This is a genomic window from Halosubterraneus shenae (genome assembly GCF_050510935.1).
Classification (GTDB): Archaea; Halobacteriota; Halobacteria; order Halobacteriales; family Haloferacaceae; genus JBDGPU01.
This window is the reverse complement of the sequence record NZ_JBNLVO010000001.1, coordinates 563,390-619,152: the sequence shown is the minus strand read 5'-3', so window position 1 is coordinate 619,152 and position 55,763 is coordinate 563,390. Positions and strand designations below refer to the sequence as shown.

At 68.2% G+C, this 55,763-nt stretch carries 53 protein-coding genes, 1 tRNA gene and 1 pseudogene (2 of these 55 running past the window's edge); 29 read left to right on the top strand and 26 right to left on the bottom strand.

Features of this window, described 5'->3' with window-relative positions; translation table 11 throughout:
• Positions 1–772, top strand: partial view of a CBS domain-containing protein gene (locus tag ACQE3M_RS02860; RefSeq protein WP_430503956.1) — the 3' portion only. Its footprint begins 371 nt before the window's first position; the window shows 772 of its 1,143 coding nt (coding positions 372–1,143); its start codon lies off the left edge, out of view; it ends in the stop codon at positions 770–772.
• Between the two features lie 58 nt (positions 773–830).
• On the opposite strand, the gene radB is transcribed toward ACQE3M_RS02860, so the two are convergent.
• The gene (gene radB / locus ACQE3M_RS02855; protein WP_430503955.1) at positions 831–1,523 is read right to left on the bottom strand and encodes a DNA repair and recombination protein RadB; all 693 of its coding nucleotides are present in this window, start codon (positions 1,521–1,523) and stop codon (positions 831–833) included.
• 206 nt (positions 1,524–1,729) lie between these two features.
• On the opposite strand from radB, the gene ACQE3M_RS02850 reads away from it, so the two are divergent.
• A complete protein-coding gene (locus ACQE3M_RS02850; protein ID WP_430503954.1) occupies positions 1,730–2,026 on the top strand; it encodes a hypothetical protein in 297 nt (98 codons plus the stop codon).
• A gap of 955 nt (positions 2,027–2,981) precedes the next feature.
• Here the strand turns inward: ACQE3M_RS02850 and ACQE3M_RS02845 are convergent.
• The gene (locus ACQE3M_RS02845; RefSeq protein WP_430503953.1) at positions 2,982–3,395 is read right to left on the bottom strand and encodes a DUF7124 domain-containing protein; all 414 of its coding nucleotides are present in this window, start codon (positions 3,393–3,395) and stop codon (positions 2,982–2,984) included.
• A 177-nt stretch (positions 3,396–3,572) separates the two neighbouring features.
• Positions 3,573–4,811, bottom strand: a complete 1,239-nt coding sequence (locus ACQE3M_RS02840; protein WP_430503952.1) for an NAD(P)/FAD-dependent oxidoreductase — start codon at positions 4,809–4,811, stop codon at positions 3,573–3,575.
• 311 nt (positions 4,812–5,122) lie between these two features.
• Here ACQE3M_RS02840 and ACQE3M_RS02835 point away from each other — a divergent pair, with 311 nt between their 5' ends.
• From ACQE3M_RS02835 to ACQE3M_RS02825, 3 genes are all read left to right on the top strand, one after another.
• Positions 5,123–5,725, top strand: a complete 603-nt coding sequence (locus ACQE3M_RS02835) for a DUF6149 family protein (protein ID WP_430503951.1) — start codon at positions 5,123–5,125, stop codon at positions 5,723–5,725.
• A 167-nt stretch (positions 5,726–5,892) separates the two neighbouring features.
• Positions 5,893–7,596: a DUF255 domain-containing protein gene (locus tag ACQE3M_RS02830; protein WP_430503950.1), complete on the top strand. Its 1,704-nt coding sequence runs from the start codon at positions 5,893–5,895 to the stop codon at positions 7,594–7,596.
• Between the two features lie 150 nt (positions 7,597–7,746).
• Entirely contained in the window at positions 7,747–8,553 is an 807-nt protein-coding gene (locus tag ACQE3M_RS02825; RefSeq protein WP_430503949.1) for a TrmB family transcriptional regulator, read from the top strand.
• Between the two features lie 93 nt (positions 8,554–8,646).
• Here ACQE3M_RS02825 and mptA read toward each other — a convergent pair whose 3' ends face one another.
• Positions 8,647–9,579: a GTP cyclohydrolase MptA gene (mptA, locus tag ACQE3M_RS02820; protein WP_430503948.1), complete on the bottom strand. Its 933-nt coding sequence runs from the start codon at positions 9,577–9,579 to the stop codon at positions 8,647–8,649.
• 191 nt (positions 9,580–9,770) lie between these two features.
• Here mptA and cmk point away from each other — a divergent pair, with 191 nt between their 5' ends.
• The 5 genes from cmk to ACQE3M_RS02795 all read left to right on the top strand — a co-directional run bounded on the left by cmk (position 9,771) and on the right by ACQE3M_RS02795 (position 13,498).
• Positions 9,771–10,349 carry a (d)CMP kinase gene (gene cmk / locus ACQE3M_RS02815; RefSeq protein ID WP_430503947.1) on the top strand — a complete coding sequence of 193 codons (579 nt, stop codon included), beginning with the start codon at positions 9,771–9,773 and terminating at the stop codon, positions 10,347–10,349.
• Between the two features lie 24 nt (positions 10,350–10,373).
• Positions 10,374–11,429: an RNA-guided pseudouridylation complex pseudouridine synthase subunit Cbf5 gene (locus tag ACQE3M_RS02810; protein WP_430503946.1), complete on the top strand. Its 1,056-nt coding sequence runs from the start codon at positions 10,374–10,376 to the stop codon at positions 11,427–11,429.
• A gap of 99 nt (positions 11,430–11,528) precedes the next feature.
• A complete protein-coding gene (locus ACQE3M_RS02805) occupies positions 11,529–12,698 on the top strand; it encodes a succinylglutamate desuccinylase/aspartoacylase family protein (RefSeq protein WP_430503945.1) in 1,170 nt (389 codons plus the stop codon).
• Between the two features lie 93 nt (positions 12,699–12,791).
• Positions 12,792–12,862: transfer RNA gene (locus ACQE3M_RS02800), tRNA-Pro, on the top strand.
• Between the two features lie 105 nt (positions 12,863–12,967).
• On the top strand, positions 12,968–13,498 hold the full coding sequence (locus ACQE3M_RS02795; RefSeq protein ID WP_430503944.1) for a hypothetical protein: 531 nt from the start codon (positions 12,968–12,970) through the stop codon (positions 13,496–13,498).
• Positions 13,499–13,800: 302 nt separating this feature from the next.
• On the opposite strand, the gene larC is transcribed toward ACQE3M_RS02795, so the two are convergent.
• A complete protein-coding gene (gene larC / locus ACQE3M_RS02790; RefSeq protein ID WP_430503943.1) occupies positions 13,801–15,315 on the bottom strand; it encodes a nickel pincer cofactor biosynthesis protein LarC in 1,515 nt (504 codons plus the stop codon).
• A gap of 352 nt (positions 15,316–15,667) precedes the next feature.
• Between larC and ACQE3M_RS02785 the strand changes: the two genes are divergently transcribed.
• Positions 15,668–17,893 (top strand): CDC48 family AAA ATPase, encoded by a 2,226-nt coding sequence (locus tag ACQE3M_RS02785; RefSeq protein ID WP_430503942.1) that lies wholly within the window; start codon positions 15,668–15,670, stop codon positions 17,891–17,893.
• 39 nt (positions 17,894–17,932) lie between these two features.
• Here the strand turns inward: ACQE3M_RS02785 and ACQE3M_RS02780 are convergent, their stop codons facing one another.
• Together ACQE3M_RS02780 and ACQE3M_RS02775 are read right to left on the bottom strand one after the other, a co-directional pair.
• The gene (locus ACQE3M_RS02780; RefSeq protein WP_430503941.1) at positions 17,933–18,859 is read right to left on the bottom strand and encodes a ring-cleaving dioxygenase; all 927 of its coding nucleotides are present in this window, start codon (positions 18,857–18,859) and stop codon (positions 17,933–17,935) included.
• A gap of 294 nt (positions 18,860–19,153) precedes the next feature.
• Positions 19,154–19,963, bottom strand: coding sequence for a CehA/McbA family metallohydrolase (locus ACQE3M_RS02775; RefSeq protein WP_430503940.1), 810 nt, complete (start codon positions 19,961–19,963; stop codon positions 19,154–19,156).
• Positions 19,964–20,077: 114 nt separating this feature from the next.
• On the opposite strand from ACQE3M_RS02775, the gene ACQE3M_RS02770 reads away from it, so the two are divergent.
• Positions 20,078–21,814, top strand: coding sequence for a Rieske (2Fe-2S) protein (locus tag ACQE3M_RS02770; RefSeq protein ID WP_430503939.1), 1,737 nt, complete (start codon positions 20,078–20,080; stop codon positions 21,812–21,814).
• 141 nt (positions 21,815–21,955) lie between these two features.
• The gene (locus ACQE3M_RS02765; protein WP_430503938.1) at positions 21,956–22,615 is read left to right on the top strand and encodes an HAD family hydrolase; all 660 of its coding nucleotides are present in this window, start codon (positions 21,956–21,958) and stop codon (positions 22,613–22,615) included.
• Between the two features lie 31 nt (positions 22,616–22,646).
• Here ACQE3M_RS02765 and ACQE3M_RS02760 read toward each other — a convergent pair whose 3' ends face one another.
• Complete coding sequence (locus ACQE3M_RS02760; RefSeq protein ID WP_430503937.1) at positions 22,647–24,053, bottom strand: PAS domain S-box protein; 1,407 nt, start codon at positions 24,051–24,053, stop codon at positions 22,647–22,649.
• A 203-nt stretch (positions 24,054–24,256) separates the two neighbouring features.
• On the opposite strand from ACQE3M_RS02760, the gene ACQE3M_RS02755 reads away from it, so the two are divergent.
• The 6 genes from ACQE3M_RS02755 to ACQE3M_RS02730 all read left to right on the top strand — a co-directional run bounded on the left by ACQE3M_RS02755 (position 24,257) and on the right by ACQE3M_RS02730 (position 30,350).
• Positions 24,257–26,440, top strand: a complete 2,184-nt coding sequence (locus ACQE3M_RS02755) for a bifunctional metallophosphatase/5'-nucleotidase (protein WP_430503936.1) — start codon at positions 24,257–24,259, stop codon at positions 26,438–26,440.
• 68 nt (positions 26,441–26,508) lie between these two features.
• On the top strand, positions 26,509–27,594 hold the full coding sequence (locus ACQE3M_RS02750; protein WP_430503935.1) for an aminotransferase class I/II-fold pyridoxal phosphate-dependent enzyme: 1,086 nt from the start codon (positions 26,509–26,511) through the stop codon (positions 27,592–27,594).
• Position 27,595: 1 nt separating this feature from the next.
• Positions 27,596–27,856 carry a hypothetical protein gene (locus ACQE3M_RS02745; protein WP_430503934.1) on the top strand — a complete coding sequence of 87 codons (261 nt, stop codon included), beginning with the start codon at positions 27,596–27,598 and terminating at the stop codon, positions 27,854–27,856.
• Positions 27,857–27,942: 86 nt separating this feature from the next.
• On the top strand, positions 27,943–28,320 hold the full coding sequence (locus ACQE3M_RS02740; protein WP_430503933.1) for a translation initiation factor IF-5A: 378 nt from the start codon (positions 27,943–27,945) through the stop codon (positions 28,318–28,320).
• Between the two features lie 3 nt (positions 28,321–28,323).
• Positions 28,324–29,142, top strand: a complete 819-nt coding sequence (speB, locus tag ACQE3M_RS02735) for an agmatinase (RefSeq protein WP_430503932.1) — start codon at positions 28,324–28,326, stop codon at positions 29,140–29,142.
• Between the two features lie 809 nt (positions 29,143–29,951).
• Entirely contained in the window at positions 29,952–30,350 is a 399-nt protein-coding gene (locus ACQE3M_RS02730; RefSeq protein ID WP_430503931.1) for a DUF5778 family protein, read from the top strand.
• Positions 30,351–30,400: 50 nt separating this feature from the next.
• On the opposite strand, the gene ACQE3M_RS02725 is transcribed toward ACQE3M_RS02730, so the two are convergent.
• Entirely contained in the window at positions 30,401–30,670 is a 270-nt protein-coding gene (locus tag ACQE3M_RS02725) for an amphi-Trp domain-containing protein (RefSeq protein WP_430503930.1), read from the bottom strand.
• Between the two features lie 104 nt (positions 30,671–30,774).
• Between ACQE3M_RS02725 and ACQE3M_RS02720 the strand changes: the two genes are divergently transcribed.
• Positions 30,775–31,392, top strand: a complete 618-nt coding sequence (locus tag ACQE3M_RS02720) for a dienelactone hydrolase family protein (RefSeq protein WP_430503929.1) — start codon at positions 30,775–30,777, stop codon at positions 31,390–31,392.
• A 63-nt stretch (positions 31,393–31,455) separates the two neighbouring features.
• On the opposite strand, the gene ACQE3M_RS02715 is transcribed toward ACQE3M_RS02720, so the two are convergent.
• From ACQE3M_RS02715 to ACQE3M_RS02685, 7 genes are all read right to left on the bottom strand, one after another.
• Positions 31,456–31,785 (bottom strand): transcription factor S, encoded by a 330-nt coding sequence (locus ACQE3M_RS02715; RefSeq protein WP_430503928.1) that lies wholly within the window; start codon positions 31,783–31,785, stop codon positions 31,456–31,458.
• Positions 31,786–31,906: 121 nt separating this feature from the next.
• Positions 31,907–32,530, bottom strand: a complete 624-nt coding sequence (locus tag ACQE3M_RS02710) for a DUF8135 domain-containing protein (RefSeq protein WP_430503927.1) — start codon at positions 32,528–32,530, stop codon at positions 31,907–31,909.
• 2 nt (positions 32,531–32,532) lie between these two features.
• Positions 32,533–33,468 (bottom strand): hypothetical protein, encoded by a 936-nt coding sequence (locus ACQE3M_RS02705; RefSeq protein WP_430503926.1) that lies wholly within the window; start codon positions 33,466–33,468, stop codon positions 32,533–32,535.
• Positions 33,469–33,541: 73 nt separating this feature from the next.
• Positions 33,542–34,378: an RAD55 family ATPase gene (locus ACQE3M_RS02700; RefSeq protein WP_430503925.1), complete on the bottom strand. Its 837-nt coding sequence runs from the start codon at positions 34,376–34,378 to the stop codon at positions 33,542–33,544.
• An 84-nt stretch (positions 34,379–34,462) separates the two neighbouring features.
• The gene (locus ACQE3M_RS02695) at positions 34,463–35,479 is read right to left on the bottom strand and encodes a beta-ribofuranosylaminobenzene 5'-phosphate synthase family protein (protein WP_430503924.1); all 1,017 of its coding nucleotides are present in this window, start codon (positions 35,477–35,479) and stop codon (positions 34,463–34,465) included.
• 108 nt (positions 35,480–35,587) lie between these two features.
• Positions 35,588–36,664 (bottom strand): archaeosine biosynthesis radical SAM protein RaSEA, encoded by a 1,077-nt coding sequence (locus ACQE3M_RS02690; RefSeq protein WP_430503923.1) that lies wholly within the window; start codon positions 36,662–36,664, stop codon positions 35,588–35,590.
• A 162-nt stretch (positions 36,665–36,826) separates the two neighbouring features.
• Positions 36,827–37,228, bottom strand: a complete 402-nt coding sequence (locus tag ACQE3M_RS02685; protein ID WP_430503922.1) for a VanZ family protein — start codon at positions 37,226–37,228, stop codon at positions 36,827–36,829.
• Between the two features lie 363 nt (positions 37,229–37,591).
• Between ACQE3M_RS02685 and ACQE3M_RS02680 the strand changes: the two genes are divergently transcribed.
• Positions 37,592–39,520: an aldehyde ferredoxin oxidoreductase family protein gene (locus ACQE3M_RS02680; RefSeq protein WP_430504031.1), complete on the top strand. Its 1,929-nt coding sequence runs from the start codon at positions 37,592–37,594 to the stop codon at positions 39,518–39,520.
• An 897-nt stretch (positions 39,521–40,417) separates the two neighbouring features.
• Here ACQE3M_RS02680 and ACQE3M_RS02675 read toward each other — a convergent pair.
• The 7 genes and pseudogenes from ACQE3M_RS02675 to ACQE3M_RS02645 form a co-directional block, all read right to left on the bottom strand.
• A complete protein-coding gene (locus ACQE3M_RS02675) occupies positions 40,418–40,759 on the bottom strand; it encodes an AzlD domain-containing protein (protein ID WP_430503921.1) in 342 nt (113 codons plus the stop codon).
• Positions 40,756–41,430: an AzlC family ABC transporter permease gene (locus ACQE3M_RS02670; RefSeq protein WP_430503920.1), complete on the bottom strand. Its 675-nt coding sequence runs from the start codon at positions 41,428–41,430 to the stop codon at positions 40,756–40,758. The genes ACQE3M_RS02675 and ACQE3M_RS02670 overlap by 4 nt, the downstream gene beginning before the upstream one ends.
• Before the next feature lie 57 nt (positions 41,431–41,487).
• On the bottom strand, positions 41,488–41,919 hold the full coding sequence (locus tag ACQE3M_RS02665) for a DUF8048 family protein (RefSeq protein ID WP_430503919.1): 432 nt from the start codon (positions 41,917–41,919) through the stop codon (positions 41,488–41,490).
• Between the two features lie 395 nt (positions 41,920–42,314).
• Positions 42,315–42,590, bottom strand: a pseudogene (locus ACQE3M_RS02660) (ubiquitin-like small modifier protein 1); the annotation flags it as partial.
• 161 nt (positions 42,591–42,751) lie between these two features.
• The gene (locus ACQE3M_RS02655; protein ID WP_430503918.1) at positions 42,752–43,138 is read right to left on the bottom strand and encodes a hypothetical protein; all 387 of its coding nucleotides are present in this window, start codon (positions 43,136–43,138) and stop codon (positions 42,752–42,754) included.
• 47 nt (positions 43,139–43,185) lie between these two features.
• On the bottom strand, positions 43,186–43,365 hold the full coding sequence (locus ACQE3M_RS02650; RefSeq protein WP_430503917.1) for a hypothetical protein: 180 nt from the start codon (positions 43,363–43,365) through the stop codon (positions 43,186–43,188).
• Between the two features lie 146 nt (positions 43,366–43,511).
• Positions 43,512–44,510: a PhoU domain-containing protein gene (locus ACQE3M_RS02645; protein WP_430503916.1), complete on the bottom strand. Its 999-nt coding sequence runs from the start codon at positions 44,508–44,510 to the stop codon at positions 43,512–43,514.
• A 389-nt stretch (positions 44,511–44,899) separates the two neighbouring features.
• Between ACQE3M_RS02645 and pstB the strand changes: the two genes are divergently transcribed.
• From pstB to ACQE3M_RS02615, 6 genes are all read left to right on the top strand, one after another.
• Positions 44,900–45,781 (top strand): phosphate ABC transporter ATP-binding protein PstB, encoded by an 882-nt coding sequence (pstB, locus tag ACQE3M_RS02640; RefSeq protein ID WP_430503915.1) that lies wholly within the window; start codon positions 44,900–44,902, stop codon positions 45,779–45,781.
• Between the two features lie 168 nt (positions 45,782–45,949).
• A complete protein-coding gene (gene phoU / locus ACQE3M_RS02635) occupies positions 45,950–46,624 on the top strand; it encodes a phosphate signaling complex protein PhoU (RefSeq protein WP_430503914.1) in 675 nt (224 codons plus the stop codon).
• A gap of 113 nt (positions 46,625–46,737) precedes the next feature.
• Positions 46,738–47,751, top strand: coding sequence for an aldo/keto reductase (locus ACQE3M_RS02630; protein ID WP_430503913.1), 1,014 nt, complete (start codon positions 46,738–46,740; stop codon positions 47,749–47,751).
• Between the two features lie 106 nt (positions 47,752–47,857).
• Positions 47,858–48,910, top strand: a complete 1,053-nt coding sequence (locus ACQE3M_RS02625; protein ID WP_430503912.1) for a DUF1611 domain-containing protein — start codon at positions 47,858–47,860, stop codon at positions 48,908–48,910.
• Between the two features lie 76 nt (positions 48,911–48,986).
• Positions 48,987–50,030 carry a dipeptide epimerase gene (locus tag ACQE3M_RS02620; protein ID WP_430503911.1) on the top strand — a complete coding sequence of 348 codons (1,044 nt, stop codon included), beginning with the start codon at positions 48,987–48,989 and terminating at the stop codon, positions 50,028–50,030.
• Positions 50,031–50,159: 129 nt separating this feature from the next.
• Positions 50,160–50,309 (top strand): hypothetical protein, encoded by a 150-nt coding sequence (locus ACQE3M_RS02615; protein WP_430503910.1) that lies wholly within the window; start codon positions 50,160–50,162, stop codon positions 50,307–50,309.
• A gap of 51 nt (positions 50,310–50,360) precedes the next feature.
• Here the strand turns inward: ACQE3M_RS02615 and ACQE3M_RS02610 are convergent, their stop codons facing one another.
• The 3 genes from ACQE3M_RS02610 to ACQE3M_RS02600 all read right to left on the bottom strand — a co-directional run bounded on the left by ACQE3M_RS02610 (position 50,361) and on the right by ACQE3M_RS02600 (position 54,259).
• Positions 50,361–51,263: a PspA/IM30 family protein gene (locus ACQE3M_RS02610; protein WP_430503909.1), complete on the bottom strand. Its 903-nt coding sequence runs from the start codon at positions 51,261–51,263 to the stop codon at positions 50,361–50,363.
• 371 nt (positions 51,264–51,634) lie between these two features.
• Positions 51,635–52,873: an NAD(P)/FAD-dependent oxidoreductase gene (locus ACQE3M_RS02605; protein ID WP_430503908.1), complete on the bottom strand. Its 1,239-nt coding sequence runs from the start codon at positions 52,871–52,873 to the stop codon at positions 51,635–51,637.
• A gap of 102 nt (positions 52,874–52,975) precedes the next feature.
• Entirely contained in the window at positions 52,976–54,259 is a 1,284-nt protein-coding gene (locus ACQE3M_RS02600; RefSeq protein WP_430503907.1) for a glycosyltransferase family 2 protein, read from the bottom strand.
• Between the two features lie 204 nt (positions 54,260–54,463).
• Between ACQE3M_RS02600 and ACQE3M_RS02595 the strand changes: the two genes are divergently transcribed.
• Together ACQE3M_RS02595 and hisI are read left to right on the top strand one after the other, a co-directional pair.
• Positions 54,464–55,621: an A24 family peptidase gene (locus tag ACQE3M_RS02595; protein ID WP_430503906.1), complete on the top strand. Its 1,158-nt coding sequence runs from the start codon at positions 54,464–54,466 to the stop codon at positions 55,619–55,621.
• A 59-nt stretch (positions 55,622–55,680) separates the two neighbouring features.
• Positions 55,681–55,763 carry the 5' portion of a phosphoribosyl-AMP cyclohydrolase gene (gene hisI / locus ACQE3M_RS02590; RefSeq protein WP_430503905.1) on the top strand. It continues 334 nt past the right edge of the window, so only the first 83 of its 417 coding nucleotides appear in the window; the start codon lies at positions 55,681–55,683; its stop codon lies off the right edge, out of view.

Genomic DNA, 55,763 nt, shown 5'->3' with positions numbered 1-55,763 from the left:
CGAGCAGGTGTACACGGCGGAGGTGATCACTATCACCGAGGACGAGAACGTCGGCCAGGCGATAAACCGGCTCCGGAAGAACTCCATCTCCCGGCTCCCGGTGCTCAACGAGAGCGGCAAGCTCACCGGCGTCATCACGACGAACGACATCGTCAACTTCGTCATCCGCGAGCAGGACCGCCAGGGCAGCGGTGACCGCTCCGGCGACCTCGACCGCATGCTCGACCTCCCCGTCTACGACCTGATGTCCGGGCCCGCGATCACGGCCCAGCCGGGCGAGACGACCCAGGAGGCCGTCGAGCGGATGTTCGAGAACGATATCTCCGGGCTCGTCGTGACGCCGTCGTCCTCGGAGACCAAGGTCGCCGGCGTGCTCACGAAGACGGACGTGCTCCGCTCGCTGACGTACACCGAGCGCGAGGGGATGGACGTCCAGATCAGCAACATCGACCTGCTGGACACCATCTCGCGCGGCCACGTCGTCGAGTCGATCGAGAAGGTCGCGAAGAAGTACCAGAAGATGCAGGTGTTCCACGCGCACGTGCGCCTGCACGAGCACAAGGAGAAGCTCCGTGGCACCCCGCTGATCCAGTGTCAGATCCGCCTCCGGACGAGCAAGGGGCAGGTCATCGGCACCGGCGAGGGCTACGGCGCCGAGCACGCCTTCCACGTCGCGCTCGACAAGCTCGAGCGCAACATGCTCGAGATCAAGGGGATCAACGCCGACGAGGAGTACCGCGGCCAGCTCCTCCGGAAGCTCGGCGAGCTGTAGGCCAGACCCGCCGATCCGCACCGCTCTTTCTCTTTCGGTACCGAGCCGCTCCCGAGTCCTAGAACTCCTCGGTGCCCTCGACGCCGGCGTCCGTGATCCGGAAGGTCGCCGTCTCGCCGGCGGCCTTCGACCGGTGTTTCTCCAGTGTCGCCCGCCGGTTCCCGCCCCGGAAACGGTCGACGCGGACGATGGCGCCGGTCCAGTGTTCCAGCGTGTTCCCGCCCAGCGCGCGGACCTTGTCGGTGTCCGGGTCCGAGAACACCTGGTTCGTCAGGACCACCGCGAGGTCGTGGCGTCGCGCCAGCGAGAGCAGGTGGGTCACCTGCCGGGCCACCTTCCGGAGCGACTCCCCGCCGGCCGCGTCGCCGGCGCGCTCCAGCCGGTAGAAGCCGGTTGCCGAGTCGAGGACGATCAGCTCGACCTCGTCGGCGAACTCCTCGGCGTCGCGGACGGCCTCCTCCTGGTCCGCGAAGTCGTACGCCTCCGTGATGATGAGCCGGGAGGCGATCTCCTCGACCGGCTCGTCGGAGCGCTCCTCCGCGATCTGCCGGAAGCGGTCGATGGAGAGCCCCTCGGTGTCGATGTAGAGGACGCGGCCGCCGTCGGCGGCGACCTCGACCGCGGCCGAGAGCGCGAGGTTCGTCTTCCCGGCCGCTGGCGGCCCGTACACCTGCGTCACGACCTCCCGCTCGAACCCGCCACCGAGCAGTTCGTCGACGGGCGGACAGCCGGTGGGGACGGAGTCAGTCACTGGCCGGTCTTTGTTCGGTTGGGAGAAAAACCACGTGGTCTGTTCATTCGCTTCGACGCGCTATCTGTGTGCGGTACGGTATAAAAAGATATGCCAGCCCATGTGGGCCAGGCGTTGCTTCTGGAAGTCAGCCGTGGCCCGGGGGTTAGATTTCACACCATAATATAAAGAAACTATTTATATTGAGAAGCTGTGAACTAACTATAGTGAATCCGCTTTTTCAAAGCGTTTTCTCGAAGGAACGAGCGGTGGCAGCGCTGCTAGCTGGCGGGATTCTCCTGGTTTTCTCCCTGCTGACGATCCCGTCGATATCATCAGCTGGTGGGGTGGGATATCTACAGCTCTGTTCGGGACTGCTTCTCGTTTTGCTCGGCACGTCGGAACTGCTGTCCGAGGAGTACCAGCGAAGTTTTGCGTTACTCAGGATTCTAACCTTCGCACTCGTCGTCCTCGGTATTTACCTCCTTATCGGAATCTTCCGATTCTGGTTGGGTATGCAGTAACAGCGGTCCGTGAGCGATTTTGTGAGAAACCGATTGAGGGCAGTACTATCAACCGGCGTCCCCGCGTGAAACTCCCCGATTACCTCGAAAACTCTCCCACTGCTGGATTGTGTTTATAAATATGTCCGGTTCTCGTCGGTGGTGACACCACTAAGCATGCCTAGAAAGCCCCAGCCGCTGAGCGGTCGCGCTGCTCGCTGCGCGCCTCACCCGGCTCGCTCCCTCACTCCGTTCGGTCGCTCGCCGGGTTGCGGTGCTTACGTCGCAGGGCGTCCCGCGCAGCGGCTGCCCCTTTCAGTCCCACCCGAGAGTGGTGGCCGGACGTCGCTCGCGGCGGTTCTTCGGCGGGCGACGTTCGTCGGCTTTTCGGCGTGCGGAGCGGGGTAGTCGGCGCGCGCGAGCAACGCGTGCGAGGGAGGGCGGGGCGCGCCGATGCGGTGCGGAGCCGGCGCGCCCCCGGCCGAGGCTGGGGAGGACTGAGGAATTGCGGGTGCTGGGCGGTCGCGGTGCGGTCGCGGTGCGGTTGAGGCGCGGTCGCGGTTGCCGTGCGGTCCTGGCGGACTGAAAGGGCGACGGCCGCTCTCGTGAGCGTAGCGAACGAGACCATGGAAGTCGCAGCCCGGCAGCCCGCTACTGCAGGCAGCCCGGAACGTCTTCCAGTGGTCGCGCCGTAGGGGAGTCGCTGAGTCGACCTCTATCTGGACCGGGCGGTGCTGAGAGGTCCAGATATGTCGCTCAGCGACCGCGAGCGGCCGAGGGCTTTCGAGGTGTCTGCGGTGCTGTCGAGAGCAAGACCGTATCATCTGTCCGAACCTGTTTATAAGCAAGAGCGGCCGAGGGCGTTCGAGAAGTTGCCGTTGCTATCAGGCTCAGCAGCGTCTATCTCGAGAAAACCGGATAAAGTCGCGACGCCAACTACAGAGCCCGTCGATCAAAAGACCTCTATCTCAATGAATCAGGGCCAGTCGTCACGCGACGACTCCTCGACGGTCTCCTCCTCCTCGGGCGTGGCCTTCGTCCACCCGGCCGCCTCCGCCGCATCGTCGACGTGGAGGAACTCCCAGCCGATCGACTCCGCGAGCGCCTCGTCGTCCTCGTCGGTGCCGACGAAGACGTGCCGCTCCGTGTCGAACTGCTCTTTGATGTTCTCGAGGCTCTCCTCGACGCCGCGCGGGCCCGAGAAGAAGTCCTGTCGAACGCGGTGCTTCCGGGTGAAGTTCGTCACGACGTACGTTGGTTTCTCGGAGACGACGCCGACGTACTCGGTCCACTGGCGGGCGCCGTTGAACACCTCGTTGGGGTCCGCCAGCGCCTTCAGTGCCTCCAGTTCGAACGCCAACGTCATGTCGCCGGATCCGCCGCTGTCCATACGCGTCATACCCGACCGCCGCCGAAAACGGCTTCGTTTCACCGGTCGAAGAGGATGGCCCCGGAACGCGACGGCTTCCGAGTGAACCGCTCTGGAGAAGATTGGGTCGGCCGCGTCGGCACCGCAGTCGCGACGGCGTCGCGGTCGCGACGGCACCGGGCCGCGTCGGCGCGGAGACTACTGCTCGCTCTTCGCCGCGAGATCGTCGACGGCGAACCCGTCCTGCATGAGGATGTCCTTCTGGTCAGCAACGTGCCGCTCCTCGCGCATGAGCTGCTTGTAGGCGGACTGCGGTGCGAGGTCGCCGATGAGGACGCCGCCGACGATCTTGCCGTCCTTCAGCGCGATCCGCCGCCACTCGCCCTCACCGGTCGTTGCCTCGACGGAGTCGTCGCCGAGGGTCGGGTGGCCAAAGGAGAGGAACGGGAAGTCGAAGTGCGTGATGGAGTACGAGGAGACCCAGCGGAACTCCTCGCTACCGTAGTCGACCATGTTCTTCGCGGCGACAGTGCCCTGCTCCTTCGCGGAGCCCCAGGCGCCGTTCTGGGCGCGCTCGCCGAGGATGACGTCGTGGAACTCCGTGATGTCGCCGGCCGCGAACACGTTGTCGACGTTCGTCTGCATGTACTCGTCGACGACGATCCCGTCGTCCGTTTCGATGGGGGTGTCGTCGACGATCTCGGTGTTGAAGTCGAGGCCGATGGCGACGCCGGCGAAGTCGCACTCGTAGGACTCGCCGTGGGGGTCGACGGCGTGGGTGACGTGGCCGTCGTCGTCGGTCTCGAAGCGCGCGACGCCGGAGTCGAAGACGGGCTCGACGCCGCGCTCGCGCATCGCGTCGTGCATGATCTCGGCGCCCTCCTCGGAGAGCGCGTAGCGCCACCAGGAGTTACCGCGCATGAGGTACTTCGCCTCGACGTCCTGTGCGCCGCAGATAGCCGCGAAGTCGATGCCGAGGAGCCCGGCGCCGACGATGACGCCCTTGTCGGCGTCCTCGACGCTCTCGCGGATCGCGCGGGCGTCCTGGAACGTCCAGAAGTGGTGGACGCCCTCCGCGTCGGAGTGGTCGACCGGGAGCTGCTGGGGCGTCCCGCCGATGGCCAGCAGGAGCTTGTCGTAGCCGAAGGTCTCGTCCTCGTGGGTCGTCACTTCGTCGGCGTCGACGTCGATGTCGGTGACGAGCGTGTTGAGTCGGAGGTCGATGTCCCGCTCGTCGTACCAGTCCTCGTCGTGGATCGAGATAGGCGCCTCGGGCAGTTTGCCCTTGGCGTACTCCTTGATGAGAATGCGATTGTAGAGGGCTTCCCCCTCGTCCGTAATGACGGTGATCTCGGCGTCCGGGCGTTCCTCCCGGAGCGTTTCCGCGGCCGAGGACCCCGCGACCCCGTCGCCGATGATCACGTACGACTCTGTCATAATCGGCCGTTCGGGTTCGGGGTTAATGTGGATTGCTATCCACGTAAGCAACAGAAATAACTGGTAGGAAGTCCAAAGCGCGCGATTTTCGAAGAATCGTTGATCCAAAAGTGGGCTCGGTGGTGATCTCGAACTTCCCTCGGGTCCACGAGGACGCTCACTTTCCGGTCCCACATTCACCATCGTCGACGGCGGGGGTCGTCGCTGGTGGCTTTCGCGTCGACGGACGCCCGGTGGCTCGCTCTCCTCGCGGTCGCGCGAACGCGCGCGTGTCCGCACCCTTGAAGGGTGTTCGGCCCTTACGCGTTTGCATGAAGATCCGTCAGAACCTGCGTCACTGGGCCGCGAAGAACGCGCTGACGACGCCGGTCATCGGCGACCTCGCGCACGACAAGCTGGTCGACATGCACACGACCATCTTCCTCAACAAGGCGGACGAGCCGCACCGCGAGGACCGCCGCGACCACCTCGACGACTTCTTCGACGCGACGATGGACACGTACGTCGCCGCGCTCCAGGCCGGCTACACCGAGGCCGAGGCCCGCGAGATCACCCACATCCAGGCCGGCTTCGACTTCTTCAACCACGGCTGGACCGAGATGATGGAGATCCCCGGCGACGAGATCGAGGAGCACTACCGCCGCTACGAGGACTTCTTCAAGAACCACGACATCACCATCGACGACCCGCTCGGCGACTTCCGCCCCGCCGGCGGCATCGCCGACGCCCCCGATACGCCCGAGAAGCTCGAGGAGCCCAAGTACGAGAACGCCGTCGCCGGCTTCGCGGACGACGTCTACGTCGAGACCGAGGACGGCGAGATGCTCGTCGGCGAGGGCGCCGAGGAGCCCGAGCAGGTCGACCCGAGCGACTCGCCCGGCCTCGACGGCGACGAGGAACCCCAGCCGAGCTAGTTCGGGTCGTTTCGGGCACACGACGCCGAACGGGCAGTGGCGCAGGACTGACGACGGGTGATTTGGACGGCTTCGGCACCGGTTTTCTGCACGGGTCCCCCCGACGTCGGTGTGTCGAACTCGCGTATCTCGAAGCCCTTACCCATGAACACTGCCCAGACTGTTCTATGAGCGAAACGCGCGTCGAGTGGCGCGAGTGGGGGGAAGCGGCGTTCGCCGAGGCGCGCGAGCGCGACTGCCCGGTCCTGCTCGCGCTCACGGCGACGTGGTGTGACGACTGTCACGAGATGGCGGCGAAGACGTACGGCGAGCCGCGCATCGCCGCCAACGTCAACCAGGACTTCGTGCCGGTGCGCGCCGACGTCGACCGCCACCCGCGCGTTCGGGAGCGGTACAACATGGGCGGGTTCCCCTCCACCGTCTTCCTGACGCCCGCGGGCGAGCTGCTGACGGGCGCCGGCTACCTCGGCCCCGACGGGATGCGCCAGGTGCTCTCCTCGGTCCGCGAGCTGTGGGCCGACAAGGGCGCCGACGCCGGGCGCGTCCCCCGCGCGCTCGCCGGCGAGCTGCCGCCGTCCGGCGAGGTCAGCGAGGCCATCGAGGAGCACTTCGTCGGCCAGCTCGACCTGAAGTACGACGAGGAGCACGCCGGGTGGGGTGACGACGCCAAGTTCCCGCTCGCGCCGACCATCGAGTTCGCGCTGAAGCGCGACCGCGACCAGGCGCTCCGCACGCTCGACGCCATCCGCGACCACCTCGCGGACGACGTCGCCGGCGGGTTCTTCCGTTTCGCCGGGAGCCGCGACTGGGGTGACGTCCACTACGAGAAAACGCTCGACCTGAACGCCGCGCTCCTGCGCGCGTTCGCGAACGCCTACCTCTACACGGGCGACGAGGTGTACGAGGCCCCCGCGAGCGACGCGGTCGAGTTCCTCACCGACGACCTCTGGACGGGCGTCGCCGTCGGCGGCAGCCTCGGACCCGGCGCCGGGCAGGCCTACTACGCGAAGGACGCCGCGGGTCGTGCCGACGCGGACACTGACCAGCCGCGCGAGGACCTCACCGTCTTCGCCGGCGGCAACGCGCTCGCGGCCGACGCGCTGCTCGCGTACCACGCCTACACCGACGACGAGCGCGCCGGCGAGTACGCCGAGCGGATCCTCGCGGCGCTCGAACGCGACCTCGTCGACGCCGACACCGGCGACGTGACCCACTTCCGCGCCGCCAGCGGCGGCACGGACGGGGAGACGAACCTGCTGGAGGACGCCGCCCGCGTCGTGGGGGCGTTCACCCGTGCCGCAGGCGTACTCGGTGAGGGGGCCGACGTCGCGACCGCCGTCGCGGACCGCGCCATCGACGAGCTGCGCGTCGACGGCACGTTCGTCGACGGACCGCGCGAGGGCCCCGCCCTGCTCGACCGACCCTTCCGCCCGCTCGACGGCAACGTCGAGATGGCCCACGCATTACTGGACCTCTCGCTCGTCACCGGCGAGGACCGCTACCGGCGGGTCGCCGCGGAGACGGCCGCCGGCTTCGCCGGTGCCTCCGACCGGTTCGGCGTGCAGGTCGCGGGCTACGGCTCGCTCGTCGGCCGCCTCACGCGCGGCACGACGGTCGTGCTCGTCGGCGCGGCGCCCGGCAGCGACCTCCACCGCGCCGCGTGGCGCGTCGCGGACCACGAGAAGGTCGTCGTCCCGAACGCCCACCGCGAGGACGCGCCGACGCCCCGAACCGTCGACGAGGGCACCGCCGTCGTCGCCATCGCCGGAAAGGAGGCTGGTGAGGAGGACGGAGTCGACCCCGAGGTCGCCGTCTCGGAGCCGGCGACCACGCCGGACGAGTTGATGGCTCGCGTCGGCGACGTGCTATAGCCCGCCCCGAGTGCTGTTGGCCGCCTCGAGTGCTGTTGGCCGCCTCGAGTGCTGTTGGCCGTCTCGGCTGCCGTTGCTCGTCTCGAGTGCTCGTGCATCCGGCGCGTAAACCTCCGGTGCGTTTATAGTGGCTCCTCGGCACGGACTGGTATGGCCACGCTGCGCGACCTGGGGCTCTCCGAGTACGAGGCGGGCGCCTACCGGGCATTGCTGCGAACCGGGCCGACGACCGCGAAGGACCTCTCGCGGGCGAGTGAGGTCCCGATGGGACGGATCTACGACGTGCTCAACAGCCTGGAGCAGCACGACCTCGTGCGGTCACAGGCGGCCAGCCGGCCGAAGAAGTACGTCGCCGTCGAGCCGGACGCCGCCCTCGACCGCTTGCTCGAGCAGCGGAAGAGCGAGCTGGAGGCCCAGGCGGAGCAGTACGAGTCCGTCGTCGACGAGCTGTCGACCGAGCTCGACGCGAGCGACCCGGTCGACGAGCAGTTCTGGACGGCCGCCGTCGGCGCCGAGGAGACGACGGCCCTGCTCATCGAGCGCATCGAGGCGGCCCAGCAGTCGGTCGTCCTCGTCGCCGGCGAGCCCTCCGCCGGGTTCGACCTCGCGACCATCGGCGACGAGGTGACCCGGGCGCTGGAGGACGCGCTCGACCGCGGGGTCGAGGTCAAGGTGCTGCTCTCGCCGACGATGGTCGACACGCTCCCGCGAAGCGTCGGGCGTCGCTACACCGCGCACCTCTCGGGGCACGACCGGTTCGAGGTCCGGACCGCCGAGGGCGTCGACGGTACGTTCAACCTGTTCGACGGCGTCGAGGTCTGCATCGAGGTGCCGCATCCGCTCTCGACCGGCGAGCCGTTCGGCATGATCGACCTGAAGGACCCCGAGTTCACCGCCCAGGTGCGCGAGCAGTTCGAGCCCTGGTGGGAGGCGGCGGAGCCGCTCGAGATCTCCTGATCGCCTCCGCTTTTCGGTCGGCCGTAGTCGTCGCGAGCGGTGTCGGCAGCGATGACGAAAAGCGCCGAAGTCGTTTAAAAGAGAGATCCTGCGTCAGTCCTGCCCGGTGACTTCCTCGCGGAGCTGGCCCATCGTGAGCTCGCGCTCGGCGTGGGCGTTGTGCTCGTGGATGGACTCATCGTTCGACTGGACCATCTTGATGACGGCGTCGTCGGCGAGGTGGTCGAACTGCTCGACGGTGTCCTCGGCGAGCGACCGGACGCAGTCCTCGACGAACTTGGCGTTCGCGTGCGACTGGTAGGTCATGTGGTCCTCGTCCGGGCGTTTGGCCATGTTGTAGATGCGGGCGCTCATGGCGTCGCGTGCGATGTCGATGATGTCGCCGAGGTCGACGTCCGGGTCGCCGTCGGCGGTGACGGTCAGCGTGGCGTGGCCGCGCTGGGAGTGGCCCGGCTGCGGGACGGCGTCGAGGAACTCCTCGGTCGTCTCCTCGTCGACGCCGAGCTCGTCGAGCTTCTCGCGGGCGCGCGCCTCGCTCATCCCCTGCGAGCAGGGACAGACGGTCATCCCCGTCACCTCGGCGCCGATCTCCTCGCGGGTGCCGTCCTCGGTCGCCGTCGCGGAGGCGATGATCGTCGCCGTGTTCTGGGTCTGGCGGCCGGAGGCGGGCGTCTCCTCCTTCGTGATGAGGTCGGCCTCCATCTCGACGACGGCCTCGGTCGTGTAGTCGTGTTTCGCCAGGAGCTTCTCGGCGGCGTCGCCGCAGACGTCCTCGACGCGGTAGGCCTCCTCGCGGGTGATCTCCTCGAGGATCTCGTCGATCGTCTCCATGTTCCGGGACATGTCGATGCCCTTGCGCCCGCTCGGGAGGTCGACGTACACCTCGAACTCGGCCATGAGGACGATGGGGCGCTTCTCCTCGCGGGCGAGTTTGACGAGCTTCTGCACGCCGGTGACGCCGACCTGCGACAGACCGACGGCGACGTCCGGGCTGGACGCCTGTACGTCGGGCAGCTGATGGCTCATTATATAGAGGTTGGGGTACGCGAGATTAGGACTTTCGGTAGGCCAACGAACGTCGCTGCCCCGGATTTCGCCGTCGCCGGTCATCACCGGCTCGCGGCCATGATCGCGACCCGCTCCGCCGTCGTCGCGAGCCGCTCTCACACCGGCCCACGAACGACAACGGTTTTTACGCGCCTCCGCCGAGAGGGAATATGTTGTTAACAGTCTCTGGCCCGCCTGGCAGCGGGAAGAGCACGAACGCCGCAGGACTCGCCGAGGAACTCGGTCTCGAGCATATCAGCGGCGGCGACATCTTCCGCGAGATGGCCGCCGAGAACGAGATGACCCCCGTCGAGTTCAACGAGTACGCGGAGGAGAACGAGGACATCGACCGCGAACTCGACGAGCGACTCTACGAGATCGCGACGTCCCGGGACGACGTCGTGCTGGAATCCCGCCTGGCCGGCTGGCTCGCGGGCGACCACGCCGACTTCCGGATCTGGTTCGACGCTCCCCTCCAGGTGCGCGCCAAGCGCATCGCCGACCGCGAGGGGAAGTCCGTCGACGTCGCCCTCGAGGAGACGAAACGCCGGGAGGAAAGCGAGAAGAAGCGCTATATGGAGTACTACAACATCCCTATCGAGGATCTGTCCATCTACGACGTCGTCTACAACACGGCGCGCTGGCAGGAGGACGCCTTCCTCGACGCGCTCGTCGACACCGTCCAGGCGTACGACCCGCAGTTCGACGAGGGGAAGTACCCGGTCGAAGGCGTGACCTACGAGTTTTAACCGTCGCCCCCGAGGGATCCATTCGTGACCACCGACGCCGACCCCGAGCAGTCGCCCGCGACCGCCACCGACAGGTCCGGAGCGGACGCTGGCGCCGACGCGGGTAATGACTCGGACGCGACACCGACCGAGGACCCGATCCGCGCGCCGCCGGACGAGCGCGACCCCGCAGCCCTTCTCCGGTTCGGCGTCGTCAACCTCGACAAGCCGCCGGGTCCCTCCTCCCACCAGGTGTCAGCGTGGCTTCGCGACGAGGTCAACGACGCGCTGGCGACGCTTTCCCCGGACGGCCCCGGGATCGACGGCGTCGCACACGCCGGCACGCTCGACCCGAAGGTAACCGGCTGTCTCCCCACTCTCACGGGGACCGCCACCCGCGCCGCGCAGGCGTTCCTCGAAGGGAACAAGGAGTACGTCTCGGTCCTCGAGCTCCACGATACGCCGCCGGCCGACTTCCACGACGTCGTCAGCGAGTTCGAGGGCGAGATCTACCAGAAGCCGCCGAAGAAGAGCGCCGTGAGCCGGCGCCTCCGGACCCGCGAGATCTTCGAGCTGGACGTGCTCGAAGTCGACGACCGGCAGGCGCTGCTCCGGATCGGCTGTGAGTCCGGCACCTACATCCGGAAGCTCTGTCACGACCTGGGGCTCGCCTGCGGCACCGGCGCGCACATGGGCGACCTGCGGCGCACCGCGACCGACCCCTTCGACGACACCGACCTCCACACGCTGGAGGACCTCTGGGACGCCCTCGCCTGGGCGCGCGAGGGCGAAGCCGACTACCTCCGGGAGGTCGTCCGCCCCGCAGAGGACGCCTTGACCCACCTGCCGAGCGTCACCATCGCACCCTCCGCGGCCCGCGAGGTCGCCACCGGCGCCCAGGTGTACGCCCCGGGCGTCATCGAGCTCGACGACGCCGCCCGCGACCTGCTCGACGCGGACGGGACCCCGACAGCCGAGGCCGACGACACGCTCGTCGCCTGCTACGTCCCGAACGGCAGCGTCGTCTGCATCGGCCGGCTGGTCGGCGACCCCGACGCCGAGAGCGGGACGGTCGTCTCGCTCGAGCGCGTCCTGCTCTGAGGCCGCTGCTCGCGCTCTCCACGAGTCGCAGCCGGCCACGAACCGGCGTCGACGGCCGCAACCCGGCCACCTTTTAAATCGGATGCCGCACGAGCACCCATGCAACTCGGCACTGCGGACGCAGCTCCTGGCGAGCTCGCGCGCGGCTGGCTGAGCGTCACGGGCCTCCCGACCGGCGGCGCGGAGCGGCTCCCGGCCGTCATCGCCAACGGCGAAGAAGACGGTCCGACGCTGTGGCTCACGGGCGGCGTCCACGGCGACGAGGCGACGGGCGTGGCCGTCGCGCAGGACGCCATGCGCGAGGATCTCCCCGAGCGTCTGGCCGGCGCCGTCGTCTGCGTCCCGGTCGTCTCCCCCGCGGGCCTCCGGCGCAACGCGCGGCACACCTACTACGACGACGAGGACCCGAACCGGTACTTCCCGGGCGTGGACGGTGGCGGAGACGGCGAAGGCAACGGCGACGGCACCGACGCGAACCGGCCGCCCAACGTCCAGGAGCGCATCGACGAGCGCCTCTACCGGGCCATCGTCGACGGGCGCGTCGAGGCCGCCGCCGATTCAGAAGACGCGGAGCAGGACCCGGCCGTCGCCGCCGACGCACTGATCGACCTCCACACCGCGGGCGTCGGCTCCGAGCCGTTCGCGATCCGGGACCGCGTGCTCTACGGCGAGCAGCGCGACGAGGCCGAAGCCGAGGGACTTGCGAACGACCTCGCCGCCCTCGTCGAGGCGTTCGGCTTCCCCATCCTGACCGAGTACCCCGCCGAGGAGTACCTCGACCAGCAGCTCCAGCGCTCCACCGCCGGCGCCGTGCTGAACAAGGGCGGCGTCCCGGCCTTTACCGTCGAGCTCGGCGCCCACAGCGTCGTCGAGGAGGACACCCGCGCGGGCGGCGTGGCGGGCGTCTACGGCGTCCTGACGGAACTCGACATGCTCGCCGCGGGCGACGTGCCGGACGACGTGAGCGACCCCGGCGCGGACGTCCCCGACGCCCCGGTCGACTTTCCGGTCCGTCGCTATCGCGGGCCTTACACCGACACGCCGGGGCTCGTCCGCCACCGCGTCAGCGCCGGCGACGTGGTCGAAGCCGGCGAGGTCGTCGCTGACGTAGTGAGCCCAACTGGCGCCCAGCGCGACACCGTCGCCGTCGACCACGACGGCTACGTCATCGGGCGCAAGGAGGGCCTCGCGGCCTACGAGGGCGACGCCGTTGCGAGCCTGGCGGTGCGGGACGAGGACGACCTCGTCGTCCCCCGCGAGGAGGACTGAGCCCGGCGTCGGGGACGGCGTGGGGTTGGGTGCCAGTCCGGGGCGCGAAACGAAGGCCTTAATTGAGTTTCTCTCGTTTGTTCTGATGCAAGCGGGACCGTGGGGTAGTGGTATCCTATGCGGATGGGGTCCGTATGACCTGAGTTCGACTCTCGGCGGTCCCACTCCATTTGCTACGTGAAGTTAGAGTGTCTAGCAGCGCGTTCATCAACTAGTGTGTTTCAGTCGCTGGAAGGTGGTTTAATAATACATCAGCGGAACAACTTGTTATGGGCGTCGTACGAAGAGAGGGGGACTGGCGGCTGGAAAAGGTGAGCGAGGGGGTTTACGAGATAACCTACGATAGGGAGCCCCAGATGAAAGTGATCACCCCAGACTACACGCCTGATCCTCTCAACGACGAGCGGCAAGACCTCATGATCGACGTACGGGAAGTCGACTCAAAACGTGATGCGAAGAAACTATTCCGGGAAGTAGCGTCCGGAGGGCCGCCGACCGCTGGGTTCAATCTCGGCAGTACTCCGTCAACCGGCACCGGAACCTCTCCCACAGCCGGGGGTGGTGAGCTGGAGAATGTTCCGAATATAGCAGTGATCTCGGTTTTCCTATTCGTCGGCGGATATGTGATATATAACGTTGGACTCGATCTGTCAGCGCCGAGTTTTCTGTTCGGATTGCTGCTCGTCGGTGTCTCAGTGGCCGCAACCGGATGGGCCTGGTTACTATACAGAACGAAAGGGATCGACTCCATGATAGCGTTTTTATTTGCTACTTCTTCGGATTCTGGATCCGGTGAATAACCCAATTCCGATCAAAAGCATATCGAAAGGCGCCGCCTGCGTCCGAAAAAGCCGACACTATCTATTCCTCGACAGAGCGAGACAGCAGTGTGACTGGTACGAGATACCTCCCGACGCTTCCGAATTTCATCAATTCGGGCTCCGTAGTGAAGACTGGCTGAACGATTCGCTGCACCTCATCGTTCCGTGTTCTAATTGAGAGAATAAGGCTGATAGCGGGGCTATACCGTGTTCGCAACTCACTGCCTGAGTTGAACCAATTTTCCCGGCGGCCTGAGTGACGTACTGTGACCGACCATAGCTCACTCGTGAACCGCGTTCTCCGCCCGCCGAATCACGTCCCGAATAGCCAGCCCGGTCTCCGCCGCCACCGAAGCCGCGTCGTCGTACTCGGCGCTCACGTCGTAGACCTCGCCCTCGGTCGTCGACGCGATCTTCACCTCCACGTCGAACTCCCGACCATCAATCTCCAGCGTTGCCGTCTCGAACTCCCGTTCCGCGATCCAGCGGTGCCGCGCGCCGGCCTCGCGGACCCCGAGCGTGCCCGTCTCCCGGGCGAGCCGCTCCGCGACGGCCTCGGCGTCGCCCGGCTTGCAGATGACCTTCACGAGGTGGCCCGGGCGGGCCTTCTTCATCGTCGTCGGGACGATCGTCACGTCGAACGCGCCCGCCTTTTTAAGCGTCTCCTGGAGGCCGCCGAGGACCTCCGGAGCCGCGTCGTCGAGGTTGGTTTCGAGGACGGCGACGTCGTCGCGGACGAGGCTGCCGTCCCCGGAGTCGGCGTGTGTGTCGTGACCGTGGCCGTGGCCGCCGTGGTCTCCGCCCCCTCCGTGCTCGTGTCCTCCGTGCCCGTGCCCATGGCCACCGTGGCCGTGTTCGTGCTCTCCGTGCTCGTGCCCGTCGTGACCGCCCTCAACCGCGTCCTCGTCGCCCTCGTCGACAGATTCCCCGCGCGTCACGCGGATCACGTTCGGATGCTCGGGGAAGGACTTCCGGCCCGCGCCGTAGCCGGAGGCCTCGACGGTCAGCGACGGCAACTCGGTTACCTGCTCGGCGACGCCACCGAGGATCGCGGCGCCGGTCGGCGTCAGGAGCTCGCTCTCGACCGGGCCGCCGTGGAGCGTGAGGCCGGCGCGCTCCGCGACCTCGACGACGGCGGGCGTCGGGACCGGGTAGACGCCGTGGCTCATCTCGACTTCGCCGCCGCCCGTCGCGAGCGGAGTGGTCACCACGCGGTCGACGTCGAGGTCGTGGAGGAGGAGACACGCCCCGACGACGTCCGCGATGGCGTCGTCCGCGCCGACCTCGTGGAAGTGCGTCTCCGAGAGGTCCGTGCCGTGAACCGCGGCCTCGGCCTCACCGAGGAGCTCGAAGACGGCGAGCGCGTTGGTCTCGACCGACTCCGGAAGCGGCATGGACTCGACGACCTCGACGACCTCCGGATACGTGCGGTGGACGCCGGCGCCCTCGGCGTGCTCGTGTTCGTGGCCCTCGTGTTCGTGGCCGTCGTGGTCGTGACCGTCGTCGTGTAAGTGGTCGTGTCTGGAGTCCGAGTGGTTGTGGCCTGCGTGGTCGTGGCTGTGTTCCTCGCCGTCGTCGCCGTCGACGCCCGAGGCGCCCCCCTCGCCGCCGTCGAGGACGACGTCGACCGTCGTCGCCCGGATCCCGTTTTTGGTTGTGGTCCCGACCTCGTAGGCGACGGGGAGGGCGTCCTCGACGGGCGCGAGCACGTCGGGGTCGGCGCCGGCCGCGATCAACCCGGCACAGATCATGTCGCCAGCGGCGCCAGTCCGACCGTCGAACGCGAGCGTCTGCATACGAACCCCTTGGCTGCCGAGGATAAAGGAACTGCCTCTCGCGGCGGCCGCGACGGCGCCGGCGACAGCGTCGGCGACGGGGCAGGCGACGGTAACAGCGCCAGCGTCGGCGACGACACCAGCGACGGCGACCTACCGATCCCGACTGGCGAGTGCTCGTCTGGTTGTGGTTCCGGAGCAATTCCGGCGGCAGCGACGGGGTTTTGTATCCCGTGGGCTAATCATGGTATAGAATGGCACATCCACCGGCATCTCCTGCGGAATCGGTGGGCGAGCGTCCCACCGGACCTGTCGGAGCAACAAACTTATCCCCCGAAACGGCGGAGATAAGCATAATCCCCGCGAGTAAATTATGAACGAAGTTCAACTCGAAGTGGCGAAGGCGTACCCGAACGACTCGGGTCGCGGCATCGCCCGACTCGACCCCGACACGCTGTTACACCTCAAGCTGTCGCCGGGCGACATCATCGAGATCGAAGGCGCGGAGACGACGGCCGCGAAGGTGTGGCGCGCCGACCGGCAGGACTGGAACACCGACACCGTCCGCATCGACGGCTTCACGCGCCAGAACGCTGACGTGGGCATCGGCGAGCGCGTCACCATCCGCAAAGCGGAGGCGGAGACGGCCGACAAGCTCGTGCTGGCCCCGCCGGAGGAGGCGTCCGTCCAGTTCGGCTCGGACGCCGCCGGCATGGTCAAGCGCCAGATCCTCAAGCGGCCGGTCGTCGAACGCGACATCGTGCCGGTGATGTCGTCGACGAACCACCCGTTCATGCGGTCGCCCGGGCAGGCGATCCCGCTCATCGCGGTGGAAACCGAGCCGAACGGCGTCTGCATGATCACCGAGGACACCGACGTCGAGCTCCGCGAGGAGCCCATCTCCGGCTTCGAGAAGGCCGGCGGCGGGATCACCTACGAGGACATCGGCGGCCTCTCGAAGGAGATCCAGCGCGTCCGCGAGATGGTCGAGCTGCCGATGAAACACCCCCAGATCTTCAAGAAGCTCGGCATCGAGCCGCCGAAGGGGGTGCTGCTCCACGGGCCGCCCGGCACCGGGAAGACGCTGTTAGCGAAGGCCGTCGCCAACGAGACGTCGGCGTCGTTCTTCTCCATCGCCGGCCCGGAGATCATCTCGAAGTACTACGGCGAGTCGGAGCAGCAGCTCCGGGAGATCTTCGAGGACGCGACGGAGGAGTCGCCCTCGATCATCTTCATCGACGAGCTCGACTCGATCGCGCCGAAACGGGAGGACGTGACGGGCGAGGTCGAGCGCCGTGTCGTCGCCCAGCTCCTGACGATGATGGACGGGCTGGAGACGCGCGGGCAGGTCGTCGTCATCGCCGCGACGAACCGCGTCGACTCCGTCGACCCCGCGCTCCGGCGTCCCGGACGCTTCGACCGCGAGATCGAGATCGGCGTCCCCGACGAGACGGGCCGCAGGGAGATCCTCCAGATCCACACCCGGGGCATGCCGCTCTCGGACGACGTCGACCTCGGCGGCCTCGCGGACGAGACCCACGGCTTCGTCGGCGCCGACATCGAGAGCCTCACGAAGGAGGCCGCGATGAAGGCGCTGCGGCGCTACCTCCCCGAGATCGACCTCGACGAGGAGGACATCCCGCCGAGCCTCATCGACCGGATGATCGTCAAGCGGAACGACTTCAACGGCGCGCTCAACGAGGTGGAGCCGAGCGCGTTACGTGAGGTGCTCGTCGAGCTCCCGAAGATCTCCTGGAGCGACGTCGGCGGCCTCGACGACGCCAAACAGCAGGTGAAGGAGTCGATCGAGTGGCCCCTCTCCGACCCCGAGAAGTTCGAGCGGATGGGCGTCGAGGCCCCGAAGGGCGTGCTGCTGTACGGCCCGCCCGGCACCGGGAAGACGCTCATGGCGAAGGCGGTCGCCAACGAGACGAACGCCAACTTCATCTCCGTCAGGGGCCCACAGCTCCTCTCGAAGTGGGTCGGCGAGTCGGAGAAGGCGATCCGGCAGACCTTCCGCAAGGCGCGGCAGGTGTCGCCGACGGTCGTCTTCTTCGACGAGCTCGACTCGCTCGCCCCCGCCCGCGGGCAGGAGCAGGGGAACAACGTCTCCGAGCGCGTCGTCAACCAGCTCCTCACGGAGCTGGACGGCCTCGAGGAGATGGGCGAAGTGATGGTCATCGGCGCGACCAACCGCCCGGACATGATCGACCCCGCGCTGCTCCGCTCGGGCCGGTTCGACCGGCTCACCATGATCGGCCAGCCGGACGTCGAGGGCCGCGAGCAGATCCTCGAGATCCACACCGAGGACACGCCGCTCTCGCCGGACGTGAGTCTCCGCGAGATCGCGGAGATCACCGACGGCTACGTCGGCTCCGACCTCGAGAGCATCACGCGCGAGGCCGCCATCGAGGCGCTCCGCGACGACGACGACGCGCAGGAGGTCGAGATGAAGCACTTCCGGCGCGCGATGGAGTCCGTGCGCCCGACGATCACGGAGGACATCCTCGACTACTACGAGGACGTCGAGAAGCAGTTCAAGGGCGGCGGCGAGAAGCAGCTCGGCGAGGGCCGCGGCGGTCGCGTCGGCTTCCAGTAAGCCGACTCGCCGCGGAACGGTTTTTTAAGCAGTTCCCGCTCAGTCAGCCGGCCGCAGTTCCGGCAGGTTCGCCTCGATCTCCTCGCGCCGGTCCTCCAGCCATTCGGGGAGCACCAGCCGTTCGCCGAGCGCCTCCAGCTCCTCGTCGACGGTGTAGCCGGGCGACTTCGTGGCGAACTCGAAGAGGACGCCGGCGTGTTCGCGGGCGTACACCGACTTGAACCACTTGCGGTCGATGATCTCGGTCGGGCGAAGCCCGGCCTCCTGTAACACGTCGCGCCAGGCTTCCTGTTCGGCCTCGTCGACCTGGAACGCGACGTGGTGGACCGTCCCCGCACCGGGGCGTCCGCGCGGCGCGTGCGGGTCCTCCAGCAGGTCGACGGCGTAGCCGAGGTCACCGTCGGACTCAAACCGCTGCCGGTCGTGTTCGGACTCCGTCGCCTCGAAGCCCATCGTCTGCAGCAGCCCCGCGGTCTCGTCGGCGCTCGCGAGCGACAGCGTCACGCTGTGGAACCCGCGGATCGCGTGCTCGTCGGGCACCGGCCCGTCCGGCGGGTGGCCCTCGGGGGCGTCGTCGACCGCGACGAGCTCCAGCGGGAGGCCGTCGGGGTCCTCGAACGCGATGACCGTGTCGCCGAAGCGCTCCTCGGGCGCCGCGGCGTCGACACCTTCGGCCGCCAGCCGGTCGACCCAGTAGTCGACAGCCGAGTCCGGGATGAGGAACGCGACGGTGCTCGCCTGGCCGGTCCCGACCTGCCCCGGGCTGGCGTCGACGTACGGGAAGAAGGTCATGCTCGTCCCGGGCGAGCCCTGCTCGTCGCCGTAGAACAGGTGGTAGACGCCGACGTCGTCCTGGTTGACGCTCTGCTTGACGAGTCGGAGGCCGAGCGTCTCCGTGTAGAACTCGAGGTTCCGTGACGGGTCGCTGCCGATGGCGGTGACGTGATGGATACCTGGTGTCCTCATTCGTTCACTGCGGAGTTGTTCGCGAACGAGAATAACTGTGGGGGCTCTGCGTATCGGGCTTAAAAGGATCCGGACGGTGTCGGATCTCGGGAGCAACGCAAACACCCGGAAGTCCCACGGCCGCTCGCGGGCTGGGCCTTTCAAAACTCACCGAGTGGTGTCGAAAGCGACGAGAGCCGGCGTTGTTTATAAATAGGGAGTTCCAAGAATCGCGCTTTCCAGGCCATACTGAGCGGCGTCGCCGGCCGAGTTCCCGACATTGACCGAGCCGACCGCGCGACACCCAGGACGAGGCTACAGCATCCACTGCACGGCTCGCCCGAGTTTGTGCGCGCTCTGAATCGCCGTGACCTTCGCGATCGAGCCCGCTCGCAGTGCGGTCCACTTCGCGCTCGTGCCGCTCTTGATGGCGCCGACCCTGGCGTAGTACCGCGATTTCCGCGCGGCGGCGGTGGCGTAGTGGCTGGCCGCCATCGGGATCGGCGCGCGTTTGCCCTCGACACTCGTCGTCCCCTCGCGGATGGCGTCGAGGACGTCGGCGGCCGTCACGTCGGCGACGTCGTCGACGCCCTCGATCTCGATGTCCGTGTAGGCGCGGCCGACGTACTCGAGCGTATGCGCGTCGCTCGCGGCGAGCCCGGGGTAGTCGTGGGCCGCGGCGAACCGGCGCGCGCGACGGTTCCGAAAGCCCGTGAAGAGCCAGGCGTTGAACACCTCGATCGCGTCGGTATCGGCGATGTGGCGCTTCCGGATGCCGTGGCGCGACCGCTGGAAGGGGTGCGGGACGACGGCGACACCGCCGTGCTCGCGCACCCAGGCGACGGTCTCGCCGAGGGGTTTCCGGTGCGGCGGCATCTCGTCGACGCCGATCGCGAGGAGGTGGCCGTGCGCCGTCGACACCTCCACACCCGGGATACCGACGAGCCCGTACTCCCGGGCCAGCGCCGCGGCGCGCCGTGACTCGGCCATCACGTCGTGGTCCGTGATCACGACGGCGTCGAGCCCGATGTCGGCCGCGTGCTCTAAGATGAGCTCGACCGGCTCGTGGCCGTCGTAGGACTCGTCGGAGTGGACGTGGGGGTCGATACTGACGGTGACGCTCACACCCTCCGTTCGCGGCCGACGTATAAAAGGGCTCTCGCGGGGAACTCCTGACAGACAGGTTACAAAAATAGAGTTTCGGGAACGATTATGAAGGATACCGCGGTGGTACCCGGTATGAGCGTGCCAGCCACGTATCAGGAAGCGGTCGACTTCGAGACGCTGCAGGAATCGGGTCGCGAGCTCGTCGCCGTCGACGGCGTCCCCATCGCCGTCTTCTACCACGAGGACGAGGTCCGCGCAGTGAACAACCGCTGCCCGCACATGGGCTTCCCGCTCACGGAGGGCACCGTCGACGAGGGGATCCTCACGTGCGAGTGGCATCACGCGCGGTTCGAGCTCTCCTGCGGGGACACCTTCGACCCATGGGCCGACGACGTGGAGACGTACCCGACCGAGGTGGAGAACGGCACCGTCTACGTCGATCCGAACCCCCAGCGCGACGAACCGCCCAGGGAGCGCTGGATGGGGCGGCTGGAGGACGGCCTCGAGCGGAACCTCCGGCTCGTCGTCGCGAAGGCCGCGGTCGGGCTCGGTAAGGCCGACGTGCCCATCGCCGACCAGATCCGGACCGGCGTCGAGTTCGGCACCACCTACCGCGAGGGCGGCTGGAGCTCCGGCCTGACCATCCTCACGGCCCTCGGCAACGTCGCCGACGACCTCGACGCCCGGGACCGCCAGCGCGCGATGTACCAGGGACTCACGGAGGTCGCGGGCGACTGCGCCGACGAGCCGCCGAAGTTCGACGAGGACGAGTTCGACACGCGGGAGGTCTCCTTCGAGCGCCTGCAATCCTGGTTCCGCAACTGCGTCGAGGTGCGCGACGCCGACGGCGCCGAGCGCTCCCTCCGGACCGCCGTCGCCTGCGGCTACGACGACGCGGAACTCGCGGAGATCGTCGCCAGTGCCGCGACGGACCACCGCTACCTCTCGACCGGCCACGTCTTCGACCACTTCAACAAGACGACGGAGGCGCTCGACACCATCGGCTGGGAGCACGCCGACGACGTGCTGGCGAGCCTCGTCGACGGCCTCGTCAACGCCCAGCGCAGCGAGGAGCTCTCCTCCTGGCGCCAGCCCGACGACCTCGCCGGGATGTGCGAGGACACCTTCGATCGCCTCGACGGCCTCGTCGCCGAGGGCGAGGGGAAGGAGTGGGAGAAGCCGGACGACTTCACGGAGCGGCTCCACGCCGACGAGCCGGAACCGGTGTTCGAGGCCCTCGAGGAGGCGATTCGCGAGGGTGCGACCGTCGAGGAGCTCGCCCGCGCTGTCACCTTCGCCGCGGGGAAGCGCGTCGCCCAGTTCAGCACGAACAACGAGTTCAACGACTGGAACACGGTCCACCATACGTTCACCTACGCCAACGCCGTCCACCAGATGGCCAAACGCACCGCGCCGGTCGAACTCTACCGTGGCGTCGTCGACGCCGCCGTCAACGTCTACCTCGACCGCTTCCTCAACACGCCGCCCGCGCCGTATCCGAGCGAGAACCCGGACGCGGACCGCGACGACGCGATCGAGGAGCTTCGGCGCTGCTTCGAGACGGAAGGCGAGGTGAACCGTGCGGGCAAGATGGCCGCCCACTTCCTCGACGCCGGCGGCGACCCGGCCCGGCTGAAGTCGGTCCTCGGTAACGCGCTGCTGGTCGAGGACACCGGCTTCCACACGTTCCAGGCGCTCGAGGCCGGGTTCCAGCAGTTCGACGACCGCGAGGACCCCGCGGAACGGCGGCTCCTCATGGTCGCGGTCGCCCGCTACCTCGCGGCCCACTACCCGACGCGACGCGAGCGCGAGCAGACGTTCTCCATCGCGACGCGACTGCACCGCGGCGAGAAGGTCCACGAGGAGTGAGGCGGTCGCGCGGTTGTCTCGGCCGGGTGTCGCACGAGGCCGGGCGTCGCACGAGGCCGGGAGTCGCGCGAGGCCGGAAGTCGCACGAGGCCGGGCGTCACACTGAGGAAGATTTTTCCCCGAGAACCGCCGAGAGTGGGTGTGTACGACGCAGTCGTCTTCGACAACGACGGGGTGCTCGTGGGGCGGACCCCGTACGAGACGCTCCAGAAGGCAGCGTGGGATGCCTTCGAGCGCGTCGGCGTCGAGGACCCGGACCTGGCCCACGTCGAGGACGTCGCCGTCGGCGTCTCCCCCGCCGACCTCAACGACGTCTGCGAGCGCTACGACATCGACCCGACGGAGTTCTGGCGCGTCCGGGACGAGGTCGCCAGCGAGGCCCAGGTCGACGACGCCACGAGCGGCCGCAAGACCCCCTACGACGACGTCGGCGTCCTCGGCGACATCGACGCCCGGCTCGGGGTCGTCTCCTCGAACCAGCAGGCGACCGTCGACTTCGTGCTCGACCACTTCGACCTCTCGGCGCACTTCGAGACGGCCTACGGCCGGGAGCCGTCGGTCGCGAGCCTGTCGCGGAAGAAGCCCTCCCCGTACTACCTCGAACGCGCCCTCGAGGACCTCGAGGCCGACACGGCGCTGTTCGTCGGCGACAACGAGTCCGACGTCGAGGCCGCCGACAACGCCGGCATCGACTCCGCGTTCATCCGACGCCCCCACCGCCGCGACACGGAGCTGAGCCGCCAGCCGACCTACGAGGTCGAGGACCTCCACGACCTCGTCAGCATCTGCGGCCGTCGCTGAGGTCGGGCTGTCGGGTTCGTTTCTCCTGTTTCTACTCCTCCCGCTTCAGGCCCCGAACCTCGAACCGGGCGCCGCCGTCGTCGCTTTCCGCGAGGTCGACCGTCCAGTCGTGGGCACGCGCCACCTCGGCGACGATGGCGAGCCCGAACCCGGTCCCGCCGTCGGTCGTCGTGAACCCCCACTCGAAGACGTCGTCGCGCACGTCCGGCGGCACACCGGGGCCGTCGTCGGCGACGTAGAAGCCGTCCGAGAGCGTTCCGAGCGTGATCGTCACGTCCGGCCCGGCGTGTTCGAGACTGTTGCGGAACAGGTTCTCGAGGAGCGTCCGGAGCCGACTTCGAGCGGCGAGGATCGTCGGGTCACACTCGACGGAGAGCTCCGCGTCGCCGTGCTCGACGGTCCGCCAGGCGTCCTCAGTGACTGCCGCGAGCGACACCGGAGAGGGGTCCTCGACGGCCGCTCCCTCCCGGGCGAGCGTCAGCAGGTCGTCGATGATCGCGTTGATGCGCGCGTGGGCCTCCTCGATCCGGTCGAGTCGGTCCAGGTCGCCCGTCTCGCGGACGAGTTCGACGTTGCCCTCCGCGACCGAGAGCGGGTTCCGGAGGTCGTGGGAGACGACGGAGGCGAACCGGTCGAGCCGCTCGTTCTGTCGCTCGAGTTCGCGCCGGCGCTGCTCCTGGTCGCGTACGTCGATCATCGTTCCGGTGAAGTAGCGATCCGACCCGTGCTCGTACTCGCTGAAGGCGATCCGGACGGGGATCTCCTCGCCGGACCGGTGGAGCGCCGGGAACTCGATGCCGCCCCAGTCGAGGTTGCGTTCGCCGGTCTCGAGGTACCGCTTGACCGCGTCGAGGTGGTCCCGTCGCAGCCGCTTGGGGATCAGCTGTGTGAGCGGCTCGCCGCTCAGCGCCTCCGGCTCGTAGCCGAGGATCTCCGCGGCGGCCGGGTTGACGTACTGGATCCGGCTGTCGACGTCGACGCTGACGATCCCGACCGCGAGCGTCTCCGCGATGTCGAAAAACTGGGAGTCGATCCCGGAGCTGCGGGCCTGGAGCTCCCGGCAGGACTCGACGGTCCGCCGGATGCGGTTTCGCAGGAGAGCCCGCGACTCCGGCGTCCCGGTGTCGACGACGTACTCCGTCCGCGGGTCCTCGAAGCTGCGTTCGACGAGGGCCGCGTCCCCGTCCTCGGGGTACAGCACGAACGGGACCTCCGCGAATCGTTCGTTCCGGCGAAGTCGTTCCAGGATCGGAGGGGTCGAGCCGCCGTCCGTCGGTCCGCAGGCAACGACGCAGTCGACGGCGGCGTCCTCGACCGCGGCCAGCGCCGATCCGGGGTCCGGCTCGGCGATGACCCCCAGTCCGTCGGTTGCCCGGAGAAATTCCACCGTGCCCGTATCCCCGCCGACGACGAGAGCGGTCGGTCGGTCGGCTCGCATTGGTCGAGCTACAAACTTCAGTCACTTAAGATATCGTGTCGTTACGATCATCCTCACAACAGTTCACGGACGTAATGAAAGGTGACGAACACCACGCCGCCGCGACGCCGGGTACCCCAGCGCCACGGGCGGTTCTCCGCGGGCGGTTCTCCGCGACCGTCCCCCCGCGTACGTTTTTATCCCATCGGGCGGCCAGAGCCACCATGCGACGAACACGGCGGCGACGAGTCCTCGCCGCGGCGGCGGGCGGACTGGGTCTCGGAGCCCTCGCGACCGTGCCGGGACACGCAACCGCTGGCTCCGGGACGGACGAGACGGTAACGATCGTCCACGACACGCACTTCCACGGGCGGTTCGCGGACGCCGACGCGCCGGCGAAGACCATCGCCCGGTACGGTCGGGTCGTCGCGGACCTGCTCGCCGCCCACGATAACGCCGTCTTCTTCGGCAACGGCGACGACCTCGGCCCCTCGGTCCTCGGGCTCGAGTTCGAGGGGGCACACATGGTCGAGGCGCTCGACGAACTGGCGCCGGCCGCCGTCGGCGTGGGCAACCACGAGTTCGACTTCGGCGTCGACGTCGCGACGGCCCGGTTCCGGGAGAGCGAGGTCCCCTGGGTCGTCGCGAACCTCCTGACGCCCGCGGGGGAGCCGTTGCCCGGCACCGACCGGTGGACCACCGTCGACGTCGGCGGCGCGACGCTCGGGGTGTTCGGACTCGTCGGTGACGGCTTTCACGGGCTCACCGACTACCCGCGCGACCACGCGGTGCTCGACCCCTCCGCGGCCGCGAGGGAGGCGACCGCCGCCCTCCGGGCGGAGCACGGCGCCGACCTCGTCGTCGCCGCGGCCCACCTCTCGTCGGATGCGCAGGCGACTGTCGCGCGCGAGGTCGACGACCTCGACGCGATCGTCGGGTCCCACTCCGGCGTTACGTTCGAGGAACCCCGACTGGTCGGCGGCACCGTGGTCTCCGAGTTCGGCGACGAGTTCGACCACGTCGGTCGGCTCACGCTCGACGTCGACACCGGCGCACTGGTCGACTGGGAGCGCGTCGACCTCTTCAGCTCAGCTGCGGGCGAGTATCCACCCAGCGACGGCGACCACCACCGCGCCGTCGACGTCGCGACCGTCGACCCCGACCCGGATCTCCAGGCGGTCGCCGACGACTACCTCGCCACCCTCGAGGAGCGACTCGGCCAGCCGGTCGTCGAGACGGCAGTCCCGCTGAACGCCACCTTCGAGAACTACGCGGTCGAAACCGGCCTCGGGAACCTGCTGACGGACGTGATCCGGCGGGTCGGCGACCGCGAGGTCGACGTCGCGATCCAGCACGCCGGCGGGATCCGCTCCGGCGCGACGTACGGTCCGGGCGCGGTGACCGGCAGGGACGTGTTGAACGTCCTCCCGTTCCCGAACGCGATCGAGGCGTACGAGCTCTCGGGCGACCAGCTCCGGTCGTTCCTCGAGGGGTCCATCAGCCCGCTCCCGGCGGAGTACGGCGCCCAGCCGACGCTCCAGGTCTCCGGGGTCGCCTACGAGTGGACCGGCCACGACGGCGAGGGGACGGTCGGGAACGTCTTCGTCGGCGGCGAACCGCTCGATCCCGAGGAAACGTACATCGTTGCCACCACGGACTTCCTCGCCGAACGCAACGCGGAGTTCGCCGCGGACGCCCGCGTTCTCCACACCGACCGGTACCAGGGCCACTACGTGAAGGAAACGCTGGAAGCCGAGTACGAGACGGTCGCGCCGGAGCGCGAACACCGCCTGATCCGCGTCGACGAGGACCTCGGCGCGGCGTCCGTGACCGCGAACGGCGACGGCAGCGTCGACCTCGTCGTCGAGACCACCGAGGCCGTCGTCGAACCGGTCGCAGGCACGTTCCGCGTCGTGAGCCGCACCGGGGGCGTCGTCACCGCCGAGCGCGTGACGCAGGCGAGCGGGGCGATCACGGCCACCTTCGACGCCGCGGCCCTCGTCGACCTCGCGGACGCCCTTTCGGACCCGACCCTCCGCCTGTTCGGCGGCTTCGTCCCGAACGACGACCACTACGGGTACGAGGACGACGCGGGCGCGGTCCGCGACCTGCCATCGTCGGCCGGCTACGAGCACTTCGTCCTGAAGGGAGCCGTCGACGCCGCGGAGCTGCCGGACGGGGCCGCGACCGCCGCCGGACCGACCGGGGCCGGAAAAACGGGGGAGACGGGCCTCGATGCGAGCGCCGTCGACGGCCTGCCCGGATTCGGCGTCGCATCCGGTGCCGTCGGGACCGTCGGCGGCGCCGCCCTCTACGCCCGACTCCGCGGCGGGGCAGCCCGGGAGAACGGGGCGCCTCGGAAGGACGGGGCGCCCAGCGAGAACGAGGAAGAGGAAAGCGAGGGCTGACGGCCACCCTCTGGGAGATATCGTTCGGTTTCCGCACGCTTAACCCGGTTCCGGCCACACCGACGGGTATGGACATCGCGCCGTTTGGTCTCGAGCGCTGGTTCGCGAAGTACGAGCACGAGGCCGACATCATGCTGGCGGAAAGCGGGATCCGATCGCTCGACGCCGACCGGTTCGACCTCGATCCGGGCAAACTCGGGTACGTCATCCCGACGAACGGCGACCCCGAGTTCCGGGCCCGGGTCGGCGAGCGCTACGACCGCTCGGCCGACGAGGTCCTCTTTACGTGCGGCACGCAGGAGGCGAACTTCCTCACGTTCCTCAGCCTGCTCGGGTCGGACGCCGGGAACCACGCCGTCGTCGTCACGCCGACGTACCAGGCGCTGCACGCGGTTCCCGAGGCGTTCGGCGAGGTGACGCGCGTCGAGCTGGAGCCCCCGGAGTGGGAGCTCGACCCCGACGCCATCGCCGACGCCGTGCGCGACGATACGGCGGTCGTCGTCGTCAACAACCCGAACAACCCGACCGGCCAGTACCACGACGAGGCCGCGATGGAGGCCGTCTACGACGTCGCCGCCGACAACGACGCCTACCTCCTCTGTGACGAGGTGTACCGCCTGCTGGACGACGACCCGCAGCCGCCCGTCGCCAGCTACGGCGAGTACGGCATCTCGACGACGAGCCTGACGAAGGCGTACGGGCTCGCGGGCCTCCGGTTCGGCTGGATCGCCGGGCCGGAGGAGGTGATCGAGGCCGCCTGGCAGTGGAAGGACTACACGACCATCTCGCCGAGCCTGTTCGGCCAGCACGTCGCGAAGCAGGCCCTGGGCGAGCGCGAGGACGCCATCCTCGCGGAGAACCGCGAGCTGGCGGACGTACACCGCGAGCGCGTCGCCGAGTGGATCGACGAGCACGACCTCGACTGGCACGACCCCGTCGGCGTCAACGGCTTCGTGACGGTGCCGGACGGCTTCGCGGACGCCGAGGAGTTCTGCCGGGTCGTCGTCGAGGAGGAGAGCGTCGTCCTCGCGCCCGGCAACCTGTTCGGCTTCCCGAACCGCTTCCGGATCGGCTTCGGCCTGCCGACCGCGGAGCTGGAGGAGGGGCTCGAACGCGTCGGGCGCGTCATCGAGGAGCACGGCGAGGGTGTCTGAGATGGGGTTTAGAGACGACGTCGTCCAGTTCCTTACGAACCCGACGGACGAGCAGAAGGCGATCGCGGCCGCAGTGGTGACGATCATCGTCGTCGACCGCTACGCGTGGCTCCACGACATTCCGTTCGTCGTCCAGAGCGTCGGCGCGGTGATGGCCGGCTTCGTGGTGTTCTTCGTCGTCAGCTACGCGCTGACGGGGGAGTTCGTGCCGCCGGACGAGGAGGGCGAGGCGGAGGCGGACCGGTTCTCCGACGACTCCTGAAGCATTGGCGGCAGTCGGTTTGTGTCGCCATCACGCGTCGGCAGCGTTCCAAACGGTTTATACCTGCAGCCCGGGTGATTTCTGGTATGCCGCGAGAGCAGAAGCAGGTTCGCGAACTTCAGGAAGGGAGCTACGTCATGATGGACGACGCCCCCTGTGAGATCAATCACTACAGTACCGCAAAGCCGGGCAAGCACGGCAGTGCGAAGGCCCGTATCGAGGGAGAGGGCGTCTTCGACGGGAAGAAGCGCTCGCTCTCGCAGCCGGTCGACGCGAAGGTCTGGGTCCCGATAATCCAGCGGAAGCAGGGCCAGGTCGTCTCCGTCTCCGGCGACGACGCTCAGGTCATGGACCTGGACACCTACGACACGTTTACGATGCGCATTCCGGAGGACGAGGACTTCTCCCCGGACCAGAACATCGAGTATCTCGAGTACGAAGGACAGCGAAAAGTCGTCGAATAGTTCATGTTTCCCGGGGCGTCCGCCGATCGCGACACTGCTTCGTACGTGGTCGTCGGCGCTCCGCTGGACGCGACGACCACCTTTCAGCCGGGTACGCGGTTCGGTCCGGACCGCATCCGGCACTTTGCTGCCACCTACGACGATTACGACCACCGAACGGCCAGTCACTTCTCCGACCTGGCCGTCGCTGACACCGGCGACGTCCGCGCGTGGGACGACGTCGAGGCCTACCTCGACCACCTGATTGGCGAACTCCGGAGCGTCGTCCTCGACGACGCGGTCCCCCTCCTGCTGGGCGGTGAGCACACCGTCACCTACGCGGGCGTCGAGGCCGTCGACCCCGACACCCTCGTCGTGCTCGACGCGCACCTCGACCTCCGCACCGAGTACGACGGCAACCCCTGGAACCACGCCTGCGTCACGCGCCACGCGCTCGAGACGGTCGACCGAGCGATCATCATCGGCGCACGCACCGGCTCCCCCGAGGAGTGGGAACGCGCCGCCGAGAGCGACGTCGAGGTCGTCGCCCCCGCCGACGCGCGCGACTGGATCGACGACCTCGACGACGACGCCTTCACCGACGAGTCCGTCTACTGCTCCGTCGACATCGACGGCGCCGACCCCGGCTTCGCGCCCGGTACCGGGACGATGGAGCCGTTCGGCCTCGAACCGCGAGAAATGCGCGACGTCGTCCGCGCGGTCGCGCCGCACGCGGACGGGTTCGACGTGGTCGAAGTGAACGACCGCGACGACGGCCAGGCCGCGGCGCTGGGCGCGAAACTGCTTCGCGAGTTCGTCTACGCGCACGCGAACGGCGACTGAGCGACGACGGGTTTTGTTGAGGGTTCCTTTGCCGATTGTTTATAAGTAGGAGCGGCTGAGGATTCGTACTTATAAATTGAATCGGTTCTCGTCGCTGGCGACACCACTCTGCACACCCAGAAAGCCCCAGCCGCTGAGGCGGTCGCGCTGCTCGCTGCGCTCCTCACCCGGCTCGCTCCCTCACTCCGTTCGCTCGCCGGGTTCCGGTGCTAGCGTCGCAGGGCGTCCCGCGCAGCGGCTGCCCCTTTCAGTCCCACCCCGGAGTGGTAGCTGGACGTCGCTCGCGGCGGTTGGTTGCCCTTCGTCGCTCGCCGGCTGTCCGGCGTGCGGTGCGGAGCGGTCGGCGCGCGCGAGCAACGCGTGCGAGGGAGGGCGGGGCGCGCCGCGCGGTGCGGGACCGGCGCGCCCCGGCCGAGGCTGGGGAGGGCTGAGGAATTTCGGTTGCGGTGTTGTCGCTGTCGCGGTTGCCGGGCGGTGCGGTCCTGGCGGACTGAAAGGGCGACGGCCGGTCGCGCCAACGGGGAGTCGCTCCGACGGCCCCTATCCGCGGCGGGCGGTGCTGAGAGCCGCGGATATGTCGCGGAGCGACCGCGAGCGGCCGAGGGCTTTCTGGGTGTTTGCGGTGCTGTTGAGAGCAAGACCGTATCACCTGTCCAAATATGCTTATAAAGAGAGGCCGAGGGCTTTCCGGCTGTCGTGGATGAGGGAAGCAGGGTCTCCACCTACAAATTCGGGTTATGAACAGACTCTCACAAGTACCGTTCAGCAGAATCGCCATTCGTTTACCCACACAAACCAAACAACGGCCAATGAGCGAGACGCTCGACGACGACCTTTACCAGCGAACGCTAGCACTGCTCGAGCCGGGCGAGATCGAGCTGATCGGCTGCGTGGTGCACACGACCCTCGGCGGCGACGAGGACCTCGAGATGCACGAGCTGACGGTCGACGTCAACGAGATCATCGCCGACGCCGCGGGGAAGGGCGAGACGTACATCGAGGCCGGCAACGACGACACGGACTTCTCCTCGAACCAGTTCCAGGGGCTGACGCTCGACGACGAGGCGTTCGTCTGGGAGTGCCAGCAGCTCCTCCGGAACGAGACGTTCGACATCGTGTTCTACTACGAGGCCGACGCCGACCAGGACGCCATCGTCGAGGAGATCGAGGCGCTCGACGGCGTCGACCGCGTGACGCCGGTTCCCTGAGCTCGGGCGCTCGGAGCGCTTTTAAATAGGGACCGACCACGACCGACCCGTCACTCGATCCGCACCGAGTCGTCGTCCTCCCGCCACTCGAGTTCCACCTCGAGGCTGGTTTCAGTCCCACCGCCGCCGGTCGGGGTCTCGCGCTCGACCTCGACCGTGAACTGGGGCTCGTCGGGAACGACGACCGTCGTCGAGCCCGATTCGGCCGTGAGGGTGACCTCGTTCCCGGTTTCGAGCTCGTCGGCGAGCGTCCGAAGCCAGGCCGCGATATCCCCGCGCTGACGCGTCGATGCGACCTCGAAGATCGTTTCTTCGGTCATGCTACCGTTCCTATCGACGAGGACCGCCAAAACGCGACTGGCCGAAGTAGTCGCGCTCGCCGGCATCCGCAGCGCCTATGGAGCAGTCGGTCCCAGAACCAGCCATGCGCAGCGACCCGGTTCTCGTCCCCGGCGGCCGCGACGTCCGCGGGACGCTGGACCACGCGACGGCTGAGAGCGAGGAGGCGGACCGATCCCCGGCCTGCGTCGTCGCCTGCCCGCCGCACCCCCAGCACCGCGGCCATCGCGGCGACGAGCGCCTCCGGGCCGTCAGCGACGCCGTGACCGACCGCGGCGTCGACTGTCTCCGGTTCGACTACGGCGACTGGGACGAGGGCTACGGGGAGTGCACCGACGCGGACAACGCCGTCGGCTGGGCGCTTGAGCGATACGAGCGCGTCGGGCTGTTCGGCTTCTCGTTCGGGGGCACCGTCGCGCTGGTGACCGCGGCCGGGCGGCCGGAGCTCCGGGGGGTGTCCGCGCTCGCGCCGACCGCCGAGCTCAACCCGGACGCGGACGCCGTCGCGGCGCTCGACGAGATCGACTGCCCGGTCCAGCTCGTCGTCGCCACCCGGGACACGACCGCGGACTGGGAACCGGTCGCGGAGCGCGCGCGAGCCCTCGACTGTGCCGTCACCGAGCTCTCGACGGACCACTTCTTCCTCGGGCGGACGGACGAGGTCGGCGAGCTCGTCGGCGACTTCCTCGGGAGCCGACTCTGAGCGGGCTGGGCTACTGGGGTTTAAAAGGAGATCTGCCATCGGACGCTCCGAAAGACGGCCGAGTCAGTTGTAGCCCCGCCAGCGGTGTCCGCACTCCTTGCACTTGAAGAAGCGCGTCGGGGGCTCGTCCGCGGCGCCGGTCTGCTTGATCGTGTACCAGGCCTCCTGGTGGCCGCACTCGTCGCAGACGACGTCCGTCGCGGTCGGTTTGCCCTCGAAGTTGGCGCCCTCCTCGGTTTCGATGAGCTCCTCGCTGCTCTGCTCCTCGGTGCTCGCGTAGGCCTCGGCGAGGCCGGCCTCCTGCTCCTCGGTCGCGCCGCACTCCTCGTTCTGGCAGACCATCTCGCCGTCGACCGACACCATCATCGAGCCGCATTCGTCGCAGAACTGCATACTCGACGCGTACACACCGGTCCCGTTTAACCTCCATGCCCGCGCCCGCCTGCTTGCCCACGCCCGCGGCGGAACACTCGCGTGACTGACCGGAAGAGGATACGTCGCCGTCGCGGACGCCTCACTCCTGGTTGAACGTCGGGCCTTCCTCGCTGATCATCGGGCAGCCGCGGACGCGGAACTCGTCGGTGGTGACCGCCTCCACGATCTCCGTCCCCTCGTGGCCGCAGGCGACGGTCGGCGGCTCCGTGAAGTACGGACACCGCTGGCAGTACTCCCGCTTGTCGACGATGTGGTCCTCGACGCCCTCCTCGGTCTCGACCGGCGTCGCCTCCCCGCCGATCTCCACCTCCGGCTCCTCGGCCCCCGAGAGGGCGGCCCAGACGTCTTCCTCGTCGAGGTCCTCGACCTCCATCTCCTCGAAGGGGTCGGCTTCGGCGTCGAGCTCCCCGGCCGGGGCGTCCAGCTCCTCGTCCGGGAACTCGCGCGGCGAGTCGCGATCGCCCGCGTCGAGCGCCGCGATGGGGTTGTCGACGTCGTCCTCCGCATCGAGTTCCTCGAACGCCTCCGTCGTGTCACCCTCCTCGCCGATTCCGTGGTCCTCGTCGACGTCGGTGCCGCGGTCGTCGCCGGCGTCGCCGCCGCGGTCGTCGTCAGCCGAGAGATCAACCGGTTCGGAGTTCTCCTCGTCGTCGTTCGCCGGGTCGTCTCCGAACGGCCGGTCCGATGAGTCGTTTCCTGCCATCGTTATTCCTCCAGGACGTCCTCCGGCTCAGTCGGGGGGTTGTGCTCCCCGCCCAGAGCCGGGCGCTCGCCGACGGTGATTCGGGCGTTTCCGAAGAAGCCGGACTTCGGCTCCACCGACTCGAAGTGACTCTCACAGTGGGGACAGCGGGGCGCCGACAGCAGGCCGAGGTGGACCGTCCGGTCGCAGTTCTCGCAGTCGGCGTCGGTAATCCCGTGTCTGTTCGCCACCGCGGTCAGCTGCTCGACGCTATCGCGCTTCGCCTGCGCGGTCTCCAGCTCGCCGACGCGCCGCTGGAGCGCGACGACCGCGCTCGCGACGCGGGTGAGCTTCCCCTCAACGTCGTCGACGCGGTCGGCCTGCGACTCGACGGTCGTCTCCAGCGACTCGGTCCGCGTCTCGAGGTCGCCCTCCAGCTCCTCGACGCGGTCACCGACGGACTGCAGGCTGGTGTCGAGCTCGTCGAGGCGGCTCGCGAGCGCCGGGTGGGAGTGATCCTCGGCGGCCTTCGACTCCGCCTTGCGAAGCACCTGCACGACGCGCTCGCGGACGTCGGACACCTTCTCGTCGAACTCCTCACGCAGCTCCGTGACCTCGTCGTCGAGCGCTTCCACCTCCCCGCGGAGGTCCGTCATCGCCTCCGCGGGCCGGTCGCCCTCGGGGACGTCCTCCGGCAGCGACGTGGTGATCTCCTCGAGGTCGGCCGCCAGCGTCGCCAGCTCGTCCTCGACGTCGGCGACGGTGCCTTCGAGGCCGTTGACGGTGCCTTCGAGGTCGTCGACGCGGGTCTGGAGCGCCGCGACGGTGTCGGCCTCGGGCGCGTCCACGTCGGCCTCCTCGGCCAGCGAGACGATAGCCCGGCGCAGCAGCTCTTCGCGGTCCCCCTCCGACGCGGCGGCCCCGTCCAGCCACGCGTCCGACTCGTCCGGTTGGGTCATCGCGTGTCCCCCACCATCTGTCACGGAGTTCTCTCGGGAAGGCTTAAGTAATCTTCCGCGCGCCGAGGTGAGATCATCGGATCTTCCGGACGTCGCTGATATCCAGTCCCCCGTCGCCGATCTCCGTTTCGAAGCGGACGATGTTCTCCTCCTCCAGCTGCGAGAGGACGCCGCGGAACTCGCGGACGACCATCGTCCGGGCGCGCTGTGAGCCGCCGGTCTCCCACGAGAAGCGGAAGGTGCCGTCGGCCCCGTCCATCATCGCGCCGAGCTCCGTGTCAGTCAGCGTGTCCTCGTTGACGTGGACCAGGATGAGTCCGCCCCACTGGTAGGCCGCCTTCTTCAGCCCCTTCAGCAGAAGTGCGATGTCGTTCCATTCCACGTCCTCGGCGACGGACGCGACCAGGTCCGTGATGGAGTCGATGACGACCAGATTGCCGGCGGCGTGTTCCGTGAGGTAGTCGCCGAGCGCCGTGAGCACGTCGTCGCGGCCCTCGTGTTGCCCGAGGTCGCCCAGCGTCGACGTCTCCCCCTGGTACCACTCCCGCGGGATCGGGCTCAACTGGAAGTACGACGCCGAGAGGTCCGCGAACTGGATGGCCTCGGTGGCGTTGTCGACGATCTCGTCGGCCATCGTCCAGCCCATCTCGCGCTCGATGGCGCCCGCTTCCTCGGTGAAAGAGATGTAGTGGATCTCCGGCGGGACCTCCGTGTCCGGTTCGAGGTCCCCGTAGTAGAGGTCGAAGAGCTCCTCGTCGACCGTCGCCAGCCCGTTCATTGCCGCGCTCGTGTAGAGGAACTCCCGCGCACCCGCCCCGGATTCTCCCGTGAGGAGGACGACGTTTCCGGGGGGAGCGCCGCCGCCCAGGATCGAATCCAGCCGGGCGACGCCGAACGGTATACTCGACATACAGTACGTCCCGGCCCCCGGGAGTTTATCCGTTACGCCGGGGCGAAGCCGGAGAGAGCACCGGTCTCCCGGGCGATTGACAGGTCACTCCTCGATTCGAGCCCCGCGATTACGCCCCCGAACGATCCGGACCTCGCCGCCGACGCCCGCCGCGTCGAGCGCGTCCTCCCCGGCCGCCCGAGCCGCCCCGGCGTGGTCGGCGTCGGTGACGCCGTAGACGGCTGGACCCCAGGAGGACTGGCCGGCGCCGAACACCGCGGGGGAGTCGGCGAGCGCGGCGACGACGTCGCCGACGGGCGGGCGGAAGACGCCGCCCTGCTCGTCCGTGTACCAATTCCCGTTGAGTCGGCCGACCTCCGCGACCGCCGCGCCGAACGCCTCCGCGCGGCCCTCGGCGACGGCCGGAAGGACGCGACGCGAGACGATGCCGGCAATGCGGTCGGCCAGCGCCGGGTCCGCACCCTCGACGACGGTCCGCATCGTCGCGTCCTCGCCCGCGCCGCTCCGGCCCGGGTCGGCGTCGGGAATCACGAGCAGAAACCGCCAGTGGTCGGGGATCGGGTGCCGTGCGGCGACCGCGGGCACCTCCCAGCTTCCCGTTTCGGGCCGGTCCGTCGTGAACCGGGCAGTGGGGTGACCCGCGTCGAGGACGAACCCGCCGCGCTCGAACGCCGCGACGCCGATTCCGGACCGCCCACCGCGACCGAGCGCCGGAGCTCGGTCCCGAACTGCCGGCGCCCGGTCGTGCGAGCGGGCGACGGCGGCCAGCGTCGCCAGCGCGAGCTGGGTCCCGCTACCGAGCCCGGCGTGTCGCGGCAGCGACTCCTCGACGGTGATTGCGGCGCCATCGACGCCGAGCAGGTCGCAGGCGCGCGTCGCGAACTCACGTACGTCGCCGACGACGGCAGCGGTGTCGGTTGCGACGCTATCGGCGTCGCTAGCGGGAGCAACGTCGACGCTGACCTCGCTCGCCGGCGCCGCCTCGACGACGACGCACGGTTCGGCCAGCGCGACGCCGAGGGCGCCGTACAGGCGCTCGTGGGAGAGGCTGAGGTTGCCGAACCCGAAGTGGAGGCGGGCGCCGGCGCTGACCCGTGTCATGGCAGTCGGTTGGGACGCGATACTAAAAGGGGACCCGGCGGTGGCGGGGCTTGCCTTTGTCCGGAAAATCGGTGCCGTCTCGCGGCGCGTCGCTGCGTTGCCGAGGAGCTATCGGACGAGCGGCATGTTGTACGCCGTCTCCGCTTCCATCACGAGCTCCCAGGTGTGCTCGCACTCGCAGGAGACCTGCTCGAAGACGGACGGGTCCTGCCGGAGGTCGAAGTCCTTGATCGCGGTCTGGACGTCCTCGTCGCACTCGCCGCAGTTGTGGGCGCCGCGGTCGGAGCCGTGGCCCACGGGGTCGGAGACGACGATGGCGTCGGCGTCGGCCGTCGCCTCGAGGATGTGCGCGACCGACCAGAGCCACGGCGGCCGGTAGCCGCCCTCAAAGAACAGCTCGTCGACCATCGTGTACCGCTGGACGTTACAGGGGTTCATCGAGACGGTGTGGCAGCCGTCGACGTCGGCACAGCGCCGAATGGAGCTGATCATGTCCTCGACCGCCTCGGGCTCCGCGAGGAACGGTGGCTTCAACAGGAGGTACGCCTTCACGCCGGCGCCGGCGTCCTCGGCCGCGGCGCAGGCGGCCTCGAAGTCCGCGAAGTCGAAGTACTTGTTGACGGCGTCGTGGCGGACGCGGTCCGTCGCGGTCTCGAGGCCGACGGCGACGTCCGTCTGGAGGCCCACGTCGGTGAAGTCGTCGACGCGCTCCTCCTCGACGAAGTCCGGCAGGGACTCGACGACGATGCGCTCGCGGTCGGCGAACGTCTCGGCGATGGCCTGCCGGCTCTCCGCGGCGACCTCGCGCTCGTCGAGGAACGAGCCGGAGGTGTAGATCTTGATCAGACCGGATTTCTCCTCGGCGTTCTCGCGCTCGTGCTCGAGGCAGGCCTCGATCTGGTCCATCAGCGCCTCGTGGGTCACGCTGCCGCCCTCGACGGATTCGGCGACGTAGCCGCACATCGTGCAGCCGCCGGCGCGGGCCCAGCGACACCCGCCGGTGTTGAGGATGATCGTCAGCGACTGGTAGACGCCGTCGGGCGTGTTGTCCTCGTCGATCCAGACGCGGGTGGGCTCGTGCGGGTCGTACGTCTCCGTTCGCTCCGCACGGATGTCACGCATCACGTCGTTGTGTGCGTCCATCCCGCGCCCCTGCTCGAAGGCGTCGGGGCTCGGCTTACTCATTACTCGATCCGTGGCGGTCGGCGCGTAAAGCCGTGTCGTCCTCGGGGCGGAGCGTTCGACCCGCTCGACCCCGGGCGCTCCGGAAATCGCCGTTCCCTCGCCACTGAGGCCGTCGGTCCGTCGTCGCTACCGTCGCCAGCGCCGCTACCGACGCCAGCGCCGCTACCGACGCCAGCGCCGCCACCGACGCCAGCCACCGAGGACCGCGACGCCGACGACGGCACCGAGCGCGTTGATGGCGGCGTCGGCGACGGCGAAGGAGCGCCAGGGGATCGGGGCCTGCACGAGCTCGACCCCGACGCCGAACAGCGTCGCGACGGCGACGGCGACAGCCGCGACGTGGCCGTCCCTCGTCAGCTCCCGCTGCTTCGAGAGCGCGAGTGCGACGGCGACCGCGAGCGCCGCGTAGCCGACGAGGTGAAACGGGTCGGTGAGGCCGACGGGACCGGGCGTCGGGGAGGGTTCGCCGGGAACGCGCACGACCGACGCGGCGAGGATCGCCACGCCGACCGCGATGGCGAGTAACCAGTCCCGGAAGCGGGTGCGATCCACGCTCGCTGTCATCGGGAGGAGTTGCACCCGCGTCGACATAGCCGGATCGGTCCCGGGGAGCCCTCGTAAAGAGACGAACCGATGGGGGGAGGATGGGCGGTTCGTGGGCGGAGAGAAGCACGGAGGTGTGGACGGTGAGAAGAGGAGGAACGGAAATGCGTCGACGGCAGGACCGGATCGTGTGCCTCTGAGCACAGCGGCCGTGGCTCGGGGATGACTGACCGCGTCCGTCCCCGTCCACACGTGGTCTGGGCGACTCAGTGGAATAATCATAACCCCATACATATTTGGCAGTTGTGGGACGAAACCTAATCTGGTTACATCTCTGTGATAAGGGCTAACAGCATGCAGTCCTTCTTAATGTACGACCATTACATGACTGACCTAGGTGGCTTCCGCGACAGGGTAGCACACGTCGATCTCGGGGACAGCGACGTGAACTACCGGAGTATCGACGAGGAGGACGCGCGCAAGTATATCGGCGCGCGCGGCCTCGGCGTAAAGTACGTGTTCGACAAGGGTCCGGACGTGGACCCGCTCGGTCCCGAGAACCGGCTCGCGTTCATGACGGGACCGCTCACGGGGACACAGACCGTCATGAGCGGCCGGATCGCGCTCGTCACGAAGTCCCCGCTGACGGGGACCGTGACGGACTCCCACCACGGCGGCTGGTCCGGCGCGCGCCTGAAGTGGGCCGGGCTCGACGGGATCCTCTTCGACGGCAAAGCCGACGAGCCGGTGTACGCCGTCGTCGAGGACGGCGACCTCGAGCTGCGTGACGCCTCGCACCTGTGGGGACAGGGCGTCCACGACACTATCGACGAGATCGAGGAGGAGATCGACGGCAAAGTCGGCCGCAACGTCTCGGTGATGGCGATCGGCCAGGGTGGCGAGAACGAGGTGAAGTACGCCTGCGTCGTCAACGAGGACGACCGCGCGTCCGGCCGCGGCGGCACGGGGTGCGTGATGGGCTCGAAGAACGTCAAGGCGGTCGTCGTCAAATCCGGCACGGAGATGCCGAAGCCGGCCGACCCCGAGACGTTCCAGGAGGGCTACCAGCAGGCGATGACAGCCATCCAGGAGTCGGACGTGACGGCGCCCAACGAGGGCGGCCTCTCCCAGTACGGGACGAACGTCCTGATGAACATCACGGAGGAGATGGACGGCCTCCCGACGAAGAACGCGAAGTACACCTCGACGCGGGCCTTCAGCGAGGAGGAGGGCGTCGACGTCGACGCCGAGCGCGTCTCCGGCGAGAACGTCCGCGAGAACATCCTCGTCGACGAACCGACCTGTCACTCCTGTCCCGTCGCGTGCAAGAAGGAGGTCGAAACGGACGTGACCCACAAGGGCCAGGAGATGAACGTGCGGACGGAGTCGTACGAGTACGAGTCCGCCTACGCGCTGGGCCCGAACTCCGGGCACACCGACCGCGACGAGATCGCGCTGATGATCCAGAAGTGCAACGACCTCGGCATCGACACGATCGAGGTCGGCAACATCATCGCGATGGCGATGGAGATGAACGAGCAGGGCAAGCTCGACGTCGACCTCGACTGGGGCGACTCCGAGACGATGATCGACCTCATCGAGGACATCGCCAACCGCGACGGCGACCTCGCGGACCTCCTCGCGGAGGGCGCCGAGCGCATCGCCGACCGGAAAGGTGCGCACGACAACAAGCTCTCGGTCAAGGGACAGACGATCGCGGCCTACGACCCGCGCTGCATGAAGGGAATGGGCATCGCGTACGCGACCTCGAACCGCGGCGCGTGCCACCTGCGCGGCTACACGCCAGCCGCCGAGATCCTCGGCATTCCGGAGAAGGTCGACCCGTACGAGTGGGAGGGGAAGGGCGAGCTGACGGCCACCTTCCAGGACCTCCACTCGGTGTCGGACTCCTTCGACATCTGCAAGTTCAACGCCTTCGCGGAGGGGATCGAGGAGTACGTCCTCCAGTACAACGGCATTACCGGCCGCGACGTGACCGAGGACGAGCTGTACGAGGCCGGCGAGCGCATCTACAACCTCGAGCGGTACTACAACAACCTCGTCGGCTTCGACGGCGCCGACGACACCCTCCCGAACCGCTTCCTCGAGGGCCACGAGGACGCCATCCCGGGCCAGGGCGGCTCCGAGGGCGAGCTCTGTGAGCTCGAGGAGATGAAGGCGGAGTACTACGAGCACCGCGGCTGGGTCGACGGCGTCGTCCCGGACGAGAAGCTCGACGATCTCGACATCGAAGTCGGCCCCGGTACCGGCGTCTCCACCGGCGGCGAAGGCGCAGCTCCGGCTGACGACTGATCGCGCTTCCTTCGCGCGATCGGTGTCGTCGGCTTCGATCATCCGTTTCTTTTTAAATAATCGATCGATGAGCTACGTTTCCGGGAATGCTGAGTAGATTCGCTGGTCACGCTTTTTGAGAGGATTCATTCGATCTCGTCGCCGGCGACGACATTCGGTACGGCTCGAAAGCTCCAGCCGTTGCGCAGTTGTGCTTATAAATAAGGTGAGTTGTCGTCGCCAGCGACACCACTCGGTACACGTAGAATGATCCAGCCGCTGAGCACTCTCACTTATAAACCGGATTGGCTATCGTCGCTGGCGACACCACTCAGCGTGCTTCGAAAGTCTCAGCTGCTGAGGCGGTTCCTTTCTGCGCGGTTAGGTTGGTTCTCGTCGCTTGCTGTACCACTCAGCATGCCCAGAAAGCCCCAGCCGCTGAGCGGCCGCGCTGCTCGCTGCGCTCCTCACCCGGCTCGCTCACTGCGTTCGCTCGCCGGGACTGCGGTGCTTACTTCGCAGAGCGTCCCGCTCAGCGGCTGCCCCTTTCAGTCCCGCCCCGGAGTGGTGGCCGGGGCGTCGCACGTGGCGACCACCGGGTCAGCGTCGTGCGCCGGAGAGTCGGCATGCGGTGCAGTTGCGGTTGCGGTGCGGTCGCTGTCGCGGTTGCTGTTGCGGTGCGGTCCTGGCGGACTGAAAGGGCGACGGCCGGTCGCGCCGCAGGGAGTCGCTCCGCGAGCGGCCGAGGGCTTTCTGGGTGTTTGCGGTGCTGTCGAGAGCAAGACCGCATCACCTGTTCAAGGTCCCGCGTGGCAAGCTTTCGAGGCCAACCGAAAATGCCGGAATAAGCACTAATCGGTGTGAATCAACGACGTAGGTTTATATACGAAATCGCACGAAGTCGGCCCACCAAGAAACTCAAAACACCAGAAATCGCAGGATCCACAGCACGCCCATCCCGACGCCGATCGTCGCGAAGACGTTCTCGGTGCGCCAAGCCACGGCGCCCGCCACGATCCCCGCGATCAATCGCTCGTCGAGCACCGTCGCACCGATCGACGGCCGAATCGTCACCAGCGAGGGGACGACGAGCGCGGCCAGCACGGCGGGCGGCACGAATCGCAGCGCCAGCTCCAGCTTCGGCGGGACGTCGTCGATCCGGCCGAAGAGGAAGATGAAGGAGAGCCGGATGGCGAACGTCGCGACGCCGATCGCGACGATCGCGGTCCAGATCGCGACCGGGCCGTACTCCGTCGTCATAGTCCCGCCTCCCAGAGGGTCCCCGCGAGAATGCCGGCGACGGCGCCCGCGAGCAGGCCGAGGTTGAGCGGGAGGCTGGCCGCGAGCAGCGCGACGCCGCCGCCGACGATCGCGGCGACCGTCTGCGGCCGGCCCTTCATCGCCGGCACGAGGATGGCGACGAAGACGAGCGGCACGGCGAAGGAGAGGCCCCACGAGTCGGGGATCCCCGCCCCGAGGCCGATGCCCGCGACGGTGCCGATGACCCAGACGACCCAGAGGCTCGCGGCGATGCCAAAGTAGTACCGCCAGGGCTCCCGGTCCGTCTCCGCGTTGCGATACTCCGCGATGGAGAGCGCGTATGCCTGGTCGGTCAGCAGGTAGGCGAGCACCGCTCGCGTTCGCTGTCGGTACTTCGCGAAGTACGGCGCGATCGACGCCGAGTACATCAGCATCCGGAGGTTGATCACGACGGCGGTGCCGACGATCACGACCAGCGGGGCGTTCTCGCCGATCAGCTCCAGGGCGGCCAGCTGCGAGGCGCCCGCGAAGACGACGACGGACGTGCCGAGGGCCTGTACCGGCGTCAGGCCGGCGTCGATCGCCGCGATGCCGGCGACGAGCGCGAACGGGACGATGCCGAGATGTAGTGGGAGCGCGTCACGGATCCCGTCCCGCAGATCCTCGTCCATGGACGTTCTCGGACCAGCGCGTTCAAAGACGTACCGAAAGCGGGCAACGGGGTCCCCCTACGCCTCCGCGACGCCGACGACGACGGCGGTCCGGATCTCCAGCGCCGTCTCGACCTCCTCGCGCCGGTTCTCGCTCGACCCGAACCGTTCCACCTGCGCTTCGTGCGCCCGGCGCACTGCGTCGGCCTCCCGCTCCGCGAGGCCGAGTTCGTCGCCGACGTCGTCCCAGTGACCGTCCTCGACGAGAAACGCCTCGCGCTCGTCGGCCGCGTGGATCCGCTCGTAGGACCGTCGGTACTCGTCGATCCGGTCACGGAGGTGGGCCTGAACGCGATAGAGCAGCTCCGGCAGCCGGGAGAGCGGGACGCTCGCGACGGCGCCCGCCTTCACCAGCGCCGTGCCGTCGATGGGGAGCTGGGTCTCCTCGACCGAGACGGCGTCCGCTGGCTCGTCCGCTCCGGACCCGGACGGCTCGCTGTCGTCGGTCATCACCCGCCGGCGCGCATCGCCTTGAACGAGAAGCGCTCGATCAGCTCCGCGAGCACCTCGGGGTCGCCGGTGAACGTCACCGACACCTCGGTCAGCGAGAGCGACCCGCCGACGCCGACGGACTCGGCCGAGAGCTCCGCCGTCCAGCCGTCGCCCTCGACCGTCGTCGCCTCGGCCGGGTCGTCGGTGCCGACGAGGGTCCCGTCGAGGTTCTGCAGGTAGTGAGCGGCCAGCCGCCGGGAGATCCCACGGTACGAGCGCGTGACCGGCGGCGACACGTCCTCCGGCGAGAGTTCCGCGCCCGGCGCGCTGGTTCCGGAATCGGCCGCCTCGTCGTCGTCAGCTTCGGACTCGTCGCCGCGCTCGGACTCGTCGCCGGATTCGACTTCCCCACCGCCGCCCGCGACGGGCGGGAAGATCGCCACCGTGTCGCCCGCCGCCAGTTCCGTCTCCACGCCGTCCATGTGTAACACCTCCCGGCCGTTCTTGAGAACGTTAATCTGGGGCGCCAGCTCCCCGTCCTGCAGGAGGTTGCCCGCGAGCCCGTCGTACTTCGACTCCAGTTCGTCCAGGAGATCGAAGATCGTGGCGTCGTCGGCCACCTCGTACTCGAGCGTCTTCTGACCGACGGCCTCGCGGAAAGTAGCGAAGAACCGCAGTTCCAGCTGCATACTCTCCCCTTGGGCGGGAGCATCTTAAAGACAAGCCGGCTGGACGACGGTGACGCCGAACACGCCCGTCGCTAGCGTCAACGAGCAACGTCGCCGACGTCGACGAGAAAACCTCGCCGGCGACGATTCCGCCCGGACGGACGACGGACGCCAGACCGAGCCTAGTTGCCGCCGAACCGGATCCCGTCCTCGACGACGCGGTAGTTGCGTTCGCGGTCGAGCTCGTCGGCGAGCCACTCGTGTTCGTACAGCTGCGCGATGAGTTCCGCGTACAGGTTGCGCCAGGCGATGGCGTAGATGGGCGATTGCCCCCACGCGCGGAGCTCCGGGACGAACTCGTCGTAACGCTCCATCCGCGTTTCCAGGTGCTCGATGACGTCGAGGATCCCCGACGCAGCCTCGCTCGCGTCGTCGGCAGCCTCGATCCGCTCGTTGACGCGGGATTCGAGTCCAGTCACTGCCTGTCGGATGTCCTTCTCCGCCGCGTCGTCGTCCTCGGGAAGCGACTCGACGACGCCACGCGGCACTGCCAGAGTGATCTCCTCCATACTACTCGGTTGCAACGCCGACAAAAAAGCCTCCCGCCGCCGGAACCCTAGAACAGGACGCCGTACGACATCAGCGCGATGAACACCACGCCGAGTCCGGCGACCGCCTTGTCCCGGGTGTCCATGACGCCCTCGTAGTTGTTCGACAGTCCGATAACCCCAGCGACGCCGACGATCGCGAACAGCACCGTGGCGACCGTCAGGACCAGTTCGAGCAGCGTGACCATACGAAGACATCCGCGCGATAGCGCTTAAAAGTCCGGGTCCACGACTCACCTCGGCGGAGACCCGCCAGCGAGCGATGGCGGGCGAAGGCGACGCCGACGGCGACGGGCGACGCCGACGGCGACGAGCGACGAAGGATCGATAGCGACTACGGCGTCGGCGCGGCCTTCTGCAGCGCCGTCTCGGCGATGTTGCCGCCGTAGTCGGCGCTCCGCAGGACCGAGTCGACGACGAGCCCGAGCAGCTGGGCCCGCGTCGGGTCGAGTTCGCGGAGCAGCTCGTCGATCCGGCGCACGCGGTCGTCGATCTCGGACACCTGCTCACGAGCGTTATTGGCCGACTCCTTTGCGAGGTCCCGATCCTCCTCGAAGAGGGCGTCCGTCGCGGCGTCGATCACGTCGACGGCGTCCTCGTGCAGCTCGTCGATCGCGTCGGTGACGTCCTCGGGGAGCGGCTCCTCGATGTTGAGCGTGAGGTGCGCGATCTTCGTCGCGTGGTCCCCGATGCGCTCGAGCTGGCGGGCGCTGGAGTGGTAGTCGAAGCAGACCTCCCGCGAGAGCCCGAGTTCGTCGGCCGCGGTCGGCGTCCGGAGCGTCGACCGGAAGATGCGGGAGACGACCATCCAGAGCCGGTCGAGGTCGTCGTCGCGCTGGATCACGTCGCGGGCGAGCTCGTCATCCTCGGTCCGAAGCGCGGTCAGCGCGTCGTCGAGCATCGACTCCGAGATGAGCCGCATGCGCGTGACGGCGTTGTGGATCGACAGCTCCGAGGAGTCGAGCAGGTCGCGGACGACCACCCGGTCCCGCGTCTCCTCCAGCACCTCCAGGCCGACGAGGCTCTGGGTCGCCTCGCGGATCGTCCGGCGCTGGTCGTTCGTGACGCGACCGCTCTCGAGCGCGATGACGTCGAACCCGCTGACGTACATCGTCATCACCGCGCGCGTGAGCTCCTGGCCTTCCAGGTCGCCGATGTCGAGCGTCCCCTCCGTCCGCTCCTCCTCCGACACCGGGGTGAGGAACAGCGAGTCTCCCTCCGGATGGAACGCGACCTCCGTGCCCGCGTTGACGTCGTTCTCGGTCGCCCAGGACTTCGGGATCGACACCGTGTACGTCGAGCCGCCCGTCACCTGGACCTTCCGTGTCTCCATACGTCCGGGTACGGGCCGCTCGATTGATAAACCTGTTCGAGTATATATCTCCAGTCCGAAAGCAGTAGCCGCCCTGGCACCCGAGAACGGGCCTTATACCCGGGTTGGGTGGCTGTTGAGCGAGTGACGCTGGATCAATTCCCGGGAAAATATAGAACTATATAGTCATTATAGAAGCGTATTTAGGGAGGCGTCGCACAGGATCAACCGGATGAACGGCGCCGCCTCCTTTCCACGCTCGACCGTGTCCCCGACGGCCCGGACACCGTCGGCGCTCGGGGCGACCGTCCGCGACCCCGAGCGCGACGATCTCTCCCGTACGGCCGCACGGCGCCGAACCGACGACGCCGATCTCCCGACCACTCTCAGCCGTGGCCTTCCTTTCGACCATGAGTGATAGCTACACCGTAGACGCCGACGAACAGACAGCGGAAACCGAGACGACGGCGCCGACGGGCGACACGACGTCGCCGGAGACGGAAGCGTCGGTCGACCCGTCGATCCAGGGGATCCCGGAAAGCGAGACGGTGATCCGCGCGGACGACCTGACGGTCCACTACGGCGACCTCCAGGCGCTCCAGCCGGTCAACTTCAGCATCCCCGAGCAGGAGGTGACCGCGATCATCGGTCCGTCCGGCTGCGGGAAGTCGACGTTCCTGCGATGTATCAACCGGATGAACGACATGGTCAACGCCGCGGAGGTCGGCGGCGATCTCTACTTCCGCGGGAAGAACGTCTACGACGACGACGTCGACCCCGTCGCCCTGCGGCGGCGGATCGGGATGGTGTTCCAGAAGCCGAACCCGTTCCCGAAGTCGATCTACGACAACGTCGCCTACGGGCTGAAGATCCAGGGCTTCGAGGGCGACATGGACGCGCGCGTCGAGGAAGCGCTCCGGAACGCGGCGCTGTGGGACGAGGTGAAAGACCAGCTCGACTCCTCGGGGCTGGACCTCTCCGGCGGCCAGCAACAGCGGCTCTGCATCGCGCGGGCCATCGCGGCGGACCCGGAAGTCGTCCTGATGGACGAGCCGGCCTCCGCGCTCGACCCCGTCGCGACCTCGAAGGTCGAGGACCTCATTTCCGACCTCTCCGAGGACTACACCGTCGTCATCGTCACCCACAACATGCAGCAGGCGGCCCGCATCTCCGACAAGACGGCCGTCTTCCTCACCGGCGGCCAGCTCGTCGAGTTCGGCAACACGGACAAGATCTTCGAGAACCCGGACAACCAGCGCGTCGAGGATTACATCACGGGCAAGTTCGGATAGCTGGCCCCCGCCGTCCCCGGCAGGCACCGGATGGCGATGCGAGCGATCGCCCGCCGGGACCGAGCATCACCACGGCCGACGGCGTTCACTTTTAAGTGGGCGCGCGAGGTCGACTACAGTAACGCGGACACAGGCGGACGACGCCGGGTGAAACTCGCGGCACGACCCATGTCACGGAAAGAATACCAGACCAAGCTGGATGAACTGCGCGAGAACGTCCTCTACATGAGCGAAGTCGTCGCGGAGCGCCTTCGGGAGTCGCTCTCGGCGCTCGAACAGCAGGACGAGGAGCTCGGACAGCAAGTGATCGAGGGCGACGCCGAGATCAACGAGATGTACCTCGACCTCGAACAGGACTGCACGGACCTCATCGCACTCCAGCAGCCCGTGGCGGGCGATCTCCGGTTCATCGCCGCCTCGTTCAAGATCATCACCGACCTCGAGCGCATCGCCGACCTCGCGACCAACCTCGCGGGCTACGCGCAGATGGCCGAGCGTGAGATGTTCCCCGACGTCGACGTCCAGCGCATCGGCGACGCGACGCTGGAGATGCTCGACGACGCGATGCGCGCGTACGGCCAGGAGGACCCCGAGCTCTGCTACGACGTGGCCAACCAGGACGAGGCCGTCGACGAGCTCTGTGAGGACGCCAGCGAGCTCGTCGTCCGCGACCTCATCCAGCGCGAGGAGCTGGACGAGGGCACGGACGTCGAGTCCACGATGCGGGAGGTGCAGCGGCTTCTCCTCACGATCCGCGACCTCGAGCGCGTCGGCGACCACGCGGTCAACATCGCCGCCCGCTCGCTGTACATGATCGAGAACGACGACGAACTGCTGTACTGAGCGCGTCGCCGTTCGGTGCCGGCCGGTTTTATAAGACCGCTGTCACAGTCGTTCACCGTTGCCAGCTTCCGGTTTCTGTAGGCTTTTCACGGATCTGGCACAACGAACGCGCGATGACACCGGCACTCGAGGAGATCGACCTGGACTTCGCCGACCTCGGCCGAACCGGCCTGCAGACGAGCGAACTGCAGCTCGGGACCTGGCGGTTCGGCAAGGAGAACGAGGCGGGCGAACTGGAGATCGGCGAGGAGCGCGCGACGGAGCTGCTCGACGCCTACGAGGCGGCCGGCGGGCGCTACATCGACACCGCCGACGTCTACGGCGGCGGCGACAGCGAGCGCTGGATCGGCGACTGGCTCGCCGACCGCGACCGCGAGCGCTACACGATCGCCTCGAAGATCTACTGGCAGACCCGCGAAGGCGACCCGAACAGCCGGGGAACCAACCGGAAGAGCCTCCGGCATCGCATCGACGCGCTCCTCGACCGGCTCGACACCGACTACGTCGACGTTCTCTACATCCACCGCTGGGACGACGAGACGCCCGCCCGCGAGATGATGAAGACGCTGAACGGGCTCGTCGAGTCCGGCAAGGTCCACTACCTCGGCGCCTCCACGCTTCGCCCGAACGCGTGGAAGGTCGCGCGCGCGAACGAGATCGCCCGCAACGAGGGCTGGGAACCGTTCACCCTGCTCCAGCCGCGGTACAACCTCGCCGACCGCGAGATCGAGGGCGATTACCTCGAGTTCGCCCGCGAGCAGGGCCTCGCCGTCTGCCCCTGGAGCCCGCTCGGGCAGGGGTTCCTGACCGGCAAGTACGACCGCGAGGAAGACCTGCCCGAGGACTCCCGGGTCGCGGCGTCGAGCCGCTTCCAGGAGTCGTACCTCACCGAGGAGAACTTCGCGCTGCACGACGAGCTGGACGCGGTCGCCGACGAGGTCGACGCCTCGCCCGCGCAGGTCGCGCTCGCGTGGCTCCAGCATCGCGAGGGCGTCTCCGCGCCCATCGTCGGCGCGCGAACGGTCGACCAGCTGCGCGAGAACCTCGCATCGGCGACGATCGACCTCTCCGACGAGCAGGTCGACCGGCTCACCGCGGCGAAGGCGGGCCCGTACGACGACCTGTAGCGGAGGTCGCTGCGGACGCCGGTCGCCGGGAGCGAACCCGCGACAACTCCCGGCAGCGTGTACCGTCCCCATCCGATTTATACCCACCCAGGGCGTCCCCGGCGATATGGACCACGATCGGATCGTCATTCTGGCACACGAGAAGTTCCCGGACCGGGCGAAGACGGCGCTCGGCGTCATGCGCTACGGCAACCAGGAGGTCGCGGCGGTCATCGACCGCGACAAGGCCGGCACGCGCGTCCACGACCATACGACGACCGTCGCCGACGCGCCCATCGTCGACTCCTACGCCGCGGCCGCCGAGACCGTCGACGGCGACGTCGACGCGCTCCTCATCGGCATCGCACCCATCGGCGGCGGCTTCGACGAGTCCTGGCGCCCTGACGTCCGGAACGCTCTCGAGGGCGGCAACGACGTCGTCTCCGGACTGCACTACTTCCTCGCGGACGACGAGGAGTTCGCGACGCTCGCGGCCGAACACGGCGCCGACCTCTTCGACGTCCGGAACCCCCACGAGGGGCTCACGGTCGCCGAGGGGCGCTCGGCGGAGGTCGACGCCGACGTCGTCCTCACCGTCGGCACCGACTGCTCGGTCGGGAAGATGACGACGACGATGGAGATCGTCGAGGCGGCCCGCGACCGCGGCATCGACGCCGCCGTCATCCCGACCGGCCAGACCGGGATCATGGTCGAGGGGTGGGGCAACCCCGTCGACCGCGTCGTCTCCGACTTCACCGCGGGTGCCGTCGAGGAGATGATCCTCGAGAAGGGCGACGAGCACGACCTGCTCGTCGTCGAGGGGCAGGGGAGCATCGTCCACCCGGCCTACTCCGCGGTCACCTGCGGTATCCTCCACGGCGCGATGGCCGACGCGCTCGTCCTCTGTCACGAGGCCGGCCGCGAGCGCATCCACGGCTACGAGTCGTTCCCGCTCCAGGACGTCGACGAGTACGTCGACCTCTACGAGAACCTCGCGTCGACCGTCCACCCCAGCGAGGTCGTCGCCGGCGCGCTCAACACGAAGGACGCCGCGGACGACGCCGACGCGGCGGCCGCGCTCGACCGCTTCGAGGCCGAGCTGGGCGCGGAGGCGACCGACCCGATCCGGTTCGGCGCCGACCCCATCGTCGACGCCATCGAGGCGGAGGTGCTGGACTGATGGTCACCACCACCACCACGACGCCGGCCGCGACGCCGGCCGCGACGCCGAAGGACCGCGAGGGAGGTCGCCGTCAATGAGCCTCGAAACGTCCGTCGAGCGCGTCACGCTCGAACTCGACGAACCGTTCGGCATCTCGCGAGGCACCACCACCGAGGCGGAGAACCTGATCGTCCGCGTCACCGACGAGGGCGGGATGACCGGCATCGGCGGCGCGGCGCCGTCGGCCCACTACGGCGAGACGGCCGACACCGTCGCCGCCGTGCTCCCGGAGCTCCTCGAGGTCGTCGAGGAGGTGGGAGACCCCCACGCGCTCCACGAGATCGAGGCCGAGATGAAGGAAGTCGTCCGCGACAATCCCGCCGCGCGCACAGCGGTCTCCATCGCGGTCCACGACCTCGCGGCGAAGCGCCTCGGCGTCCCGCTCCACCGCATGTGGGGGCTCGACCCGAGCGACGCGCCGAAGACGTCCTTCACCATCGGGCTCGACACGACCGAGCGCGTCCGTGAGAAGACGGCCGACGCCGTCGACGCCGGCTACTCGGTGCTGAAGATCAAGCTCGGCACGGATCGCGACCGGGAGCTGATCGAGGCCGTCCGCGACGCGGCCCCGGACGCCCGCCTGCGCGTCGACGCGAACGAGGCCTGGACGCCGCGGGAGACCGTCCGCAACAGCGAGTGGCTCGCCGAGTACGACGTGGAGTTCATCGAGCAGCCGGTCCCGGCCGAAAATCCCGAAGGGCTCAAGTTCGCCTACGAGCGCGCCGAACTCCCGATCGCCGCCGACGAGTCCTGCGTGACGCTCGAGGACATCCCCGAGATCGCCGACCGCGCGGACGTCGCGAACCTGAAGCTAATGAAGACCGGCGGACTGCTCGAAGCCCGGCGCATGATCAGCGCGGCGCGCGCCCACGGGCTGGAGGTCATGCTCGGCTGCATGATCGAGTCCAACGCCTCCATCGCCGCGGGCGCCCAGCTCGCGCCCCTGCTCGACTACGCCGACCTCGACGGCTCGCTGCTGCTGGCGTCGGACCCGTACTCCGGCGTCGACCTCACGGGCGGCCCGATCCGCGTCGGCGAGCAGGAACGCGGCGGCATCGGGGTCGAGAAGGATGCGTAGCGGGCAGCCGACCATGCTCGGTCCCTGGCCATCCTCCGCGTTCGGCCTGGCCACCTCCCTTATTGGCGAGCCAGCCGACCCCTAACCGTGGTTCCTCAGCAGCTCCTCGGTCGAGCGACGTTGGTGCTCATGCAGAACGAGTCGGCGTCGGGGATCGAGCGACTGCTGGAGTTCTCGACGCTGTCGGTGCTCATCGCGGTGCTCGCGCTGCTGATCATGGTCGCCATCGGGTTCGCCGTGTTCCTGTTCGGCTTCGTCCGGCTCGTCGCCCGGCGCTGAGCGGCGAGAAGGCGATCCCGTCGTTCTGCGGCCGGCCCTCGGCGTCGCTGCTTACTTCGAGTCGCTCTGCTCGTCGGCGTCGACGGACGCGTCCGTCTCGACTTCCTCCTCGACGGCCGCCTCGTCGACGTCGGCCTCGAGATCCGCCAGTTCGGACTCGATCTCCGCCTCCGTGGACTCCCCGCTCGTCTCGGTCGACTCGGCTGCCTCGGCCGACTCGGCTGCCTCGGCCGACTCGGCTGAGCCGGCCGACTCGCCGGTGCCGGCCTCCGACTTCAGCGTCTCCAGTTCGGATTCGACCTCGCGGTCGGTGGAGAGCTCGTCGAGCTCGCGGTCGATGGAGTCCTTGTCGGAGAGCGCGTCGTCGAACGCCCCCGTCTCCTCGAGCTCGTCCATCGCCTCCGCGCGCGCCTCCATCTCGTCCGTCCGGTCCTCGGCTCGCTCGATCGCGCGGCCGACGTCCTCCATCTCGTCGCCGACGCCAGTCACGGCCTCGGAGACGCGCGAGGAGGCCTCCGCGGCCTCGTAGCGCGCCTTCATCGTCTCCTTTTTCGTCCGGAACTCCTCGATGCGGCTCTGGAGGTCGTTCTTCTTCTCGACGAGGTCCTGCTGCGTGCTCTCGAGGTCGGCGATCTGGCCTTCGAGGTCCTCGATCTGCTGCATCTTGGACTTCTTCTTCTCGAGGGCCTTCCGCGCGAGGTCGTCGCGGTCCTGCTCGACGGCTTCGCGGGCCTGCTGGTTGTGCTTCTCGACGTTCTCCTCGAGCTGGCGCTTCTGGATCTCCAGCCGCTTCTTCTGGGTCGTCAGGTCCGCGATGCCCTGCTTGACCTCCTGCAGCTCGTCCCGCATCTGCTCGTACGAGTAGTCGAGCGTCTCGGTCGGGTCCTCCGTCCGGTTGAGGATGGAGTTGACCTTCGACCGGATGACGTAGGAGGCGCGTGAGAGGATTCCCATACCCGTTCTTGCGGCTCCAGTAGTTAAAAGCTCATGCGCGGAAGGTGACTGCACGGGCTGAGATGGGCGGTTTTCGAAAGCCGCTCTCTGATCGGTTATTGTTGCTACCGGCGGTATCCGAGGCTTCAAGTGAACGAGAGTTTGGACGCCGCAGCCCGGCAGCCCGCTACTGCAGGCAGCCTGGACCGTCGTTCGCGGCTGAGAGGTTCAGATATCCTGCTTCGCGAGAAATCGGAGATTTCTCGGAGCCCGAAAATTTCCGATTTTCGAGGACAGCGACCGCGAGCGGGCGAGGACTTTCTGGCTGTTACAGTCCTGTACACCAGGGGTTCCTCTGTTGAATATAATTTATAAGCGAGCGATCGAGGTAATCACCGGTGTTCGAACACGTCGGTATAGCCGTCGAATCGGGAGATGGAGACGGCGTCGTAGTAGTCGGTCGGTTCTCCCGCAACCAGCTGGCGGGCCACGATCTCCCCGACGGCGGGTGCGAGCTGGATCCCGATCATCGTCGCGGCCAGCGAGAGGCCCTCGACCTCGGTCCAGCCGACGATCGGGTTGCCGTCCGGCGTGCTTGTGCCGACGCCGACCCACTCGTCGGCGAGGGTCGCGTCCGCAAGCCGCGGCACCAGGCGCTCGGCCCACTCGAGCGCCGTGTCGCGGAAGGCGTCGAGCTCCGCGTCGCCGACGGCGTCGAGGTCGTAGGTCGCCTCCCCCTCGTCCTCGCTCGGCGTGTAGGTCACGAGGATCCGGTCGTCCCGCTTCCGGTGGAGGCCGACGGAGGACTCGTGGGACTTGATCGTCGGGAGCGTGTACGGCAGCGGCTCGTCGAGTTCGACCGCGTACACCGGGGATAAGGTGTGCTCGATCGGGAGGTCGATCCCGGCGGTCGCCGCCAGCTCTGCGTTCCACGGGCCGGCGGCACAGACTACCGCGTCCGCGGGCTCGACCCGATCGCCGTCGATCTCGACGCCGGACACCCGTCCCTCGATCGTTTCGATGCCCGTCACCTCGGTCTCCGTCTCGAAGGTGACGCCGTTCTTCCGGGCGCGCTCGACGAACTCGAGGGCGAGCTCCCGGGGACCGAGCGTCCGGTCGTCGCTCCGGATGTGCCCGTACATCGGCCGATAGAGCGCGCCTGCGACGGCGTCCGTGTTCAGCGGCGGGACGACGAGGGTCTCGCGCAGCTCGTCGCCCGGCACGTACGTCGTGAGGTCGTGGGCGAACTTCCTCGCGTCGACGCCGCGCCACTCCTCGTCGCCTTCGGAGGTGCCCGGCTGGTCGGCCTCCGTCCGGGCGTCGAGCCGCTCCAGTCGGGCCGCGTTCGCGTCGTCGACGGCGACCCGCAGTCGGCCCGACTGGGTGTACTCAGCGTCCGATTCGGGATCGGCGAGAAACTCGTTGTACAACTGGAAGCCGTACTGCTTCATCCGGTAGTGCGGGTCGGGGCCGCCGACGCCGACCATCGAGGTGGACTTGAACGTCGTCTCGGCCGCCAGCCCGTCGCGCTCGTAGACGACGACCGGATCGTCGGTCCGCTCGCTGAGGTGGTACGCGACGCTCGCTCCGACGATGCCCCCGCCGACGACGGCGTATCTCGTGGAAGTCATCGGGTCCGGGTGTGGGTGCTGGTTGCGCGGTCACGAGCAAAAGACTACTCCCCGTTTCGGGGCCGGGACCTGGTGCCGCCGGGACCGTCCGCGGATGCGGGTTCAGGATCCGGTTTTCGAGACCCGGTACCACTCGCCCTCCCAGGTGAGGAGGTACTCCAGGATGGCCTTCACCGTGAGGACGCCGTGCCCGAGGTAGACGAGCGGGGAGAGCAGGACGGACCACGAGGGGAGGCCGACCCGGCCCGCCTGCGTGTCGCGGGCCCAGACGCCGCCGATCATGCCGAAGATGCTGGTGAAGGGGACGAGGGCCGCGCCGGTGTCGACGACGAACAGGAACAGGACGTGGACCGCGAGGATTACGAGCGCCGCGCCGGCGACGACGGCGCCGACCGCGCGCCCGACGGTGACGGCGTCGCCGAGGCCCACGCCGTTCCCGAGCGCCTCGCGGATCCGGAGGTGCGCGACCTGAACGTGCCCGATCCGCCAGCGTTTCCGCTGCGCCCAGAGGTCCCGGAGGGTGTGCGGGGCCTCCATCGTGCTCGTACAGCAGCGGTTCCGGGTCACGGAGAGGTCGGCCTGGTAGCACTGGTGGGAGAAGTAGATGTCCTCCGTCAGCACGTCGGCGTACCCGCCGACCGACTCGATCGCGTCCCGGGTGAACCCCGTCGCGGAGCTCTGACAGTGGGTGAAGCCGACGAGTTCGCCGATGAGATAGCCGGCCTGGACGACGATCCGTTCGCAGTACGCGAGCGTCTCGATCGCCCCCGTCGGCCGGGGCACGCGCCGGCCCTGGAACACGTCCGTGTCCCCCCGGAGCGCGTTCATCGCGACGGGGACGAACTCCGGGGACGCGCGTTCGTCGGCGTCGAAGACGACGAAGTGGTCGGCCTCGCTGCGCCGGACCGCGCAGTTGATCGCCGTCGCCTTCGACCCGGGATCGTCGTTGACCAGGCACTCGACCGGTTCGTAGCGGGCCGCCAGCGCTTCGGCTCCGGAGCGGGTCGCCGCGTCGTCCGGTTCGACGACGATCGCGATCCGAAGCGGGTCGTAGTCGCTCTCGAGCAGGCTCGTGACGCTCTCGTCGACGACGTTCGCGTCCCGATAGGCCGGGATTATCGCCTGGACCAGCGGCCCGGACGTCGGGAGGTCGTCGACCTCGGTCCCACGCCAGACGTCGACGACGAAGACGAGGCCGGTCGCGGCGACGACGACGCTGAACAGCCCCACCGAGATCAGCCCCTCGAAGAGGTGGACGCGAACGAACAGTGGATCGAGGGCGGAGGCCCAGAGCGCGATCCCCGTGAGCAGGCCGAACACGACCAGCCCGCTGATCGCCAGGAACGACCCGGCTTTCTCGGCGGCGTGGTGCGTGACCGGTGCCATTATGGTCAATCCACGGAGATGTCTTATTTAAGCTTACCTCCCAAACGGGACCGGATCGTTTGCGAATCGGCCGTATTGGGGTCTCTCGTGGGCTTCTACCGGATATCTGATGCAGTATCCGTTCTCGGACGCCCCGCCACGTTCTCGCCGGGGGATCCGGCGTCGAACCCCAATCCCTAACTCATCGCGCGTCACGGAACCCGTATGCTCGCGTCCGTTCCGGATCTCCTCCGTCTCCTTCTCGTCCCTCTGTTCGGGTGGGCGGCGTACCGAGACGTTCGGACTCGCCGGCTCCCGAACCGGCTCTGGCCCCCACTCTACGCCTTCGGCCTGCTGCTGCTCGGCTGGGAAACGCTGACCCACTGGCCGCTCGCCGGCATCGAGGACCGACTCTTCCTGCTTCGCGTCGGCCTCAGCCTGCTGTTCGTCGCGCCGCTGGGCTACGTGTTCTGGCGCATCGGCGGCTTCGGCGGCGCCGACGCGAAGGCGCTCATCGCCGTCGCGCTCGTCTACCCGACGTTCCCGACGTACATCCTCCCGGTCGCCGGGATTCCGGCGCTCCCCGCGGTCGAGACGTACCTCGGCGTGTTCTCGCTGACCATCCTCACGAACACCGTCCTCGTCGGCGCCCTGTACCCCCTCGGTCTCGCCGTCTACAACGCGGCCGGTGGTCGGGTGTCGCCCGCGATGTTCCTCGCGCGGCCGGTGCCGGTCGAGCGGCTCCCCCACCTCCACGGCCGGCTCTTCGAGACGCGCGAGGGCTTCACGCGCCGGGGGCTCGACGTCGACGCGCTCCGCATGTACCTGCGCTGGCGCGGGCTGACGCTCGCGGACATTCGCGAGGACCCGGATCGCCTGCGCGACCCCGCGAGCGTCGACGAGACCTTCGAACCGACCGACGGTGCGGCCCACGTCGGCCCGGCGACCGACGGCGGCGAGCGCGTCGCGAGCGAGACAGTAGACGACGCTGACGACGACGACGCCACAACCCAGACCGTCGCTGGCGACGACGCGGAGGCCATCGCCGGCGACGGGGCGGAGTCCCTCGCTGGCGACGAGGAACTGGCGGGAGCCGACGGTGAGCCTACCGAGGCCGACGGTGAGCCTACCGAGGCCGACGGTGAGCCTACCGAGGCCGACGACCCCTGGGCGGCCGAGCGCTTCCTCGACGATATCGAGGGGTCGGCGTACGGCACCGACCCGGAGATGCTCCGGGAGGGGTTAGAGACCGTCGTCGAGCGCGACGAGGTCTGGGTGTCGCCGGGGATGCCGTTCATCGTCCCGATGTTCGTCGGCCTCGTCGTCGCCGTCACCTACGGCGACGTGCTGTTCGCGATCCTCTCCGCGCTCGGGTTCGCCTGATGGTCGGCCGCGCCGGGGTAGACAAAAGGCCTATTCACCGTCCTCACGTTCCGGGACACATGAGTCACGAGCACGCGGGCGCCGGGGACGCGGCGGAGTCGGACCTCGAGGACGGAGACGTCATCGACGTCGACTTCGGCGA

Excerpts from the sequence above, each read along its gene's own strand:
- ACQE3M_RS02845 (WP_430503953.1), bottom strand. The coding sequence starts at position 3,395 with ATGGACAGCGGCGGATCCGGCGACATGACGTTGGCGTTCGAACTGGAG.
- ACQE3M_RS02840 (WP_430503952.1), bottom strand. The coding sequence starts at position 4,811 with ATGACAGAGTCGTACGTGATCATCGGCGACGGGGTCGCGGGGTCCTCG.
- ACQE3M_RS02835 (WP_430503951.1), top strand. The coding sequence starts at position 5,123 with ATGAAGATCCGTCAGAACCTGCGTCACTGGGCCGCGAAGAACGCGCTG.
- ACQE3M_RS02830 (WP_430503950.1), top strand. The coding sequence starts at position 5,893 with ATGAGCGAAACGCGCGTCGAGTGGCGCGAGTGGGGGGAAGCGGCGTTC.
- ACQE3M_RS02825 (WP_430503949.1), top strand. The coding sequence starts at position 7,747 with ATGGCCACGCTGCGCGACCTGGGGCTCTCCGAGTACGAGGCGGGCGCC.
- mptA (WP_430503948.1), bottom strand. The coding sequence starts at position 9,579 with ATGAGCCATCAGCTGCCCGACGTACAGGCGTCCAGCCCGGACGTCGCC.
- cmk (WP_430503947.1), top strand. The coding sequence starts at position 9,771 with ATGTTGTTAACAGTCTCTGGCCCGCCTGGCAGCGGGAAGAGCACGAAC.
- ACQE3M_RS02805 (WP_430503945.1), top strand. The coding sequence starts at position 11,529 with ATGCAACTCGGCACTGCGGACGCAGCTCCTGGCGAGCTCGCGCGCGGC.
- ACQE3M_RS02795 (WP_430503944.1), top strand. The coding sequence starts at position 12,968 with ATGGGCGTCGTACGAAGAGAGGGGGACTGGCGGCTGGAAAAGGTGAGC.
- larC (WP_430503943.1), bottom strand. The coding sequence starts at position 15,315 with ATGCAGACGCTCGCGTTCGACGGTCGGACTGGCGCCGCTGGCGACATG.
- ACQE3M_RS02785 (WP_430503942.1), top strand. The coding sequence starts at position 15,668 with ATGAACGAAGTTCAACTCGAAGTGGCGAAGGCGTACCCGAACGACTCG.
- ACQE3M_RS02780 (WP_430503941.1), bottom strand. The coding sequence starts at position 18,859 with ATGAGGACACCAGGTATCCATCACGTCACCGCCATCGGCAGCGACCCG.
- ACQE3M_RS02770 (WP_430503939.1), top strand. The coding sequence starts at position 20,078 with ATGAGCGTGCCAGCCACGTATCAGGAAGCGGTCGACTTCGAGACGCTG.
- ACQE3M_RS02760 (WP_430503937.1), bottom strand. The coding sequence starts at position 24,053 with ATGCGAGCCGACCGACCGACCGCTCTCGTCGTCGGCGGGGATACGGGC.
- ACQE3M_RS02755 (WP_430503936.1), top strand. The coding sequence starts at position 24,257 with ATGCGACGAACACGGCGGCGACGAGTCCTCGCCGCGGCGGCGGGCGGA.
- ACQE3M_RS02750 (WP_430503935.1), top strand. The coding sequence starts at position 26,509 with ATGGACATCGCGCCGTTTGGTCTCGAGCGCTGGTTCGCGAAGTACGAG.
- ACQE3M_RS02745 (WP_430503934.1), top strand. The coding sequence starts at position 27,596 with ATGGGGTTTAGAGACGACGTCGTCCAGTTCCTTACGAACCCGACGGAC.
- ACQE3M_RS02740 (WP_430503933.1), top strand. The coding sequence starts at position 27,943 with ATGCCGCGAGAGCAGAAGCAGGTTCGCGAACTTCAGGAAGGGAGCTAC.
- speB (WP_430503932.1), top strand. The coding sequence starts at position 28,324 with ATGTTTCCCGGGGCGTCCGCCGATCGCGACACTGCTTCGTACGTGGTC.
- ACQE3M_RS02730 (WP_430503931.1), top strand. The coding sequence starts at position 29,952 with ATGAGCGAGACGCTCGACGACGACCTTTACCAGCGAACGCTAGCACTG.
- ACQE3M_RS02725 (WP_430503930.1), bottom strand. The coding sequence starts at position 30,670 with ATGACCGAAGAAACGATCTTCGAGGTCGCATCGACGCGTCAGCGCGGG.
- ACQE3M_RS02720 (WP_430503929.1), top strand. The coding sequence starts at position 30,775 with ATGCGCAGCGACCCGGTTCTCGTCCCCGGCGGCCGCGACGTCCGCGGG.
- ACQE3M_RS02715 (WP_430503928.1), bottom strand. The coding sequence starts at position 31,785 with ATGCAGTTCTGCGACGAATGCGGCTCGATGATGGTGTCGGTCGACGGC.
- ACQE3M_RS02710 (WP_430503927.1), bottom strand. The coding sequence starts at position 32,530 with ATGGCAGGAAACGACTCATCGGACCGGCCGTTCGGAGACGACCCGGCG.
- ACQE3M_RS02705 (WP_430503926.1), bottom strand. The coding sequence starts at position 33,468 with ATGACCCAACCGGACGAGTCGGACGCGTGGCTGGACGGGGCCGCCGCG.
- ACQE3M_RS02700 (WP_430503925.1), bottom strand. The coding sequence starts at position 34,378 with ATGTCGAGTATACCGTTCGGCGTCGCCCGGCTGGATTCGATCCTGGGC.
- ACQE3M_RS02695 (WP_430503924.1), bottom strand. The coding sequence starts at position 35,479 with ATGACACGGGTCAGCGCCGGCGCCCGCCTCCACTTCGGGTTCGGCAAC.
- ACQE3M_RS02690 (WP_430503923.1), bottom strand. The coding sequence starts at position 36,664 with ATGAGTAAGCCGAGCCCCGACGCCTTCGAGCAGGGGCGCGGGATGGAC.
- ACQE3M_RS02685 (WP_430503922.1), bottom strand. The coding sequence starts at position 37,228 with ATGACAGCGAGCGTGGATCGCACCCGCTTCCGGGACTGGTTACTCGCC.
- ACQE3M_RS02680 (WP_430504031.1), top strand. The coding sequence starts at position 37,592 with ATGACTGACCTAGGTGGCTTCCGCGACAGGGTAGCACACGTCGATCTC.
- ACQE3M_RS02675 (WP_430503921.1), bottom strand. The coding sequence starts at position 40,759 with ATGACGACGGAGTACGGCCCGGTCGCGATCTGGACCGCGATCGTCGCG.
- ACQE3M_RS02670 (WP_430503920.1), bottom strand. The coding sequence starts at position 41,430 with ATGGACGAGGATCTGCGGGACGGGATCCGTGACGCGCTCCCACTACAT.
- ACQE3M_RS02665 (WP_430503919.1), bottom strand. The coding sequence starts at position 41,919 with ATGACCGACGACAGCGAGCCGTCCGGGTCCGGAGCGGACGAGCCAGCG.
- ACQE3M_RS02655 (WP_430503918.1), bottom strand. The coding sequence starts at position 43,138 with ATGGAGGAGATCACTCTGGCAGTGCCGCGTGGCGTCGTCGAGTCGCTT.
- ACQE3M_RS02650 (WP_430503917.1), bottom strand. The coding sequence starts at position 43,365 with ATGGTCACGCTGCTCGAACTGGTCCTGACGGTCGCCACGGTGCTGTTC.
- ACQE3M_RS02645 (WP_430503916.1), bottom strand. The coding sequence starts at position 44,510 with ATGGAGACACGGAAGGTCCAGGTGACGGGCGGCTCGACGTACACGGTG.
- pstB (WP_430503915.1), top strand. The coding sequence starts at position 44,900 with ATGAGTGATAGCTACACCGTAGACGCCGACGAACAGACAGCGGAAACC.
- phoU (WP_430503914.1), top strand. The coding sequence starts at position 45,950 with ATGTCACGGAAAGAATACCAGACCAAGCTGGATGAACTGCGCGAGAAC.
- ACQE3M_RS02630 (WP_430503913.1), top strand. The coding sequence starts at position 46,738 with ATGACACCGGCACTCGAGGAGATCGACCTGGACTTCGCCGACCTCGGC.
- ACQE3M_RS02625 (WP_430503912.1), top strand. The coding sequence starts at position 47,858 with ATGGACCACGATCGGATCGTCATTCTGGCACACGAGAAGTTCCCGGAC.
- ACQE3M_RS02620 (WP_430503911.1), top strand. The coding sequence starts at position 48,987 with ATGAGCCTCGAAACGTCCGTCGAGCGCGTCACGCTCGAACTCGACGAA.
- ACQE3M_RS02615 (WP_430503910.1), top strand. The coding sequence starts at position 50,160 with ATGCAGAACGAGTCGGCGTCGGGGATCGAGCGACTGCTGGAGTTCTCG.
- ACQE3M_RS02610 (WP_430503909.1), bottom strand. The coding sequence starts at position 51,263 with ATGGGAATCCTCTCACGCGCCTCCTACGTCATCCGGTCGAAGGTCAAC.
- ACQE3M_RS02605 (WP_430503908.1), bottom strand. The coding sequence starts at position 52,873 with ATGACTTCCACGAGATACGCCGTCGTCGGCGGGGGCATCGTCGGAGCG.
- ACQE3M_RS02600 (WP_430503907.1), bottom strand. The coding sequence starts at position 54,259 with ATGGCACCGGTCACGCACCACGCCGCCGAGAAAGCCGGGTCGTTCCTG.
- ACQE3M_RS02595 (WP_430503906.1), top strand. The coding sequence starts at position 54,464 with ATGCTCGCGTCCGTTCCGGATCTCCTCCGTCTCCTTCTCGTCCCTCTG.